Source organism: Flavobacterium chungnamense, assembly GCF_039539165.1.
GTDB classification, from domain to species: Bacteria; Bacteroidota; Bacteroidia; order Flavobacteriales; family Flavobacteriaceae; genus Flavobacterium; species Flavobacterium chungnamense.
Genome location: NZ_BAABCS010000016.1, coordinates 57,672 through 115,342 on the forward strand (window position 1 = coordinate 57,672; position 57,671 = coordinate 115,342).

General features: G+C 29.8%; 59 protein-coding genes and 1 tRNA gene (2 of these 60 cut by a window edge). 18 read left to right on the forward strand and 42 right to left on the reverse strand.

Annotated features, from left to right (window positions below):
• The 10 genes from ABD771_RS08265 to ABD771_RS08310 form a co-directional block, all read right to left on the reverse strand.
• Positions 1–395, reverse strand: the 5' portion of a protein-coding gene (locus tag ABD771_RS08265) for a hypothetical protein (protein ID WP_345093372.1). Its footprint begins 118 nt before the window's first position; the window shows 395 of its 513 coding nt (coding positions 1–395); its start codon is at positions 393–395; the stop codon falls past the left edge of the window.
• Position 396: 1 nt separating this feature from the next.
• Positions 397–930 carry an ATP synthase F1 subunit delta gene (gene atpH, locus ABD771_RS08270; RefSeq protein WP_345093704.1) on the reverse strand — a complete coding sequence of 178 codons (534 nt, stop codon included), beginning with the start codon at positions 928–930 and terminating at the stop codon, positions 397–399.
• The gene (locus ABD771_RS08275; protein WP_345093375.1) at positions 930–1,430 is read right to left on the reverse strand and encodes a F0F1 ATP synthase subunit B; all 501 of its coding nucleotides are present in this window, start codon (positions 1,428–1,430) and stop codon (positions 930–932) included. The genes atpH and ABD771_RS08275 overlap by 1 nt, the downstream gene beginning before the upstream one ends.
• A gap of 94 nt (positions 1,431–1,524) precedes the next feature.
• Entirely contained in the window at positions 1,525–1,725 is a 201-nt protein-coding gene (gene atpE / locus ABD771_RS08280) for an ATP synthase F0 subunit C (RefSeq protein WP_345093378.1), read from the reverse strand.
• A 96-nt stretch (positions 1,726–1,821) separates the two neighbouring features.
• Complete coding sequence (gene atpB, locus ABD771_RS08285) at positions 1,822–3,000, reverse strand: F0F1 ATP synthase subunit A (protein ID WP_345093381.1); 1,179 nt, start codon at positions 2,998–3,000, stop codon at positions 1,822–1,824.
• 514 nt (positions 3,001–3,514) lie between these two features.
• Complete coding sequence (locus tag ABD771_RS08290) at positions 3,515–3,742, reverse strand: AtpZ/AtpI family protein (protein WP_345093384.1); 228 nt, start codon at positions 3,740–3,742, stop codon at positions 3,515–3,517.
• On the reverse strand, positions 3,711–4,115 hold the full coding sequence (locus ABD771_RS08295; RefSeq protein WP_345093387.1) for a bactofilin family protein: 405 nt from the start codon (positions 4,113–4,115) through the stop codon (positions 3,711–3,713). Before ABD771_RS08295 ends, ABD771_RS08290 begins: the two co-directional genes overlap by 32 nt.
• A gap of 4 nt (positions 4,116–4,119) precedes the next feature.
• Entirely contained in the window at positions 4,120–6,978 is a 2,859-nt protein-coding gene (gene porW, locus ABD771_RS08300; protein ID WP_345093390.1) for a type IX secretion system periplasmic lipoprotein PorW/SprE, read from the reverse strand.
• A 166-nt stretch (positions 6,979–7,144) separates the two neighbouring features.
• Positions 7,145–7,843 (reverse strand): ABC transporter ATP-binding protein, encoded by a 699-nt coding sequence (locus ABD771_RS08305; RefSeq protein WP_345093393.1) that lies wholly within the window; start codon positions 7,841–7,843, stop codon positions 7,145–7,147.
• 36 nt (positions 7,844–7,879) lie between these two features.
• A complete protein-coding gene (locus tag ABD771_RS08310) occupies positions 7,880–9,349 on the reverse strand; it encodes a DUF5687 family protein (RefSeq protein WP_345093396.1) in 1,470 nt (489 codons plus the stop codon).
• A gap of 118 nt (positions 9,350–9,467) precedes the next feature.
• On the opposite strand from ABD771_RS08310, the gene ABD771_RS08315 reads away from it, so the two are divergent.
• The gene (locus ABD771_RS08315) at positions 9,468–10,523 is read left to right on the forward strand and encodes a 2Fe-2S iron-sulfur cluster-binding protein (RefSeq protein ID WP_345093398.1); all 1,056 of its coding nucleotides are present in this window, start codon (positions 9,468–9,470) and stop codon (positions 10,521–10,523) included.
• A gap of 41 nt (positions 10,524–10,564) precedes the next feature.
• Here ABD771_RS08315 and ABD771_RS08320 read toward each other — a convergent pair whose 3' ends face one another.
• Positions 10,565–11,560, reverse strand: coding sequence for a glycosyltransferase family 9 protein (locus ABD771_RS08320; protein ID WP_345093706.1), 996 nt, complete (start codon positions 11,558–11,560; stop codon positions 10,565–10,567).
• Between the two features lie 58 nt (positions 11,561–11,618).
• Complete coding sequence (locus ABD771_RS08325; protein WP_345093402.1) at positions 11,619–12,224, reverse strand: DUF4254 domain-containing protein; 606 nt, start codon at positions 12,222–12,224, stop codon at positions 11,619–11,621.
• A gap of 67 nt (positions 12,225–12,291) precedes the next feature.
• Between ABD771_RS08325 and upp the strand changes: the two genes are divergently transcribed.
• Positions 12,292–12,945, forward strand: a complete 654-nt coding sequence (upp, locus tag ABD771_RS08330; RefSeq protein ID WP_344815843.1) for a uracil phosphoribosyltransferase — start codon at positions 12,292–12,294, stop codon at positions 12,943–12,945.
• Here the strand turns inward: upp and ABD771_RS08335 are convergent.
• On the reverse strand, positions 12,940–13,869 hold the full coding sequence (locus ABD771_RS08335; RefSeq protein WP_345093406.1) for a DUF6427 family protein: 930 nt from the start codon (positions 13,867–13,869) through the stop codon (positions 12,940–12,942). The genes upp and ABD771_RS08335 overlap by 6 nt on opposite strands.
• A 48-nt stretch (positions 13,870–13,917) precedes the next feature.
• Here ABD771_RS08335 and ABD771_RS08340 point away from each other — a divergent pair, with 48 nt between their 5' ends.
• A complete protein-coding gene (locus ABD771_RS08340; protein WP_344815841.1) occupies positions 13,918–14,148 on the forward strand; it encodes a DUF6341 family protein in 231 nt (76 codons plus the stop codon).
• Here ABD771_RS08340 and purD read toward each other — a convergent pair.
• Positions 14,140–15,414, reverse strand: coding sequence for a phosphoribosylamine--glycine ligase (purD, locus tag ABD771_RS08345; protein ID WP_345093409.1), 1,275 nt, complete (start codon positions 15,412–15,414; stop codon positions 14,140–14,142). The two genes, ABD771_RS08340 and purD, sit on opposite strands and share 9 nt — an antisense overlap.
• Positions 15,415–15,524: 110 nt before the next feature.
• Between purD and ABD771_RS08350 the strand changes: the two genes are divergently transcribed.
• From ABD771_RS08350 to ABD771_RS08365, 4 genes are read left to right on the forward strand one after another with little or no spacing between them, the layout of a single operon-like run.
• Positions 15,525–16,850, forward strand: coding sequence for a phenylacetate--CoA ligase family protein (locus ABD771_RS08350; RefSeq protein WP_345093411.1), 1,326 nt, complete (start codon positions 15,525–15,527; stop codon positions 16,848–16,850).
• A 4-nt stretch (positions 16,851–16,854) separates the two neighbouring features.
• Positions 16,855–17,382, forward strand: coding sequence for an ORF6N domain-containing protein (locus tag ABD771_RS08355; RefSeq protein ID WP_345093414.1), 528 nt, complete (start codon positions 16,855–16,857; stop codon positions 17,380–17,382).
• A gap of 3 nt (positions 17,383–17,385) precedes the next feature.
• Positions 17,386–18,471, forward strand: coding sequence for a non-hydrolyzing UDP-N-acetylglucosamine 2-epimerase (gene wecB / locus ABD771_RS08360; RefSeq protein WP_345093417.1), 1,086 nt, complete (start codon positions 17,386–17,388; stop codon positions 18,469–18,471).
• Positions 18,471–19,655 carry a glycosyltransferase family 4 protein gene (locus ABD771_RS08365; RefSeq protein WP_345093420.1) on the forward strand — a complete coding sequence of 395 codons (1,185 nt, stop codon included), beginning with the start codon at positions 18,471–18,473 and terminating at the stop codon, positions 19,653–19,655. Before wecB (ABD771_RS08360) ends, ABD771_RS08365 begins: the two co-directional genes overlap by 1 nt.
• On the opposite strand, the gene ABD771_RS08370 is transcribed toward ABD771_RS08365, so the two are convergent.
• From ABD771_RS08370 to ABD771_RS08390, 5 genes are all read right to left on the reverse strand, one after another.
• Positions 19,652–21,019 carry an undecaprenyl-phosphate glucose phosphotransferase gene (locus tag ABD771_RS08370; RefSeq protein ID WP_345093423.1) on the reverse strand — a complete coding sequence of 456 codons (1,368 nt, stop codon included), beginning with the start codon at positions 21,017–21,019 and terminating at the stop codon, positions 19,652–19,654. The two genes, ABD771_RS08365 and ABD771_RS08370, sit on opposite strands and share 4 nt — an antisense overlap.
• Before the next feature lie 3 nt (positions 21,020–21,022).
• Positions 21,023–22,006, reverse strand: a complete 984-nt coding sequence (locus tag ABD771_RS08375) for a UDP-glucuronic acid decarboxylase family protein (protein WP_298305063.1) — start codon at positions 22,004–22,006, stop codon at positions 21,023–21,025.
• Entirely contained in the window at positions 22,003–23,322 is a 1,320-nt protein-coding gene (locus ABD771_RS08380) for an O-antigen ligase family protein (RefSeq protein WP_345093426.1), read from the reverse strand. The genes ABD771_RS08375 and ABD771_RS08380 overlap by 4 nt, the downstream gene beginning before the upstream one ends.
• Positions 23,282–24,391 (reverse strand): DUF1972 domain-containing protein, encoded by a 1,110-nt coding sequence (locus tag ABD771_RS08385; protein ID WP_345093429.1) that lies wholly within the window; start codon positions 24,389–24,391, stop codon positions 23,282–23,284. The genes ABD771_RS08380 and ABD771_RS08385 overlap by 41 nt, the downstream gene beginning before the upstream one ends.
• Before the next feature lie 63 nt (positions 24,392–24,454).
• Positions 24,455–25,561, reverse strand: a complete 1,107-nt coding sequence (locus ABD771_RS08390; protein ID WP_345093432.1) for a glycosyltransferase family 4 protein — start codon at positions 25,559–25,561, stop codon at positions 24,455–24,457.
• Between the two features lie 75 nt (positions 25,562–25,636).
• Here ABD771_RS08390 and wecB (ABD771_RS08395) point away from each other — a divergent pair, with 75 nt between their 5' ends.
• The gene (wecB, locus tag ABD771_RS08395; RefSeq protein ID WP_345093435.1) at positions 25,637–26,761 is read left to right on the forward strand and encodes a non-hydrolyzing UDP-N-acetylglucosamine 2-epimerase; all 1,125 of its coding nucleotides are present in this window, start codon (positions 25,637–25,639) and stop codon (positions 26,759–26,761) included.
• Here the strand turns inward: wecB (ABD771_RS08395) and ABD771_RS08400 are convergent.
• From ABD771_RS08400 to ABD771_RS08475, 16 genes are all read right to left on the reverse strand, one after another.
• On the reverse strand, positions 26,738–27,805 hold the full coding sequence (locus ABD771_RS08400; protein ID WP_345093438.1) for a hypothetical protein: 1,068 nt from the start codon (positions 27,803–27,805) through the stop codon (positions 26,738–26,740). The genes wecB (ABD771_RS08395) and ABD771_RS08400 overlap by 24 nt on opposite strands.
• 206 nt (positions 27,806–28,011) lie before the next feature.
• Positions 28,012–29,316 carry an MATE family efflux transporter gene (locus ABD771_RS08405; RefSeq protein ID WP_345093441.1) on the reverse strand — a complete coding sequence of 435 codons (1,305 nt, stop codon included), beginning with the start codon at positions 29,314–29,316 and terminating at the stop codon, positions 28,012–28,014.
• Positions 29,313–30,449: a glycosyltransferase family 4 protein gene (locus ABD771_RS08410; RefSeq protein ID WP_345093444.1), complete on the reverse strand. Its 1,137-nt coding sequence runs from the start codon at positions 30,447–30,449 to the stop codon at positions 29,313–29,315. The genes ABD771_RS08405 and ABD771_RS08410 overlap by 4 nt, the downstream gene beginning before the upstream one ends.
• Positions 30,450–30,544: 95 nt before the next feature.
• On the reverse strand, positions 30,545–31,285 hold the full coding sequence (locus tag ABD771_RS08415; protein ID WP_345093447.1) for a methyltransferase domain-containing protein: 741 nt from the start codon (positions 31,283–31,285) through the stop codon (positions 30,545–30,547).
• 30 nt (positions 31,286–31,315) lie between these two features.
• A complete protein-coding gene (locus ABD771_RS08420; protein WP_345093449.1) occupies positions 31,316–33,262 on the reverse strand; it encodes an OstA-like protein in 1,947 nt (648 codons plus the stop codon).
• 91 nt (positions 33,263–33,353) lie between these two features.
• Positions 33,354–34,235, reverse strand: coding sequence for a dTDP-4-dehydrorhamnose reductase (gene rfbD, locus ABD771_RS08425; protein ID WP_345093452.1), 882 nt, complete (start codon positions 34,233–34,235; stop codon positions 33,354–33,356).
• Complete coding sequence (rfbC, locus tag ABD771_RS08430) at positions 34,229–34,780, reverse strand: dTDP-4-dehydrorhamnose 3,5-epimerase (RefSeq protein ID WP_345093455.1); 552 nt, start codon at positions 34,778–34,780, stop codon at positions 34,229–34,231. Before rfbC ends, rfbD begins: the two co-directional genes overlap by 7 nt.
• A gap of 76 nt (positions 34,781–34,856) precedes the next feature.
• Positions 34,857–35,720: a glucose-1-phosphate thymidylyltransferase RfbA gene (rfbA, locus tag ABD771_RS08435; protein WP_345093458.1), complete on the reverse strand. Its 864-nt coding sequence runs from the start codon at positions 35,718–35,720 to the stop codon at positions 34,857–34,859.
• A 94-nt stretch (positions 35,721–35,814) separates the two neighbouring features.
• A complete protein-coding gene (locus ABD771_RS08440; RefSeq protein WP_345093462.1) occupies positions 35,815–36,810 on the reverse strand; it encodes a hypothetical protein in 996 nt (331 codons plus the stop codon).
• 9 nt (positions 36,811–36,819) lie between these two features.
• A complete protein-coding gene (locus ABD771_RS08445; protein WP_345093465.1) occupies positions 36,820–38,508 on the reverse strand; it encodes a DUF6909 family protein in 1,689 nt (562 codons plus the stop codon).
• A 42-nt stretch (positions 38,509–38,550) separates the two neighbouring features.
• A complete protein-coding gene (locus ABD771_RS08450) occupies positions 38,551–39,423 on the reverse strand; it encodes a carboxypeptidase-like regulatory domain-containing protein (protein ID WP_345093468.1) in 873 nt (290 codons plus the stop codon).
• Positions 39,423–40,328, reverse strand: a complete 906-nt coding sequence (locus ABD771_RS08455; RefSeq protein ID WP_345093470.1) for a carboxypeptidase-like regulatory domain-containing protein — start codon at positions 40,326–40,328, stop codon at positions 39,423–39,425. The genes ABD771_RS08450 and ABD771_RS08455 overlap by 1 nt, the downstream gene beginning before the upstream one ends.
• Entirely contained in the window at positions 40,328–41,200 is an 873-nt protein-coding gene (locus ABD771_RS08460) for a carboxypeptidase-like regulatory domain-containing protein (RefSeq protein ID WP_345093474.1), read from the reverse strand. The genes ABD771_RS08455 and ABD771_RS08460 overlap by 1 nt, the downstream gene beginning before the upstream one ends.
• A gap of 2 nt (positions 41,201–41,202) precedes the next feature.
• Positions 41,203–42,087: a carboxypeptidase-like regulatory domain-containing protein gene (locus ABD771_RS08465; RefSeq protein ID WP_345093476.1), complete on the reverse strand. Its 885-nt coding sequence runs from the start codon at positions 42,085–42,087 to the stop codon at positions 41,203–41,205.
• Between the two features lie 7 nt (positions 42,088–42,094).
• A complete protein-coding gene (locus tag ABD771_RS08470) occupies positions 42,095–43,591 on the reverse strand; it encodes a GH3 auxin-responsive promoter family protein (protein ID WP_345093479.1) in 1,497 nt (498 codons plus the stop codon).
• 55 nt (positions 43,592–43,646) lie between these two features.
• On the reverse strand, positions 43,647–44,135 hold the full coding sequence (locus ABD771_RS08475) for a peptidase (RefSeq protein WP_344815810.1): 489 nt from the start codon (positions 44,133–44,135) through the stop codon (positions 43,647–43,649).
• A gap of 209 nt (positions 44,136–44,344) precedes the next feature.
• Here ABD771_RS08475 and tatA point away from each other — a divergent pair, with 209 nt between their 5' ends.
• Positions 44,345–44,548, forward strand: a complete 204-nt coding sequence (tatA, locus tag ABD771_RS08480) for a twin-arginine translocase TatA/TatE family subunit (protein WP_345093482.1) — start codon at positions 44,345–44,347, stop codon at positions 44,546–44,548.
• 64 nt (positions 44,549–44,612) lie between these two features.
• Here the strand turns inward: tatA and ABD771_RS08485 are convergent, their stop codons facing one another.
• The 4 genes from ABD771_RS08485 to ABD771_RS08500 all read right to left on the reverse strand — a co-directional run bounded on the left by ABD771_RS08485 (position 44,613) and on the right by ABD771_RS08500 (position 48,424).
• On the reverse strand, positions 44,613–46,739 hold the full coding sequence (locus ABD771_RS08485) for a Tex family protein (RefSeq protein ID WP_345093485.1): 2,127 nt from the start codon (positions 46,737–46,739) through the stop codon (positions 44,613–44,615).
• 12 nt (positions 46,740–46,751) lie between these two features.
• Entirely contained in the window at positions 46,752–47,075 is a 324-nt protein-coding gene (locus tag ABD771_RS08490; protein WP_345093489.1) for a hypothetical protein, read from the reverse strand.
• A 2-nt stretch (positions 47,076–47,077) separates the two neighbouring features.
• On the reverse strand, positions 47,078–47,509 hold the full coding sequence (rpiB, locus tag ABD771_RS08495; protein WP_345093708.1) for a ribose 5-phosphate isomerase B: 432 nt from the start codon (positions 47,507–47,509) through the stop codon (positions 47,078–47,080).
• A gap of 681 nt (positions 47,510–48,190) precedes the next feature.
• Positions 48,191–48,424, reverse strand: coding sequence for a DUF2007 domain-containing protein (locus ABD771_RS08500; RefSeq protein WP_345093492.1), 234 nt, complete (start codon positions 48,422–48,424; stop codon positions 48,191–48,193).
• Positions 48,425–48,533: 109 nt separating this feature from the next.
• Between ABD771_RS08500 and rnr the strand changes: the two genes are divergently transcribed.
• The 5 genes from rnr (at position 48,534) to ABD771_RS08525 (ending at position 53,510) form a co-directional block, all read left to right on the forward strand.
• Positions 48,534–50,714, forward strand: coding sequence for a ribonuclease R (gene rnr, locus ABD771_RS08505; RefSeq protein WP_345093495.1), 2,181 nt, complete (start codon positions 48,534–48,536; stop codon positions 50,712–50,714).
• Positions 50,715–50,763: 49 nt separating this feature from the next.
• Positions 50,764–51,432 carry a head GIN domain-containing protein gene (locus tag ABD771_RS08510; RefSeq protein WP_345093498.1) on the forward strand — a complete coding sequence of 223 codons (669 nt, stop codon included), beginning with the start codon at positions 50,764–50,766 and terminating at the stop codon, positions 51,430–51,432.
• Between the two features lie 84 nt (positions 51,433–51,516).
• Entirely contained in the window at positions 51,517–52,221 is a 705-nt protein-coding gene (locus ABD771_RS08515; RefSeq protein WP_345093501.1) for a LysE family translocator, read from the forward strand.
• Positions 52,205–52,783 (forward strand): hypothetical protein, encoded by a 579-nt coding sequence (locus tag ABD771_RS08520; protein WP_345093504.1) that lies wholly within the window; start codon positions 52,205–52,207, stop codon positions 52,781–52,783. Before ABD771_RS08515 ends, ABD771_RS08520 begins: the two co-directional genes overlap by 17 nt.
• 76 nt (positions 52,784–52,859) lie before the next feature.
• Positions 52,860–53,510, forward strand: coding sequence for a GldM family protein (locus ABD771_RS08525; protein WP_345093508.1), 651 nt, complete (start codon positions 52,860–52,862; stop codon positions 53,508–53,510).
• Between the two features lie 135 nt (positions 53,511–53,645).
• On the opposite strand, the gene ABD771_RS08530 is transcribed toward ABD771_RS08525, so the two are convergent.
• Both ABD771_RS08530 and folB read right to left on the reverse strand, forming a co-directional pair.
• Positions 53,646–53,716: transfer RNA gene (locus tag ABD771_RS08530), tRNA-Cys, on the reverse strand.
• Positions 53,717–53,822: 106 nt separating this feature from the next.
• Positions 53,823–54,182 (reverse strand): dihydroneopterin aldolase, encoded by a 360-nt coding sequence (folB, locus tag ABD771_RS08535; RefSeq protein ID WP_345093510.1) that lies wholly within the window; start codon positions 54,180–54,182, stop codon positions 53,823–53,825.
• 125 nt (positions 54,183–54,307) lie between these two features.
• Between folB and ABD771_RS08540 the strand changes: the two genes are divergently transcribed.
• The 4 genes from ABD771_RS08540 to ABD771_RS08555 all read left to right on the forward strand — a co-directional run bounded on the left by ABD771_RS08540 (position 54,308) and on the right by ABD771_RS08555 (position 57,210).
• Positions 54,308–55,993 carry a glutamine--tRNA ligase/YqeY domain fusion protein gene (locus tag ABD771_RS08540; RefSeq protein WP_345093513.1) on the forward strand — a complete coding sequence of 562 codons (1,686 nt, stop codon included), beginning with the start codon at positions 54,308–54,310 and terminating at the stop codon, positions 55,991–55,993.
• A gap of 279 nt (positions 55,994–56,272) precedes the next feature.
• A complete protein-coding gene (locus ABD771_RS08545) occupies positions 56,273–56,602 on the forward strand; it encodes a YtxH domain-containing protein (protein WP_345093516.1) in 330 nt (109 codons plus the stop codon).
• Positions 56,602–56,952, forward strand: a complete 351-nt coding sequence (locus ABD771_RS08550) for a competence protein (RefSeq protein ID WP_345093518.1) — start codon at positions 56,602–56,604, stop codon at positions 56,950–56,952. The genes ABD771_RS08545 and ABD771_RS08550 overlap by 1 nt, the downstream gene beginning before the upstream one ends.
• 3 nt (positions 56,953–56,955) lie before the next feature.
• Positions 56,956–57,210: a DUF6327 family protein gene (locus ABD771_RS08555; protein ID WP_345093521.1), complete on the forward strand. Its 255-nt coding sequence runs from the start codon at positions 56,956–56,958 to the stop codon at positions 57,208–57,210.
• A gap of 26 nt (positions 57,211–57,236) precedes the next feature.
• On the opposite strand, the gene ABD771_RS08560 is transcribed toward ABD771_RS08555, so the two are convergent.
• Positions 57,237–57,671: the end of an SPFH domain-containing protein gene (locus ABD771_RS08560; protein WP_345093524.1), read on the reverse strand. The gene runs 552 nt beyond the window's last position; only the last 435 of its 987 coding nucleotides appear in the window; its start codon lies off the right edge, out of view — the gene reads right to left on this strand; the stop codon is at positions 57,237–57,239.

Here is a 57,671-nt window from a genome sequence, read left to right on the forward strand (position 1 = left end):
TTCTCGATTAATCTTTGAACCTTATCTTCATCAAAAGTACCATCTTCATTTATACATTTTGAATTATAAAGAATACCTATTGCCTTTTTAAAGGTCATATCTAATTCAATTGTTCTATTCAGACCTAGAAATTTAACTTCAATGTATTTCAATTCACCATTCTTGTTGTAATTTGTAATTGGCTCAACACCAGGAACTATAACAAGATTCATGTAAATAACTTCTTCTTTATTCGAAGCCAACATTAAACTACAATTTTGACTAAAACCACCACAACCATCGTAATTCAACCATGCTTTTTCGTCAACAAGAACTTCTCCTTTTTTTAGTTTAATATCTTGACTAAATCCAAAAAAAGAAAAACTTGATAAAAATAGGATTAATATATACTTCATCTTAATTTGCAAATTCACGTTTTAATTCACCTAACTTACCTGCTACAGAAGCATTATACTGTTGGTCGCCAACTCTTAAAATAAATCCACCAATAATTGAAGAATCTACTATATTTTCAATTGTTATTTTCTTATTTGAAAACTCTGCAATTTTAGCTAATACTTTTGTTTCTAATTCTGCAGTAATTGGAAATGCTGTTGTTACTTTGGCAACCTCAACTCCATTACTTACATCATACAACTTAGTGTATTGAACTGCTATTGATTCCAAAATTTCGTATCTTTTGTTTGCAAACAACAAGTTGAACAAACTTTGAGTTTCTGTTTGAACATTTGAAAATATTTCAGATATAGCAGATTTTTTTACATCCATTTTGATAACTGGACTTGATAAAAAATCTTTTAACTCTGTACTTTCTGCAACAGCTGTAACGATAGATTTCATATCATTATTAACTGCTTCAGCTTTTCCTGAAGTTTGAGCAATATCTAAAATTGCTTTTGCGTATCTAATCGCTGCTCTAGACATAATGATTAGTTTAATTTAGCATCACCCAACATTTTCTCAACTAATTTAGTTTGAGATTCTTTGTTAGATAATTCGTCTCTTAATACTTTTTCAGCAATTTCTAATGACAAAGAAGAAACTTGATTTTTCAATTCTGTCATCGCTGCATTTTTTTCACTTTCAATAGCTGCTTTAGCTTGAGAAATCATTTTTTCTCCAGCTGCTTGAGCTTCAGATTTAGCATCGTTAATCATTTTTTCTTTGATTTCACGAGCTTCTTTCATCAACAAGTCTCTTTCAGCTCTTGCATCAGCTAATAATTTTTCATTATCTGATTTAAGATTTTGCATTTCTTTTTTTGCATTTTCAGCAGAAAGCAATGCGTTTTTGATTCCTTCTTCTCTTTCGTTTACTGAATTAAGAATAGGTTTCCAAGCAAATTTTTTCAGCAATAAAATTAATCCTACAAAAATTATTAATTGCCAAAAAAACAATCCAAATCCAAAATCTTCCCACAATTTTTCCATCTCAATTTATGTATAATGTATATTCTATAATTGTAATTTGTATAAATAAAACAAAAACTGAAACCAACCGTTACAGTTTTTGTTTTTGTTTATATTAGTTTTCTGAAACAGCAAATAAAGCTGCGAAACCAATACCTTCAATAAGTGCAGCTGCAATAAGCATAGCTGTTTGGATTTTTCCAGATGCTTCTGGTTGACGAGCAATAGCGTCCATTGCAGAACCACCGATTCTACCGATACCAATACCAGCTCCAATAACAACTAAACCTGCTCCAACAATTCTTGGGATGTCCATAATATATATATTAAAAATTAAACATTCAAATTTGATATTAGATTTCAAATATTAGATTTTAAATATTTTTAAAAACTAACACTCATAATCTTTATTTTAATGATGAGCTTCTTCGTGATGATGCTCTTCTACTGCTGCTCCAAAATACAAAGCGGCTAACATAGTGAAAATATAAGCTTGCAATGCAGCAACTAATATTTCGATTATTGATATTATAAATGTTAATGTTAACGAAAACGCTCCCATTCCTATGTTTTTTGAAATAAATATTAACGCTAATAAACTCATTACTACTATATGTCCTGCAATCATATTAGCATAAAGACGTATCATTAAAGCAAACGGTTTAATAAATATACCCAATAATTCTATAGGTGCTAAAATAATTTTCATTAGAATTGGTACACCAGGCATCCAAAAAATGTGTCCCCAGTAATTTTTATTTGCTGTGAGAGTAGTTATTATAAAGGTAATTATTCCTAATCCTGCTGTGATTGCAATATTTCCAGTAACGTTTATTCCTAGTGGTGTCAATCCAAAGATATTTAAAAACCAAACAAAAAAGAATATGGTCAATAAAAAACTCATGTAACGTTTGTAATGTTTCACACCAATATTTGGGATTGCAATTTCGTCACGAACATATAAAACAATTGGTTCAAAAAAGCGTCCAGCTCCGGCAGCAATACTTCCGTTTTTTGAATACGATTTTGCTAAACCTGTGAATAAGAAAAACATTAAAATAGCAACTATCATCATTGCTAAAACACCTTTGGTTATTGAAAAATCAAGTACCTGAGGATTTGTTGGGTGATGTGCATCACCAGTCAATGTTCCAGCAGCATCTGTTTTATAAATTTTTTCGTTGTGACCTAATTTGTAAAAATTTCCATTTGACTCTGCAACTGCATGACCATGTTCAAATTTTGATGATGAGAAAATATGAACACCATTGTCCCACAAGATTATTGGTAAAGGAAAACCATAATGAGTTCCTGTTTTTTCGTCTTCGAATAGAGAAAACTCATGTGAGTCTAGAACGTGGTGTGCTTTTTTCTCTTTTATTTTTTCAATTACACTTTCTTCTTCAGATAACGCTTTAGTTTCAGCGTGTTCTCCGTGAGCTTCTTTTTCTTTGTGAGAAGTAGCTTCTGCATGAGTTCCTTCTGCTTTTGCATTAACAAAATCAGTTGCAGTATTTGCAGAACTAAATAAGGGAAGACAAGCGACTAAAACGGCTACTATAAATTGGAGTGGTTTGTTTGAAAACACCATATCTGATAATTATCTTTAATTTATTTTCTGAAATTTGGTGCAAAAGTACAATTTAAATTAATATTAAAAAGTATTACTTTTATTTTTTTTGATGAAATTGTCGATTTTTGAACTATTTATTGTTTATTGTTCAATATTCTTATGGTAACAACAGTTTCTATTATTAAAAACAGAATGAAAACAACAAAGAAATTGATTTTTTCTGATCCTGCATAAATACTTTGTGAATTGAGAATAGGCTGCATAAAAAAGTAGGCAATTGCCATTTTTATACTAGTTAAGAACATAAATGAAAAACCTACATTATTTATATTCCTTTGATTAATCTTAATTAAGACAAATAATATGATTGCGGTGAAAACAAAAAAGAAGGCATATAGAAGTTCAATTGAATAAATGAAACTCAATTCAAATTTTTCTGGGGCTATTAAAAGAAAAAATGATTTGTGAATAGCAAATAGGACAAGAGCAACAAAAAAAGAAATAAAAATAGATTTGTATGGATTGAACTTCATTATTGAGAGGAATTGATGTCTTTTAGTTGTCTATTAAGATTGTAAAAGGCAATAGCGACACCTATTAATGTGAGGATTTTTACAAATAAACCATGTTCATTTATATATTTTTGATCAAGCCAATTACCTAGTAGGGAAAACAAATAAATAATTACTCCCATTTGAACAGGTATATTTATCAAAGCCAACCACTTGTTACGCTGTTTTTTCTTCGACTGGTTGTCCATTCTGTGGAAGGTTTTTTACTTGAGGTTTCATAACACATGTGGCGCTAAATTCTGCTCCAGGTTCAACGGCTAGTTTACCACAGATTACTTCTCCGTGAATTACTGCTTTAGATTTCAAATTCAATATTTCTGATACTTGAATTTTTCCTTCAAATTTACCTTCAATATCACAACTTTTACAAATGATATCGCCTTTAACACTTCCAGCTGGTCCGATGACTAACTTGCCTTTAGTTTCGAAATTACCAATTAAATGGCCATCTAAACGAAAATCAGCTGGACAAGAAATATCGCCTTTGATAATTGTTCCCTCAACTATTCTGTTAGTTTTTCCTAAAAGATCTGTATATGATTTTGGTTTTTTATCAAACATGACTTTATGGTTTTTTTGGTAATTCAGGTGTTGGTGGCATCATCCCTTTTGGTGGCGCGTCATCAGTCTCAATTGAGTTTGTTCCTTTTGGAGCTTGATTAGATTTTCCTTTTTCAGGAGGAGCTTGTTGATTGAGTTTGTTTAAAACATCTTCTTTTGTGAGTTCAGGTTTCTTTTTTGCATCTTCTTTAGGTTGGTCTAATTCAAGATTTCTTTGAATTGGAATTATATCTTTATTTAACCAATCACCTGTTGTATATTCGTCAATGTTCTTTTTAACCTGAACAACTTTATAATTCTCACTCGATATAACAATAGCTGGTTCTGCAATTTTATATTCTTTAAATTCTTTTAAAACCTGTGCAATTCCTTTTGCATTATCTAACGATTTGATTCCGTGAATTACAATGAAATTTTTATCAAGTGTATAAATATCTGTAGATATTGATAGTTTTTCTATTGTTCTTTCTTTGGCAAATTTGTTTAACTTTTCTAACAATGCTTTAGTGTTTTTGTCTTCCAAGTTATCTGCTTTATACAAGATGTTCCATGACAATGGAAACTCCGAATTAAAAGAAAGAGATTCTAAGTAAGGCATTTTTTTAGCCAAAAACACTTCAGTAGATTTTCCTTCCTCACTATTAGGATATGTTAACGCTACATAATTAAGTGCTTTTTTAAATTCACTCAATCCTTTAAGTTTTCCTAAAAGATTGGCTTTTAGTAATTCAAATTTTGATGCCATTTCCTCACCTGTAAACTGCTCTACTGCAAGTTCAGTTTTTGGTAATACTTCTCTGTACAATCCTTTTTCATAATCTTTATAAAGTAAATCATAAGCAACTTCTGGTGTAGAACCTAATTGTCCAGAATTTGTTGAACTGTTTATAATTTGTGCATAACGAGAATCTGGATATTGAGCCGTAATTTTAGCTTTCATCGCTTGCGCTTTACTTGGATCTACGATTTCATAAATCTTATATAAGTTATACATTGAAGGAAGCACCAATCGCTCTTCAGGATTATTTTGAAGTAGTTTTTCAAGTTTTTCAGCAGCTCTTTTATATTCTTTAAATTTCTCTTTGTAGATTACTCCTAATTGATAGAATGCAAAATTTCTTTCCTTAGCAATACTATCCAAATCTTTATCTGAAGAAGGGATTTGTTTCAAATAGAAATCAGTAGTGTAACGTTCGTCAACTTCTTCTTTATCACCTTTGTCTGCAACTTCGTTGTTTTCATCAGGATTTTTATCTTCTTTGATGATATCTTTTGACCATCTCCAATTTTCTACGTGAGGTCTATTTCCCCATTTTTTCTTAAACTCTACTTTACCAAAAGCGACTGTAGAAGGATTATAAAAGTAAAATGTGCTTGAAGTACTTGAAATTGAAGGTGTTGGTGCAATTGCTTTGGGAGCAACTTGTTTAGAGACCATGTTATCAGGTTGGGCTAATTCTTTAGCTCCATTTTTACCTAAAACATCGCCATCAGAGGAATTTAAGGCAGCCAACTCTTTAATTTTCGCTTCCTTCTCTGCTAATTCTTGTTTTCTTTTTTCTTCTTTTTTAAGTTCATCAATAAACTGTTTGTAATAATTCTCCTTTTCAGAAGAAGACATTGATGCCACTTTTAAAATACTATCGTTACGTTGTGCGATTCCTTCAAATTTAATTACATCTTCAAGATTCTCTCTCTTTTTTGTAATCAATTTAAATTCACGTGTTCTTGAATTTAAAACAGTTAACGTGCTATCAAAATATTTTCCAGCTGTTACATATTTAGCTTTGTTGAAATAAATTTCTGCTAAATTTCTATAATTAGAAGCTATCAAATACTCATCTTGAGATCTAGATTTTAATGATTTATTATAATATTTTTTAGCAACTTCTGGCTTTTTTGATTTGTCATAGAATAAGGCCATTTGATGATTAAGAACATCTAAATGAGGACGATTTTCTCTGTCTTTCAATAAATCTTTATATTTTTTTATAAAGGATAAAGTATCTCCTTTTTCAAAATCAAATTGTTGCGCTTGACGAGCATGTGCCTGAATTACATACTGTCTTGCTGCTTTTCTTTTCATGTTAATGACATCTTGATATTTTGCAAACGCACTGTCTTTATGACCCATTTGTTCATATACCTGTCCTAAAATGAAGTGATATCTTGCTTTTTCTTCATTAGACTTTGTAAATTCTGTAGCCAATTTCAATTTTGCAACAGCACTATCTTGTTCTTTTAAGTTCAGAAAAGCCTGAGCTAAGGTTGCATTTGCATCGGCGAAAATTTGATCTTTAAATTTAATTTCTTTTAGAAGTTTTCTAAGATTCGTAACCGCTAATGCATCATTATCCATGCGCATGTTAGTTTTTTCTCTCCAAATTTTCACTTCATAGATCTTGTCGCTATTTGGATATTTATACAAAACATAATTGAATGCCTCTAAAGCAGGAACAAATCTTTGGTCGTAGTAACGAGCTTTCCCCAACATTAAATGTGCTTCATCCATTTGCGGATTCTTTTCACCGCCTTCGATATTCATAGAATGTTTTTGAATCGCTTTCGTTGCTTTGGTTTCAGCTCTTTCGAAGTTGGCATTTTTGGCTTGACCCGGAAGCATTTGGTCTTGGGTAATTTGCATTCGCTCAACAGGAAGTACTTCCCAGAAGTTGTCTTTATATTGTGATTTTAAATCGGAAATCCCTTTATCTAAGGCAATACCACCATTATAAAGGATATTATATTCTGTACTTAAAGCATGTGAATTTCTAGCAAGAAAAGTGTTCTTCTTTGTAGAACAAGCCACAAAAAAAGCAATTATTCCAATTAGAAATAAGTATTTAATAGTATTTGATTTCAATGTAAAAACGTTTTAATAAGTAACTCTAAAAGGTTAATTTTAGTATAACTGACTGGTAAAAATACACTTCTTTTTGATAAGTGGAAAAAAATAATGATTTTTTTAAAAAAGAAATCCGAAGAACATTAGTTTGTACTTCGGATTTATACTTTTTTGAACCTGAAAATTATACAGCAAAAAATGCTTCCAATTCTCTCAATGTTTCTGGCGATGTTTCAATATCTTTTACAATTTCGCCTTTATTTAATGCTACAATTCTGTTGCAAACTTCAACCGTATGTACCAAATCATGCGAAGAAACTAAAACAGTAACTTCCGGATTATCAGATAATTCTTTGATAATTTTTTTCAATCGATTTACCGTTGTTGGGTCTAAATTAGCAAACGGTTCGTCAAGAATCACCACTTCAGGATTTCCGATTAAAGTGGCTATGATTCCCACTTTTTTCATGTTTCCTTTAGATAAATCACGTAAATATTTTTTGCTTTTTAAGATTTCTCCGTTAAAAAATTCTTCGTGTTTTGCTAGAAGCGCATCAACATCGGCTTTATTCTGACCGCGCAAATCACCAATGAAATAGAAATATTCTTCGGCTGTCAAATAACCGATAAGAAAACTTTCATCAATAAAAGCTGCTGTAAAAGGTTTCCAAGCTTCACTAGTATTTACTTGAATAGAGTTGTTTTTAATAAATCCTGTTGAGGGTTGAATTAAATCTAACAGCAAACTGAAAAAAGTAGTTTTTCCTGCTCCGTTATTTCCTACTAATCCAAAGCTCTGTCCTTTAGGAATATCAAGATTAGTGATATTTAATACTTTAACTCCGTTGTTATATGTTTTTGAAAGATTGTTTACTTGTATCATTTTTTTAGTAATTAGTGATTAGTACTTAGTCTGAAACTAGTTTTTTTGTTTGTATGCAGCGATGGTTGCGTATTTTTCTCTTTTGTAGATTTTTTCGATTTGATTGAAAACATAATTTCTAAAAGCAAATCCGAGAATACCTGCCAAAGCAACAAATAATAATCCGATGTTTGGTGAGAAAAGGTAATATCCTAAAGCATAAACCACCATTGGTAAAACCATTTTTGGAATAGCAATTAACATCGTTTTTACATTGAAGGCTTGCTTGTCACCAAAAGCTCCTTTCCCAGTAGTTAAATCAATTGGAGTTTTTACAAAGGCACCGCCAAGCATTACTAAATGTGAATTTACTCCGATGTTGAAAATTGCACCAGCAACAACTAATAAATAAGTGTGAACTCCAAAAAATAGATAAAACGATGCTAAAATTGTTGAAATCAATGTTCCGATAACCATCAACCACCATTTAGAACTGATGTATTCTCTGTATTGAATATTTTGACTCATCATCAACTGATAATAAGCGCTGTCCCAACTTGGTACAAATTGTCCGAACGTGAAAAGAAAACCTCCTGAAACGAAAATTCCGGCAAAGATTTGAAACATCGGACTTTGATAAACTTCTATTGATTTGGTGAAAAATAACAATCCGTAAAAGATGAATAAGAAACTCATTATCAAAGTTGTTTTTGAACGTTTGTTTCTTCTTAACAATCGGATGTCGTTCTTCAAGAACGTTCCTAGGGTTCCGAATTGGTCTAAAAAGGTGTAGTTTTCGGTTTTTGCGATGTCACTTTTTTTAGCCAAACCTTCATCTAAATTCAAATTACTTTTAAAATAATTGAAAGCAAAATAATAGGTCGCAACTACCAAAAGTATCGGAATCAAAAACACAAAAACAGTTTCGTACATTCCCTGAAAAAAGGGCTGTGTGTAAAGTGTGATATCAAAAATTTTATAATAATGAGCTAGTCCTAAACCTGCAACAACAGCCAAAACCGAGTAGAAAACACTGTCTTTATTATTGATTAAAACATTTATAAAATTATTTAAATAAAACAGCGCCATAATTCCTAAATGCCAAAGAATTACATTCAAAACCGAATAACCATTCATCATTAAAACGATAGAAAACGGAATAAAAAATAACGCATGTGACCAATTGAAAAAAGACAAAGCCGTTTTCCCTAAAGTAAAATGAACAATCGTATTTCTTTTTATAGGTAAAGTCAATAACGGACGAATATTCATAACGGGCATTTTTTGAAGAAAATACCTAACCACCAAATCCATTACCAAATAGTAAATCATGAATTTATTTACAGTTGAAAGTGGTTCAAGTCCAGATTCTTTCAAAATAAAGAAGGCTCCAACTCCAGCAGCAATAAAAATCACCATAAAATAAGCTGCAAAAAAACCAATAAAGATTTTCATCGCAATATTAGTTCCTAAGGATGCCGAACGAAGAAATGACTTCCATTCGAGCATAATAAAATGTTTGAACATAGTTGATTGTTTTTGGATGAAGTATTAGATGATGAATTTAAAAATTTGTTACAAACATTTCAAATTTTAAATAAAAGTAAATAATTGCTATTTCTTACCTTTGTAAAAATTACTTACAATGTCACAATTCTATAAATTACAAATCAAAGAAGTAAAACGTGAAACTCCAAGCGCAGTTTCTGTAGTTTTTAATATGCCTTCTGAATTACAATCGGCTTACCAATTTATTGCAGGTCAATATATTAATCTAAAACTTACGCTTGACGGACAAGAAATACGTCGTGCCTATTCTATATGTTCTTCACCAGAAAGTGGTGAACTACGAATTGCGATTAAGTCAGTAAAAAACGGACATTTCTCAAAATTTGCAAACGATAATTTGAAGGTTGGTGATATTATTGAAGTGGGTCAACCTGAAGGTAAATTTACTTTCGAACCACAAGTTGGCAGACAAAGAAACTATGCTGCGTTCGTTGCCGGAAGCGGAATTACACCAGTAATGTCCATCTTAAAATCGGTTTTGCATAACGAAAAAGACAGCACTTTTGTTTTAGTTTACGGAAATAAAAACACTGACGAAACCATATTTCATCAAGAATTACACGATTTGCAACAACAATATGTAGGAAGATTTTTTGTGCATTTTGCTTACACTCAAATTAAGGTTGAAAATGAACTTTTTGGTCGAATTGACAAGGCCAATGTGAACTTTGTTTTGAACAACAAACACAAAGAAAAAGAATTCTCAAAATTTTATTTATGTGGTCCAGAAGAAATGATTAATTTGGTTTCCAATGTTTTAAAAGAGCAAAATGTAGCTGATAAGAACATCAAATTTGAATTGTTTTCAACATCAACTTCAGCAGAAAAAGAAATTGCAACATCAGAAAATGGTCATACAAAAATCACGGTTTTAGTTGACGATGAAGAAACAATTTTTGAAATGAGTCAGAAGCAAACTTTATTGGAAGCAGCTTTAAAACAAGGCATCGACGCTCCTTATTCTTGCCAAGGCGGAATTTGCAGCAGTTGTTTAGCAAGAATTTCAAAAGGAACTGCTGAAATGAAAAAGAACTCCATTTTAACTGATAAAGAAGTTGCCGACGGATTAATATTAACTTGTCAAGCGCATCCAACAAGTAGTGAGATATTTGTGGATTTTGATGATGTTTAGATTTTAAATTCCAATATAAAGAATTCCAAATTCCAATTTTGTTAAGCAAGATTGGAATTTATTTTTTGGATAATATCGTTAACCGGAATACTTCGCATCACATCTTCATAACCAGCAACGTTTTTATTTCCATACACAGAAGTTGGTAATAATGGATATTGATTTCTATCAGCTGTCAAGCAATTTTCTAAAGGTTGATTGAATGGTGAAAATCCTGCATAAGGATGCGTTGCGCCCCAAAGCGTGATGGTTTTTACGCCAAACATGGCTGCCAAATGAGCGTTTCCGCTATCCATAGATACCATTAAATCTAAATTAGAAATCAGATGTAATTCATCATCAAAAGATATTTTCCCAGCAAAGTTGAATGCGTTTTTATTTTCATTCGCAAACTCTTCTAATAGTTTCATTTCCTTTTTCCCTCCACCAAAAAGAAGGATTTTTAAGTTTGGATTTTCAGATAATTTACTAATAACTTCTCTCATCAAATCCATTGGATAGGTTTTACTTTGGTAATGAGCAAAAGGTGCTATTCCTATCCATTTTTGATTTTTATTTCCGATAATTTTTTGTGCTTTTAAAGGAATATCCATTTGCCTCAAAAAAACAGGATTACTTAAATCTATATCATAACCTAACTGTCTAAAAGTATCTACATGTCTTTCAAACATTGATTTTAGTGGCTTGAAAATTTTATTTTCTGCACGTGTTAATTCTTTTTTCTCTTTCCTTCCTTTATCAGTATAGGCTACTTTTTTTCCACTTAAAGCAAATAAAAATCTAATAACTTTTGAACGCAAAACGTTGTGTAAATCGGCAACTTGTTCAATATTTTGGTGTTTAATTTCTTTGTATAATCTATACAATCCAAATATTCCTTTGTGTTGGTGATTGGTATGAACTGATAAAAAAGTTACATTAGGTATATTTTCAAAAATGGGTTTGAAAAATGGGCGAGAAACCATCGTTATTTTAACTTCTGGATACTGATTGACTAATGCTAAAATAACAGGAACTGTCATTGCGACATCTCCCATTGCAGAGAGTCGAATGACAGCTATATGTTTTATTTTATGTGACAAAGGTTGTCGGAAATTATTTTTTATTTTGATACAAAACCGGATTCAAATCATCATCATTGTACATTTTCATTTGTTTGTACACTTTCATGAATTTGTCACCATTTTCAATATCAGTCAATAAATCGTCGATTGCTGTTGATAAATCGGTTCTTTGCTCTAAAAGCACGTTTAGTTTTTCTTGACATTTATCTCTGTGTTCTTGTGAAGCTTCAGCACGAGTTGCTTCTTCGTTCATGTGATAAATTTTTAAAGCTAAAATTGACAATCTATCAATTGTCCAAGCAGGAGATTCTGAATTGATTTTAGCTGTTGGTTTTACTTCAACATGAGCATATTTTTGAAGAAAATAACTGTCAATATATTCTACCATGTCGGTACGTTCTTGATTAGAAGTGTCGATTTTTCTTTTCAAAGTTAATGCTGCAACAGGATCGATATTTGGATCACGAATAATGTCTTCATAATGCCATTGAACCGTGTCAATCCAGTTTTTAAAATAAAGTAAATGTTCTATTTTTTCCTTTGGATATGGATTGTTAATAGGTTGGTTTACATTGTCGTAAACGTGATAATCCTTGATACTTTGTTCAAATATAGAATAGGCAAATTTTGAAAACATAATGATTAATTTTATTTGCAAAGATAGTTTTTATACTTTTACTTAAACATACAAATTTTTTACTTTTATGCAAATTCATTATATCTCTGAAAACAATAGTATTCTAAATCATTTTTTGGCGGAAATTCGGGATGTCAACATTCAAAAAGACAGCATGCGTTTTAGAAAAAACATTGAACGTATTGGAGAAATTATGGCGTATGAATTAAGTAAAACTTTAGAGTATAAATCAATTGATGTTCAAACTCCTCTTGGCGTAAAACATACTACAACAATTGCAGACAATGTCGTTTTGTGTTCTATTCTTCGTGCAGGATTGGCATTGCATACAGGTTTCATGAATATTTTTGATAATGCCGAAAATGGTTTTGTTTCAGCTTATCGTCATCATCCAAATAATGATGATTATTTTGAAATTTTAGTAGAATATCAAGCAGCTCCATCCTTTGAAAATAAAAACTTAATTCTAATTGATCCTATGTTAGCAACAGGTCAATCCATTGTTGCAGTTTTAAATAAATTGCATTTGGAACAAAAACCAAAAGAAATTCACCTTGCAGTTGTAATTGCTGCACCAGAAGGAATTGCTTATCTTGAAGAAAATCTTCCAAATAATTGTCATCTTTGGGTTGCCGCTCTTGATGAAAAACTAAACGAGAAAAATTACATTATTCCAGGACTTGGAGACGCAGGAGATTTAGCTTACGGAAGCAAATTATAACTGTGAAAAGAAACAGAAAACACAACATATTATTGAGACAAACAAAATAATTTCTTGTTGAATTTTATTTTGTAGATACTCTATAGTGTTTGTAGCCATTATAGCCATTGGCAAAAATGTGTAAACTAATACTTCATTACTTTTATTAGCAGAGATAAAGAAAATAGCTATACCAATAAAAAAAGCTAACAATACTTTTTTATAGGACGCCTGTAAGTTTAGTGGTTTGTTTGTTAATGTAAACAAATAGGGTAAAACAAAAAAAACAACAAATACTGCATAAATAGAAAAAGCAATATTTTGATAATTATTAGTAAAATAGTCTACTTGCAAATTTATTACTTCCGATTGAAGGTAAACATCAATAGCTTCTTTATCAAATAATAAAGCATAAAAAACAAAGATTATTGATGAACTGAAAAGGGCTACAAAAGGAATTAACCAATTTCTATAATCTCTAGAAACGTGAAAAATTATGGAGATGTAAACCAATAAAATAAAAAGTATTGCCCAAAAATGGAATAAACTAGCTACAAAAATCCATAACGAAGCATCAAATATTTTCTCTTTTGGGGCTTTCAATGTTTGTAAAGAAACCAATCTTCTCATCGCTAATAAAATGAAAAAATTAGATACAATAAGTTTGTAATTATTTAAAACGTTTGGGAAAAACATTAAAAAAATAAGAACAAAGAAAATAGTATAAGCACTATCCTTAGTTAATGCGTTTTTCTTAACAATAAAATTTGCTGTAAAAAGTGATGCAAATAAAATTAATAATAAAGCCGACTTTTTTGCAATTTCAAATAACGAACTTGTCCATTTTGTATCCTGAAACTGGTAGGTAAAAAAGACAAAAACCATCAAAATTCCTATAAAAGAATAATTAATTGGTGTAGATTTTTTAAAAACGCTTGTTATCATGAGGATATTTTATACTTTTGTGGATGTAAATATAACACTTGTTTAAAAATGAAAGCATTTTTCGAAGCAATACAATCACTTTTTGTAGATTTTTTATTTAAACCACTAGATTGGTTACGTGCATTAGAGTTAGATAATTGGTGGTTGGCTAATATCGTTAGCTGGACATTAATGGCAATTTGTGCTAAATACATCGTATATTGGTGCAAACAATTGGCTGCTCACCAAAAAAACAACGAAGAAAACCAAGATACTACGGCACATTCGTTCTTAAAGTAAGTCGAAACCGATATCTTTTCTAAAATACATCTTATCAAAATGTAGCTTGTCTATGTTTTGGTAAGATTTTTTTATGGCTTCTTGAAAGCTTTCGCCAAATGATGTAACGGCAATAACTCGACCACCATTTGTTACAACTTTTCCGTTTTCTAATTTTGTGCCAGCGTGAAAAGCTATTGAATCTTCTATATTTTCTAATCCTGTAATTTCAAAACCTTTTCCATAATCTTCAGGATATCCGCCAGAAACCACCATGATTGTTGTGGCACTTCTTTCGTCAATTTCTAAAGAAACTTCATTCAATGTTTGATTTCCAACTGCTTTAAAAAGTTCTACTAAATCCGATTTCAACCTCGGAATTACAACTTCCGTTTCTGGATCACCCATTCTCACATTATACTCAATTACGATTGGTTCGCCTTTTACGTTTATCAATCCTATAAAAACGAAGCCTTTGTATTCAATTCCGTCACTTTGCAAACCAGCGATTGTTGGTTTTACAATTCGTGTCTCAATTTTTTCCAACAAAACTGCGTCTGCAAATGGAACCGGAGAAACTGCTCCCATTCCGCCGGTGTTTAAACCGGTGTCGCCTTCGCCAATTCGTTTATAATCTTTCGCCGTTGGAAGAATTTTGTAATTTTTTCCGTCGGTCAAAACGAAACAACTTAATTCAATTCCGTCAAGAAATTCTTCAATCACGACTTTTGCACTTGCTGATCCAAATTTTTCGTGAACCAACATATTTCGCAATTCCGTTTTAGCTTCTTCTAAATCTTGAATAATTAAAACACCTTTACCTGCTGCTAATCCATCCGCTTTAAGAACATATGGCGGTTGTAATGTTTCTAGAAAATGACATCCTTTTTCAACCGTTTCTTTTGTAAAACTATCGTAAGCCGCAGTTGGAATTTTATGCTTGATAAGAAATTCTTTAGCAAATTCTTTACTTCCTTCTAATTGAGCACCAGCTTTTGACGGACCAATTACAGGAATATGATTTAGTTGAGAATCGTTTTTGAAGAAATCATAAATTCCATGAACCAATGGGTCTTCTGGACCAACTACTACCATGTCAACTTTTTCTTGAAGTGAAAATGCTTTTATGGCTTCAAAATCTAAAATATTTAAAGAAACATTGATTGCAATTTGCGATGTTCCAGCGTTTCCAGGTGCTACAAAAAGTTTAGAACATTTGTCTGATTGTAACATTTTCCATGCTAATGCGTGTTCGCGTCCGCCAGAACCAAGTAGTAAAATTGTCATTGTGTGTGTAGTTATGTTGTCTTGCAAAAATAGTTTCTTTTCAAAAGAATTTAAAGCTAATTGATAGAAAAGTTTTTGTTTTTAGTATTTTTGAACAAAATAGATTTCTTGTGTTCCACCTTTTCAATTTAACGCTCAAGCTAAATGGTTTTCCGATGAAGGAAGCAATTGCTGAATTTGAAAAAATTCAATCAATTTCAGATTCCGATTATGAAAGCCATAGTATTTTAAAACGAAAAGAAATTGTTGAATATCATTTAAAAAACAATAAATCGTATCAAGAATTTGTTGGAAAATCTGATTTCAATACCGAAGTTTCGGGATGGAATGAACTTCCAATTATGACTAAAAAGGAGTTTCAAAAACCTTTGTCAGAAAGACTTTCTAACGGATTTACTACGAAAAATGTTTATCTAAATAAAACTTCGGGTTCAAGTGGAGATCCCTTTATTTTTGCGAAAGATAAATTTTGTCACGCCTTAACTTGGGCAAATATTATAAATCAATTTGGATGGTTTGGAATTGATTTTAATTCGTCATTACAAGCACGATTTTACGGAATTCCTTTGGATTTTATCGGAAACACCAAAGAACGCATTAAAGATTTTTTGAAGAACAGTTATCGATTTACAATTTTTGATTTGTCAGATAAAATTCTTGAAAAAGTGCTACTGAAATTTCAGAATAAAAAGTTTGATTACATTAACGGTTATACTTCTTCTATCGTTTTATTTGCAAAATTTCTTCAAAAGAAAAACATTGTATTAACATCAGTTTGTCCTAGTTTAAAATGTTGTGTTGTTACTTCCGAAATGTTATTTGAAGAAGATAAACTATTGATGGAAAAACAATTTGGCGTTCCGGTTGTCAATGAATATGGCGCTTCTGAGTTGGATTTAATTGCGTTTCAAAATCCACAAGGTGAATGGCAAGTAAATTCGGAAACGTTATTTGTAGAAATTTTAGACGATAATAATAATGTTCTTCCCAACGGAAAAGAAGGTCGAATTGTAATTACTTCATTGTACAATAAAGCACATCCATTCATTCGTTATGATATTGGTGATATAGGAATTCTTGATGAAAAAAGTACGTTTAAAAAACCAATTCTGAAAAAATTAATTGGTAGAACTAACGATGTTGCCATTCTTCCAAGCGGAAAAAAATCGCCTGGATTGACCTTTTACTACGTTACCAAAAGCATCATTGAAGACGACGGAAATGTAAAAGAATTTGTTGTAAAACAAACTAAAATTGATACTTTTGATATTGAATATGTAAGCCAAAATAAATTAACTGAAAACCAAATTCTGAATATTGAGAAAGCGATTGCAACTTATTTAGAAAGCGGATTAACCTTCACTTTTACTCGAAAAGAAAAACTTGAAAGAAGTAAAAGCGGCAAGTTGAAGCAGTTTATATCGTTAATAAAATAAATATATGAGCCAAAATTTAATAATTTCTGAAGAAACAATTTCAGATAAAATTTACTTTATCCGAAATCAAAAAGTGATGTTAGACAGAGATTTAGCAACTCTTTATGGTATACAAACAAAAGTTTTAAAACAAGCAGTAAAAAGAAATATTTCTCGATTTCCGGAAGATTTTATGTTTGAATTGACAGAAACTGAGTTTTTGAATTGGAGGTCACAATTTGTGACCTCCAATTCCGACAAAATGGGTTTGCGTTATGCACCAATGGCATTTACAGAGCACGGAGTATTAATGTTATCAAGTGTTTTGAATAGTGACAAAGCCATTCAAACTAATATTCAAATCATTAGAATTTTTACTAAAGTGCGACAAATGCTTTTAGACACAACTGAAATTCGATTGGATATTGCTCAAATTCAGAAGAAATTAGAAAATCACGACAAAAATATTGAACTGGTTTTTAGCTATTTGGATGAATTAACAGAAAAAGAAGAAAATAAAAAACCAAGAACAAAAATTGGTTACAAAAAATAAATTATGAAAATCACCATAATTGCAGGCGCAAGACCTAATTTTATTAAAATCGCACCCATAATCATGGCGATTGAAAAGCAACAATCTGAAGGTTCAAATATCTCTTTTAGATTAGTGCATACAGGTCAACATTACGATAAAAACCTCAGCGATACTTTTTTTGAAGAATTGAATATTCCACATCCAAATGCTAACCTGGAAGTTAAAAGTGGTTCACAAGCCGAGCAAACTGGTGCCATTATGGTTGCTTTTGAAAAGGAATTACTTCAAAATCCGTGCGAACTAGTTTTAGTAGTTGGTGATGTCAATTCGACTATGGCTTGTGCCATTGTGACCAAGAAAATGAATATTAAAGTCGCACATGTTGAAGCTGGAATTCGTTCTGGAGATATGACAATGCCCGAAGAAATTAACCGAATTGTCACCGATAGCATTACCGATTATTTCTTTACTACCTCAACTTCAGCCTCAGAACATTTATTGAAAAATGGGGTTCAATCCTCTAATGTTCATTTTGTTGGAAATGTGATGATTGATACTTTATATCAGAATTTAAATCGAATTTCGGCTCCGAGTTTTTGGAATGAATTTCAATTAGAAACTGGAAATTATATTATTTTAACCTTACATCGTCCATCAAATGTTGATGAAGAGAAATCATTGATTGATTTATTGGAAGGAATTGATAAAATGGTTGGAGATAAAAAAATAATCTTTCCTATTCATCCTAGAACGAAAGCAATTCTTGGTGAAACCAATTTGAATTTAAAAAACATCTTATTTGTAGAACCGCAAGGTTATTTGAATTTTATGTATTTGATTAAAAATAGTTTTGCTGTGATTACTGATTCTGGAGGGATTTCTGAAGAAACTACGGTTTTAGGAATTCCATGTTTTACTATGCGAACCACAACCGAAAGACCAGAAACTATTGAAATTGGTACTAATAATTTAGTTGGAATTTCAATAGAAAATTTGACTTTAGAATTTACGAAATTTCTAGAAAATGGTTTGTCAAAAAGAGGAATTCCTGAGCTTTGGGATGGAAAAGCATCAGAAAGAATTATTGATATTTTGCTTTCAAAATAATGAAAGAAATCCTAATCATATCCAATTATTATCCGCCAGAAAAAGGTGCTGCTGCAAATAGAATTGAGCAGTTGGCCCTGAAATTGTATCAAAATAATTATAAAGTTTCTGTAATTTGTCCGCTTGGGAATTATCCAAAAGGCGAATTGTTTCCTGAATATAAAGGTAAGTTTTCGGCTACAGAAAATCGTGATAATATTACTGTAAAACGTCTTTGGATTTATCCAAGTGTGAGTAAAAATTTGATTGTTAGAGTTATTTCGGTTCTGTCTTTTTCAATGAGTTTATTTTTCTATTTATTATTTAAAAAGACTCCTAAAAAAGTGGTCGTTCAATCGCCTCCATTATTATTATCTTTTATTTCAGTTTTTGTCCTTTCGTTGAAAAATAAAAAAATAATTCTCAATATTTCAGACCTTTGGCCATTAGCTGCAATTGAATTGAAGGCGTTGAAAGAAGGTTCGTTTTCTCATAAATTCTCCTTATTTTTAGAACGATTTATCTATAAAAAAGCAACATTAATTATTGGTCAGTCCAATGAAATTATAACACATGTAAAATCCTTATTCCCCGAAAAAAATTGTTATTTATATCGGAATTTTCCTGACCATAAAATTGAAAATTTTGATTTGACATTTGAAGAAAATCAACCTATTAAAATATTTTACGCTGGACTATTAGGGATTGCTCAAGGTGTTTTAGAATTGTGTCAAAATATTGATTTAAAGGAATTAAATATCGAATTACACATATTCGGCGATGGCGCAGAAAAAAATCAAATAGAACAGCTTATTTCTTCTAAAAAGGAACAAAAGATATTCTTTCACGGCATGATGGAACGCAAAGATTTACACGAAACTTTAAAAAAATTTGATATAGCAATTGTTCCATTAAAAACAAGAATTTATGGCTCAGTTCCTTCAAAGATATTTGAATATGGTTCACTTGGATTTCCGATTTTATATTTTGGTGGTGGTGAAGGCGAAACTATTGTGGAAGAAGACAATATGGGTTGGGTTGCGTCTGTAGAAAATTATGAGCAATTAAATCATGAAATACAAAAGATTTCGAAGATGAGTAAATCAGAATTATTCGAAATGAAAAAGAAAATATTTGTTAAATCAGAAATCAATTTCAATTTAGATAATCAAATGAATTATTTAATTGAAAAAGATGTTTTTTAGTAAGCTTTATCCTCGCCTTTAAAGATGTTTACAACCGTTTGAATAATGATTTTGATATCCATTACAATTGACCAATTTTCAATGTAGAAAACATCAAATTTTATACGGTTTATCATATCTTCATCGGTTTCTATTTCACCTCGATATCCTTTTACTTGAGCAAGTCCTGTAATTCCTGGTTTTACATAATGACGAACCATATATTTCTTTACTTTACTTGCATACGATTTATTCTGAGACCACAAATGAGGTCTTGGTCCAACAACCGACATATCACCAAGCAAAACATTAAAAAATTGAGGAAATTCATCAATACTTGTTTTGCGCATAAACTTACCCATTTTGGTTACTCTTGGATCATTTTTAGAAGCCTCTTTTTCTGTGGTTTCATTTACCTGCATTGAGCGAAATTTGAAGCAAAAAAATTCGTTTTCATCTAATCCTGGGCGACCTTGTTTGAAGAAAATTGGGCCTTTAGATTCTAATTTAATTAAAACTGCTATTAATGGCATTAACCAAGAAAGAATAAAAATAATTACAAAAAGTGAGAAGACAATATCAAATCCTCTTTTAATACCTTTTATTGTTGGGTTATGAAGTTGAGTTTTTTGAAGAGATAAAACTGGGAAAAGCTCATAATAATCAATTCTCATGTTTTTTGAAAATATCTCTTTTGTATCAGGAATAAATTTTATTGTTTTATTATTTTCATCAGAAAACTCAACTAATTCTTTCAATTTTTCATTTGAAATCTCATTCAATGAACAATAAATTTCATCAATTTTTTGATCTATAACAAAATTCTTAATGTCCTCTACTTTACCTTTTACCTCGGGATTCTGTTTTTTATCTGAAAAATATCCTTGAAAACGATATCCATAATCTAATCGATTATCAAAAACTTCTTTAAGTCGAATTGCTTCTGGAGTGTATCCTATTATAATTGCATTTCTGAAATTATTTTTTGTAGTAATTCTGTATTTTTTTAGGTAAAAAAACAAGAAGTATTTAATTCCGGCAATTATAGCAAAACTAATTGTCATCATAATTGCAATAGCTTTTCCGCTGAAAATCACTGTTTTTGCAAAGGGAAAAAAGGCAATTACAACTAATAGAAATAAACTAAATTGTTTAAATATTTTAGATATAATTTCTACTGGAGTTGTAAACCTATATACTTCATAAAATTTGATAAGAAAGGCAATAAATATCCAAGCAAGTGTTTGATATGCAATAAAATATACCATATTAAGATTTAAATCTCTAAAGAAATATAAACTTAATATGGTAATGACCAAAATATCTATAGTGATACTTATTGGTCTAATATATTTTGAATACCTACCTGTTTGCTGTGCAACCATATTTTAATGGATGTAACCTTTGAAATCTTTGTGTTCTTCTTTTAGTAATTCTTCCGATGATAAAGATTTGAAATAATCATAAGTCAATTTCATTCCTTCTTCTCTATTTACTTTAGCTTCCCAACCTAGAATTTCTCTAGCTTTAGTAGTGTCTGGTTGACGTTGTAGAGGATCGTTTATTGGTAATGGATGATAAACAACTTTTTGTTCAGTTCCTGTTAGTTTTATAATCTCATCCGCAAAATCTTTAATTGTGATTTCATCTGGATTACCAATATTAACAGGATAAATATAATCGGAATGCAATAGTCTGAATATTCCTTCAACTTGATCAGTAACATAGCAAAAAGAACGTGTTTGACTACCATCTCCAAAAATAGTTAAATCTTCACCACGTAAAGCTTGTCCGATGAAAGCGGGAATTACGCGTCCATCATTTAGTCGCATTCTTGGTCCGTAGGTATTAAAAATTCTGACTATTCTTGTTTCCACACCGTGAAAAGTATGGTAAGCCATAGTTATTGATTCCTGAAAACGTTTTGCCTCATCATAAACACCTCTTGGACCAATGGTGTTTACATTTCCATAATATTCTTCTGTTTGTGGATGAACTAAAGGGTCTCCATATATCTCTGAAGTTGATGCAATAAGAATTCTAGCTTTTTTTACTCTAGCCAATCCTAAAAGATTATGTGTCCCTAAAGAGCCAACTTTTAAGGTTTGAATAGGAATTTTTAAATAATCAATTGGAGATGCCGGAGATGCAAAATGAAGAATATAGTCTAATTTTCCCGGAACGTGAACGAATTTAGTTACATCGTGATGGTAAAATTCAAAATTTTCAAGTTTGAATAAATGTTCAATGTTTTTTAAATCTCCAGTAATCAGGTTATCCATTCCGATAACAAAGTATCCTTCTTTGATAAAACGATCACAAAGATGAGATCCTAAAAAACCTGCCGCTCCTGTTATTAATATTCTTTTCATAATTTTGTTTCTATATTAATTGATTCTTTGGGGCTTATTGAATTGAAAATACAAAATAATAATGTAAAAAAGACAACGCCTCTTTGCCTACAAAGAAAAGATTCTGTCAAAAATAAACTTATCATTAGAACTGCAAAAGAAAAATGCATAAAATCTTTGTTATTTATTGCTTTTTTTAATGTTTGAAACAGCATAATGACTAAAAGTAAAAATCCAACTACACCAATTTCGGCAAAATTCTGGATGTATTGATTGTGAAAGTTAAATCTTCCATACCCATGATATAGATTATATTTCTTTTCTTTTTCTAATAATTTAATTTCAGAAGCATTTAAACCAAATCCTTGTATAAATAAATTTTCTTCTTTTAAAAGTTCCAAAAACATTCTTGCTTGATAAACTCTTAAAGCAGTTCCTGGAAAGTAATCATTTGGAGAAAACTTTTCATTGTTCCATGCTTCATAGATACTAACGTTGTGCACACCATTCTCAAAAGTTGCTGAAACATCTGGGCTTATACTATTTGGCGCATTGTTTCTAAACTCCTCTTGAAAACGTTGTTTAATCTTGCCAAAAGACAGTCCAATTGCAATAATCCCTATAAAAATTATAAGATTTCTAAGTCTCATTTTGTGAGATGCTTTTGAATAGTAGAAAAAGTAAACTAAAATTAAAACAACAACAACTAGAATTATATTTTTGGAAGAAAGTAAAATAATAAATCCTGCGAGAAGTAATGAGAGTGCTATATCAATTTTAGATTTAATTTCTTTTGTGAAAAAATAAAAAAAAGCTAATGCAACAAAAACTGAAACATGAATTGCATTTAATAGATTAGGTACTAATCCATAATCATCATCGCTTTCTCCATGGTAGAAAAAGCTCCTTGTGTCTTGACTTATTAAATATCTAATTACTGCTCTTAAAAGGAAAAAAACTACAATTAATACCATTGAAAAGCTATAATATTTCAAAAGCTTTTCTTTTTCTGTTTTGGAAATTTGTACTTTCATGAACACCAATGGCAGTAGTAGTAAAGCAATTCCTTTTGGAATAGCTTTTAACGTTTCATGTTTATCAATACTCCAAAAATAGGATACAGACATCCATAAAAACAATACTATTGGAAAGAAAAAAAGTAGATTTATATTGAAATTGTTCTTATTGAAATTTATAAGAACCGATAAAATTAATAGTATTAATGCAATATTGTTTACGGCTAATGAAAATGGAATAGTAACAAGTAATACTAAGGTAAAAATAAAAGAACTATTCTTATTGCTTTCTTGTTTTATGTCTTGAATAACACTCTTCAAAAAGTTGTAAATATTGACCATTTATTTTCTCCCAATTAAAATCTTTAATTATAGCTTGATAGTTATTTTGAACTTTCTGCAAGTTATCAATTTTTTTGACAGATTCTAAAATATTTTTTACTTCAGGAGGATTAGAAAAATAGATTCCATTTTCTTTCAAAATCCCTTTATTAAAATCATTATGGTGTGCAATAACTAATGCTTGCGAAGCCATAGCTTCTAAAAGTGATGGGTTCGTTCCGCCTACAGAATGACCATGAAAATATAATTTTGAAAAATAACGAAGGTTGTTTAAATGCTCAAGATTATAAATTCCTCCTAGAAATCTAATATTATCATGACTTTTAAATTTATTTTTTAAATATTCACCATATTTAGTTTCATGTTTTCCTATGACTAAAATTGGTGTTTTATCATTAGATTGAGCAACACCTTCAAGAACCATATCAAGATTGTTTTCGGGTTCAAAGCGCGCCATAATCATGTTGAAATTTTCTTTTTCAACATTGTATTCTTTTAGAAATTCTTCGTTAGGCGAATCAAAAGGATATGCGCCGTAAGCAATGTAGGTTGAGTTTTTATTATATTTTTCTTTTAAAAACTTTTCAATTCCAATTGAATCTGAAACTAAATAATCACTTGAAATTGCGGCAAGTCTTTCAGCGAATTTTAAGAATTGTTGAACCGGCTTAGAATATTTTGTCCTTTTCCATTCTAAACCGTCCATATTTGTTATAATAATTGGTTTTTTAGGTAAAAGAAAGCACCAAATAGAATTACTTGTGTATCCTAATTGAATAATAATATCAAAATCTCGTTTTCGAGAATCCATGATGCAATTGTAGTCATAAATAAATTGACCGAAAGTTCCATATTTATACTCGGGATCATGTTGATGAATGATATTTACGCCATGAAAAGTTTTTTCTTGAAATTTGTGATTGTGCGAATTATAGCAATATACTTCATGTCCTTTATCTACAAGATAAACCGAAAAAAATTCAGCAAATTGTTCAAAACCTCCGTAATGATTTGGAATTCCACGAGTTCCGAGAATGGCAATTTTCATGAAGTGATTTCTTTTTCTGAGGGCAAAAATAGGGAATTTTGTTGTTTTAAAAAATTATAAAAACTAATGTTTTAATATTAATTCATATCCTTTGAAGGTTTCTTGTGCGGTTTTTTCCCAAATATAATCCGTAAGTATTTTTTCCTTTAATTTTGGATTGAATGTTGAATTGTAAGCTCTATCAATTGCTCTTTTAATTGAATCTATATCGTCTGGCTCACAATAAAATGCATAATCTTCAAAATAGTCATAAGTGTCTCCTTTTTTAGTAACAACTATATTACATCCCATTGCAGCAGCTTCAAGAGAGGATAATCCAGGTGTCTCCATCCAGCTTGCTAATACATGTACTTTAGCAACTTTGTATAAATCTCGTAAATCATCGTGAGAAATTGCACCTAAAAAAGTTACGTTGTCTCCAGCTTCTTCATGAACTTGTTCAACATATTTTTTTTGATTTTGTGATTCTTTACCTACTAGAACTAACTTATAATTAGTTTCTTTCACTGCTTTTACTAAATTCAATGTTGATTTCCTTCCTTCTATTCTTGCCGCACAAAGTATACAATCTTTGAATTCTGAATATTTATTTGGCTTTTCAGTATCGCTATCTGTAAAAACCGATTTATCAATTGCGTTCGGAATGGAAACAAAAGTGTAGTTTTTAAGATTAAATTCAGTTGCAACTCTGTTCATTTCGGAAACTGAATTAGGTAAAAAAACAGATGTGTTATCAACAATCTCTTTCATTAAGCCATAATATCCTTTATAAATCATTTTGAAAACTCCTTTGTGAAAACGTTTTTCAAAATAGTGTTTTATTAATGTTTTTAAATAATTTATTTGATATGGAGAGAGAAAATTGGCTACTTTTTGAAAAATTCCACCACGTGCTTTCCTTTCAAATTCGGTATAAAGACCATAAATTGTTGATAAAGCAATTTTTTTATTTTGCTTTTTAGCATTTATCATTTGACGATAAATGTCCTGAGGTTCCATTAAATTAAACAAATGAACTAAATCATAATCTTTTAAGTCTGGTTCAAATTCTAATGAAACGTCAACGGTTACACCAAGTTTTTCAAGAAATTCCTTCGTTTTTAACATTTGAACCATGTCGCCACCTGGAGCATCAAATAAATTGGTTCGAGATTGAAAAAGCACTTTCATTTTAGCAAATTAAGAGTTGCAAATATAGTTTTTATTAGTAGTTTTACACTTCTTAAAGTTAGGATTATTCTAATAATGAAAAAAATACTATTTCTATTTGGAACTCGACCGGAAGCTATAAAAATGGCTCCGCTAATTCAATGTTTTTCTAATGATGAATTATTTGATGTAAAAGTTGCTGTTACGGCTCAACATAGAGAAATGTTAGATCAAGTTTTGCATTTTTTTAATATTAATGTTGATTATGATTTGAACATAATGAAGCCAAATCAAACGCTTCATCAATTAACTGCTGATTTGATTTCGAGAATTACGGAGGAAATTTTAAGTAAAGAATCGTTTGATTTTGTGTTTGTACAAGGTGATACAACTACTGTTTTAGCAGGTGCATTGGCAGCTTTTTACAAAAAAATTAAAGTTGTACATATTGAAGCAGGACTCAGAAGTGGAGATATGTTGTCGCCATTTCCGGAGGAAATGAATAGAGTTTTGACCTCAAAATTAGCAACGTTTCATTTTTGTCCAACAGAAACTTCTCGAAATAATTTAGTTGCAGAAAATATTACTGAAAATGTTTTTGTAGTAGGAAATACGGTTATCGACGCACTTTTTAAAGGATTGAATAAAATTAAAGAAACTTCGGAAATTGAATTATTAAAGCAGTTTCAACAAATTGATTTTACAAAAAAAGTGATTTTAGTAACTTGTCATCGCCGTGAAAATTTTGGTGAACCATTTCAAAATATTTGCGAAGCATTACTTGATATTGCTGATTTGCATAAAAATGATGTCGAAATAGTTTATCCTGTGCATTTGAATCCAAACATCAAAGAAATTGCACATAAAAAGCTAATTTCCAGCAATATAAAATTGATTACTCCGTTGGATTATCCCGAATTAATTTGGATGATGAACAAAAGTACCATTATTTTAACAGATTCTGGTGGCATTCAAGAAGAGGCACCAAGTTTAGGAAAGCCAGTTTTAGTATTGCGAGAAGTTACAGAAAGAATGGAAGGTGTTGATGCAGGAAATGCAATTTTAGTTGGTTCTGATAAACAAAAAATAGTTTTAGAAACAACAAAATTATTGAGTAATTTAGATTATTACAATTCTATTTCAAAAGCTTCAAATCCTTATGGAGATGGGGAAACCAGTGAAAATGTAAAATTGATTTTAAGCAAATCCGTTTTTGAGTAATTCTTTTTTGTCAGTTATTTCTTTATATGCTATTAAAAAACCAACCAGAATTGATTTGGAATCTTCGGTAAAATAATACCCCATAAGAACCCAGTTTGAAATTAACAAAAATATAGCCGTTCCAACTAATAAAAAATTAATGTTTTTGTTTATTGGTATTTTAGATTTTGGCTGGTTGTATATCAAATATATGGAATATAATAACAATAATATGCCCAAAATACCTGATTTGAGATAGGTTGTCATAAATGCATTATGTAACACATAAATATATCTCATTTCTAAATCACCGAGCCAAACTTTTTGTTTTAAATCCACCTTTGAACCCAAACCCTCGCCTAATAACATAGTTAGACTTCCTTTATATTGCATTTGGCGGATCGTATTTATAATTTCAACCGATCTGTAATTATCGTTAAAATCGATATTATCATGAGTTTTTATTTTACTTTTAAAAGCTTCTGTAGGTGCTATTTTAACTTTATATAAAAAAGCTTCAAAACCAACTCCATTTCTTTTTGGATTTATTGCTAAAATAATCAAGTATGAAATAACTATAAATAAAGTTAGTGAAGTAATTGCCAAAATCGCTCTCTTATTCAAAATAAAATAACCTTTTAAGCCACAGAATAATATAATAAACTGAATAAAATTATTTCTAGATAAATACATTAAACTCGAAAAAGTGATAATTGCTACCATTAAATAAAATTTCTTTTTGTGAATTTCAATATCAAATTTTTTGTGAAATAATAAAATAATTAATCCATAAACTTCAAAATCACTGAAGTAACCACAATAAAAACGAATATCAACTACGGTATGTGCGTTGCGAAATAAAACAGAAAAAACAATAAAAAAAACATGAATTAAAGATACAAAATAACTGATTTTTATTACAGACAAGAATGCCGTTTTATAATTATACTTACATATTTGATAGCCAAGAATTATACCCAGAATTGGTTTTAAAAGATAAGTAAAATCCCGAATTATAGAATATATATTTTCGATTTTAAATTTTGTTCTAAAAACAGAAATCAATAAAATTAGAATAAAACAAGAAAGGTATTTTATAAATGTTTGTGAATATTTTTTTTGAATTGTAATTAAAACACTAAAAGACCATATTAAAAAAGTTAGTTCGTAACTCCCATAATAAGGAATCATTAAACAAAGTGCGAAAAGTGCGAAATAAAATTTATTTTTTTTTAAAACGAATGCCATAATTTAATTCAATTTATTTGCTTTTAAATCAGTGTGTAATATCCAAATTTCTTTTTAATGAAATAGACACAAGTAAAATTCAAAACTATTGTGGCAATTAAACTGGCAATAGCCGAACCATTAATTCCATAAGTAGGAATTAGAAAATAGTTTAAGATTAGATTTATTAGAAAAACGAAAATATTTATATAAAAAACCAATTTTTTGTTATTTGTTAAATTTAAAATTAAATCTACATTTCCACAAACTGCACTAATAAATGTTGAAATTGCTATTATTATTAAAACCGTTTTTCCTGCAATAAAAGCATTGCCAAAATAACTTAAAAGATATTCGCTGAAAATTATTATCAATAGCACAATTGGCAAGGTTACAAATGTAATAAGTTGCGTTGCTTTTTGAATAATTTTTTTTAATTCTGAAAAATTTTTAGATTCATAAGCCTCGGTTACTTTTGGCCCGATAACAATACTCATTGAAATTATTATGATATAAACAATCATTCCCACTTTAAATGCGGCGTTATAAATTCCTACATTTTCTTCGGTCGAAAACGATCCTAACATCAAAACATCTGTCCAATTAATTAAAAAACTCATCACGCCAGAAAACATCATCGGTAACGAGGCGATTAATGTTTTTTTATAAGAAAATTGGGGTTTAGAAAAATTAATTTGTTTAAAAAAGATAAAACAGAATTCAATTATTAGTGTTATAAAAAATGAAATTCCATAGAAACTTACAATATTGTATGCGTTTATTGAATCATTTCTGAACAAAAAAATAAATGTAAAAAAAAGCACATTTGGAACAATAAACATAAACCATCCAAAAAGTATTAATTTTTTTGTCGCAATAAAATAATAAACAGCAATTTCATGAAGTAAAAAAAAGGGCAGGGAAATAGCAATTAACTGAAAAACAGAAGTTAATTGTGTTTTGTGAAAAATAAATATAGCTATTTGTGGAGCAAAAAAGTAAATTAAAAAAACAGGAATAATTGATACAAATAAAACTAATTTGATAACATGGAATAGAAAATTTTGAGCAGAAAAATCTTTTTGTTCAATATTTCTATTTACCTCTACGATTATGGTGTTTTGAACCCCTAAAGTAAGTATTACACACAACAATTGAATTATAGTTTGTGCTAATGAGAAGGTTCCGTAAACTTTTGCAAAATAAAAATTTGAAATTAGTTTAATGGTATAAAAACTAAAACACACCCCTAAAACTCGGAAACCAAGCGATATTAATCCTTTAGAAAAAAGATATTTAATATTGGTGTCTTTTAAAAAACCCGCTAAAGTATTTTTTAAAAAACTCACTTTTTATAATTTATTATCAAATTAGAAATTTCTTTACTCCAAACTTTCCAATTTAATTTGTTTAAATATAAATCTCTAGACGATTGACTTAATTTTTCATAATTTAATGGATTTTCTATTAAATTATGAAAAACTTCGACATAAGCCTGAAAAGTTTCCTTTGGTTCTAATAATATTCCGTTAATGTTGTTTTGAACTGCACCACTTATTCCTCCTGTATTTCTTGAAATACTGGGAACACCGTATGCACTAGCTTCACAAAAAACAATACCATAACATTCCGCTTTACTCGGAACAAATAAAAAATGACTTTCTTCCATTAATGAATTAAATTTTTTAAAATCATTTTTATCGTTTTTATTTAAAAACGGTATAACAGTCATTGATTGATGTTTAACTGGCGGTATGCAACCACAAACAGTCAATTTGACATTATAGTTTTTTAATAATTCTAAAAATGTTTCAAATATAATTTTTCCGCCTTTTCGTTCCCACTCAACCCCAATAAAAAGTAATTTTATCTCTTTATTTTTGTCTATAGTTTTAGGTTTATAATTTATATTTTCTTCATTAATATTTGCTCCATAAGCATTCACAAAAACTTTTCCTTGGGGTTTGTAAAATTCGTTAACATAATTTGCAGCCCAATGGGAAGAATAACTTAAAATAGCAGCTTTTTGAATTGTTTTTTTTTGATTTATGTTAGATTCTTTAATAGAGAAATCAAACAATTTAGTAAAACCTTCGTAATAATTATTAAGTTGCCCAAATGAAGAGTCTGAGGTATATAAAATAGGAATATCAGTTTTTAATAAGGCAATTTCAGCTGGGACTGATGGTGCAAATATAAAGTCATAATTTTGTTTTTTTAAGCGATGTTTAATAATTTTTGCACTTAAAAAGGATTTAAAAAAACTGTGTCGATGATTGTATCGCTTTGAAAAAATAAAAAGAGTTATTCGATTTATAATACCTAATGCTTTTATAAAAACATTATTAATTGGACCAATGGCATCAACAATTTCAAAATGATTTTTTAAACCTTCAAGCATTTTATAATGAATACCAGACCAAGATTTTCTGTCATTTGGGTCCGTAGAGGTTAAAAAGGCAATTTTAAGTTTTGATTTCACAGTTTTTTAATTTTTTTGTAATATTACATTAAATATTATATTTATTTTATTTTTATAGTTTCAACTAGTTTTGATTAATACTGGTTTTTATTTTATTAAACTGGTTTTTGAGCAATGCAAACAGTTAAATAACCCTCAAAGTGCATAAATTTATCTAAAAATAAAAAGAATTTTCGTGTAATTTTATATTTAGTTACCCATTGTTTAAAAAGCGTATCTCGGTCCATAGTGGTTCTACTAATATAATTTAAACCGGCTGCTTTCATTTCATCTTTTAAATCATAAAACTTGTATTCTTTAGGCCAAGGCCAAACTTTTTTACCTAACATTCGTCCAATTAAATACGAAAGTCTGTAAGGAAAAGTATGATGATTTGGATAAGCAACAATTACATAACCTCCTTTTTTAGTAATTCGAGTATATGATTTTATAGCTTTTTCTCTAATATCTTTGGTATAATGTTCTATAACTCCTGAATTATATGCTAAATCATACGATTCGTTTGGGATAGAATTCATAGTGAACATATCTTCGCAAATACATTTAGTGCCTTTAAACTTTAAGTCGCTACATACTATTTCAACTTTTTCTAAAATAGTATGGTCATAATCTAAAAAAGCAGACTGGCTTAACGATTTATTAAGTAACATTAAACTAATTCCAGCTTCGCAACCGATCTCTATCGCTGACTGCAAATTATTTTCGGCTACTAATTTGTTTAGCACAACATTAAATTCTGCTTGAAAACTAGTTGGATTGTTGTATGCTTTTTTAATATGTTCAATGGTAATCCCTTTTGAGTAGTCTAACCAAGCTTGTTTTTGATCTTTTGACATTTTTTAATGATTATGTAAGTTTATTTTATTTTATTGTTTATTAAGAGTTTTATCTGTTAAGATTAGTCCTTCTTTATTTGTTTCTTCATTTTTGAGATACACTGCCAATTGATAGGTGCCTTTTTTTAATTTAGAACTATCAATGGTTGCGTTAAAACCACAATCATCATTATTATAGTCTAGTTTAAAAGCGGCGGTTACATCTGGTCTAGTTGCTTTTTGAACATTAAGTTTTGTTGTCTTTCCGTCATTTAATAATACTATTATAATCCTAGTTTTACTCGGTGACTGATTACTAAAAAAAGCCCATCCTGAAACTTTAATAAGGTTATTGCTGTTTTTAAATTCATCAATGTTACCAATAAAACTTTGCCCAACTAACGTTTCATTAGGTTTGATTTTCGAAATTATTTGATTGATATCGGCTGCTTCTTGTTTATTTTTTTGTTCTTCAAAATTTGCCTTACTTTCCTCCACTATTTTTTTATCCAATTCCACTTCATCTTCTGGAAAAATATCTTCTTTAGTTTTTATTCGTTCGTCGCCTCGCCATACAAAACCTCGAAGTTTTCTAGCGTTTTCGGGTAAGTCTTTTTCTGGATAAATATCACCATCTACATTGTTGAAAAAAGTAATTGTTTCTACTTTACTTTTATCATCCATTATCATATTAATCTTGCTACTAAGGTTTTTATTGATACCTATGAGTTCGTTTTTGTCATTTCGCATGTAATAAACAACCTCTGTATTCTTAATAACATCGACTTCATGAAGCTTATTTTCTAGAAATTTTCCATAAAGATTTAAACCTTTTATCTGATTAAAACCTTCACCAATTGTATCTTTTGAAATAATAAAAGTATTGTTTAACACTTTAAGTGAATCTAGTTTTTCTGTTTTATTGTCACCTATCAAATGCATTACATCACCTGTAAGTTGGTTTTCAAAATTCCAAAGAATTGGTTTTCCAATAAGTTGTGTTAAAGCTCTCTTTTGGTCGGAATGAATTGAGTCACATTTACCGCTTAAATCTGTTTTGAAAAAACGTACATTTTTTTGTCCTATCACAATTCGTTCGCCTGTTTTCCCTGTTAAATACAACTTTTTAGCGTGAACAAACATCGAATCGTTCTCTACTTTATAGCGAATTGAAGCATGCTTAGTCATGTAAACAGAATCCTTTTGTTTAAAAACTTCGCCATAATGTCCTTTGATGATAGCTTTATTAATGGAATCTGTAATTTTTACATTATTAGTTCCAGAGGCATATTCGATTTTTCTATCGTAATATAAACTGTCTCCTTCTATCAATCTGTCTTTGTATTTTATATAGGATTTTTGGAGAAAATGTCCTGTATTGTTCTTGCTGTTATAGTGTCCGTTTTCTGTATAAATAAAGGTTTCTTTACTTACAATAGTTGATGGTCCTTTTAAATCGGAATTTCCTTGAGTTGTTTTATAATCTAAATGATTTGTCTTTATAGTATATTCAGTGTTTTTTAACTCAACAGCAGATAAGAATTGGTATTTTTTTTCCTTTAAATAATAACGTCCTGCTTTACTTTTTAGAGTGTTGTTTTTATTTACAATGGTTCCGTTTGAATTAAAATAAGCTTCTTGAGTATTTCGGTCAAAATGAATAGTATCGGTTGTCATTGTTGACTCTGGTGAAGTCATAACCACATTTCCTGCCGCAAATGCTTTTTTGATATTTCCATTATACTCGGCATATTTACTATTTAAATAAAGGGTGTCGCCTTGTACCATTTGAACATCTCCAAATGCTTTTATGTAGTTTTCTTTTTGATAGTAATAGGCTTTGTTGCAAGTCATTATTGCGCCATCATGACTAAGTCTCACATTACCTGTTAAAAGCAATGCGTCTGGAACTTCAAATTGATTAATGTCTGAGAAATCAGAATTTTCAATAACAATTGTTTTTGCTTTTTGGGCAAAAACAAATGCAATGTTCATCATTAGAAAGCTCAGTATAAATATCGTCTTTTTCAAAAGTACTGTTTTGTTGGTAAAATTATATTTTATGAATTGATAAAATCATAAATAAAATTTAAATTTTACATGTTCTTAAACTTTCTTTCCAATCCTTAATTTCAACTTGAAAAACCTTCTTTATTTTAGTTTTATCTAAAACACTAAAAGCTGGGCGCTTTGCTGGTGTTGGAAAACTTGTTGTTGGTATAGCGCTTAAATTTATTTTAATACTGTTTATTTCAAATATTTTCTTAGCAAAATCATACCATGAACATTGTCCTTCGTTTGAGAAGTTGTAGATTCCGAAAAGGTCATAAGTTGTTGGTTGTTGGTTGTTGGCACTTCGACTGCGCTCAGTGTGACAAATCATTGAAATCAAAGCTTCGGCTAAATCTACTGCGTTTGTTGGTGTTCCAATTTGGTCATTTACTACTGATAAACTATCTCTTTCTGAAGCTAATCTAATCATGGTTTTCATGAAGTTATTTGCGAATTGCGAGTAAACCCATGATGTTCTTATAATGAAATAATTATCAAATGTTTCTTGAATCGCTTTTTCTCCTTGTAATTTTGTCAAACCATAAACTCCAGTTGGATTTGGTAAGTCTTCCTCTTTATAAGCTATTTTGTTAGTTCCATCGAAAACAAAATCAGTAGAGACATGAAGTAAAATAGTGTCATATTCCTTACAAGCCTCAGCTAAGTTTCTTGCGCCAATTATGTTTATTAATTGTGCTTTTTCTTGTTCACTTTCTGCTTTATCAACTGCTGTGTAGGCTGCTCCGTTTATACAATAGTTTGGTTTGTACTTTACAAAAACTGCTTCACAACTTTCCTTTTTAGTAATATCTAAATCTGAAGAAGAGCAAAAAACAAAATCTATTTCTGGATAATTTCCTGAAATAGATTGTAATGCTTGTCCTAGTTGTCCGTTTGCTCCTGTTACTAAAACTACCATACTTTTTTAGCTATTTTTAAATTGGGAAGCTGTTGGTCTTTTTCAGATATAATTAGTTCATCAACATCAAATTGCCAATCAATATTGATATCTGAATCGTTATATTTTATTCCGCCTTCGCTTTCTTTGTTGTAAAAATTATCGCATTTATAAAAGAAGTTGGCTTTTTCGCTCAAAACCAAAAATCCATGAGCAAATCCTCTTGGAATAAAAAACTGTTTTTGGTTATCACCTGAAAGTAAAATAGCAATATGCTGTCCAAAAGTTTCAGAATTTGGTCTTATGTCTACTGCAACATCAAGTACTTCTCCATTTAAAACTCTTACAAGTTTTGCTTGAGCATGTTCTCCTGTTTGATAATGCAATCCTCTAAGTACTCCTCTCGAAGAGTAGGATTGATTGTCTTGAACGAAATGTACTCTTTCACCTGTTCCTTTTTCAAAAGTTTGCTCATTAAAGCTTTCCATAAAATAACCTCGCTCATCATTAATTATTTTTGGTTCTATAATAAAACAACCTTTGAGTTTTGTTTCTGTAAAAATCATGTTCAATAGCAATTTCAATAGCAAAAATCAAAGTCAATTTCTAAAAAATCAAACTTCATTTAAACTTAAATTAATTTTATTCTTCTAATAAACTCATTAAATGTAATCCGTAACCGCTTTTCAATAATGGTGTTGCAAGTTCTTTTAATTGTTTAGCATCAATAAATCCCATTTTGTATGCCGCTTCCTCGATTGCGCCTATCTTCAATCCTTGGCGTTCTTCAATTACTTGTACAAACTGTCCGGCTTGCATTAACGATTGAAAAGTTCCTGTATCAAGCCAAGCTGTGCCTCTATCAAGAATACTAACTTTTAGATTTCCTCTCATTAGATATTCTTTATTGACATCTGTTATTTCAAGTTCACCTCGATGACTTGGTTTTATATTTGCCGCCACTTCAATAATGGAATTATCATAAAAATAAATTCCAGGAACTGCGTAATTTGATTTAGGCTTTTCAGGTTTTTCTTCTATTGAAAGAACGTTTCCGTCTTTATCAAAATCAACCACTCCATATCTTTCTGGATCATGAACATGATAAGCATAAATAATTCCTCCATCGGGATTACTATTGGCTTGTAATAATTCGGCTAAACCTGTTCCGTAAAAAATATTATCTCCAAGAATAAGCGCGGCTTTATCATTTCCAATAAATTCTTTTCCAATAATAAATGCTTCCGCAAGACCATTAGGATTTTCTTGAACAGCATATTCAAAACGACAACCAAATTTTTTTCCATCGCCTAATAATTGTCTAAATAAGGGCAAATCGTGTGGTGTTGAAATAATTAATATTTCATTAATTCCTGCCCACATTAATGTTGAAAGTGGATAGTAAATCATTGGCTTATCATAAATTGGCATTAACTGTTTGCTTACAGCAAGAGTTAATGGGTGTAATCTAGTTCCTGAACCTCCAGCTAAGATAATTCCTTTCATAAATGTAAAATTTTATTTATTATTGGTCATATATGGTATCGCCGCTTTATATGGTTTTATACAAACTTGTCGTTAATAGCGAGATCATAAATTTCTATTTTGTTTTAGTTGACTGATTCTTATAAAAAGCTAGAAATAGAGAAATAAGCACAAATAAAGAAATAAATAGTATTGGTAAAATCAATTTCATTTTACCATTTGTTCCTTTATTATTTATAATATTTGGAGTTATACTAATATCTTTTATAAAAGATTCTATTTTTACTAATTGTATTTTTTGAGAAGCAATTTCACTAATTAGTTTGTTTTTTAACTCGAACATAGCGTTTATCTCGCTGTTTTCGTTGTTATATATTAGATTATTACTCTTGTTGTTTTTAGAAATATTTTTAGAAATTACACTGATAATCGAATCGATTTGAACGATTTCTTCCTCGTTCTTCTTCATTTTTATTAATATATTCTCCTTATTAATTTTCGAAATCTGACTCATGTAATCATCAGTATTCAAATATTTTAATAAAGGTTTAATAATGTCATCTGATTCTATTCTACCGCTTGATGATATAAGTAAAGAATGATACGGATAATTTTTACTTGTAAGTTCATCTTCAATTACTTTATTGATATCATTACTTTCTGCTAGTAATTTTATTACTTCAAAATTTTGAGTATTTTGAGCATTTGAAGCGATTGCAGTATTATTATTCACAAAATTATATAGATCTACTATTGGCTCTATTTTTATATTTTGTATTTTATCTGAATTGTTAATCCCAATACTTTTAAAAAATGTCTGGTCTTTTTCAGATAATCTTGATTTAATCAAGTCTATTTTTGAATATAAATAATCAACTCCTCCACTTGGCGCAACAATTATTTGACTATCATAATTTTTATTTGAATCTAAAAAATAACCTAATCCCGCTCCAATTATAAATAATAATACTAGGATTAAGGCTTTTCTTTTAAAAAACAAAAGCATATTAAAAATTGACATTAAAACAGCGTCATATAATCCACCAATTTTTTTTGAAATATCAGATAAATCAATTTCTTGATTGTCATTGTTTTGAGAATTTGTACTCATAGAAATATTTTATTTTACGTTGAAAATTTGTTCTAATATTTTGATTGTAATCAAATATGTTGGTTTTACACCTGTTGTTCCTAATCCACCAGATGCTAAAGTACTTCCTGTTTCTAAAGGATTATCTGAAGCATAATAAGCATAACGAACTTTTACATTTGGATTGATGCTTTTTCTAATTTTAGATGCCGATTGAATGGCTTTTTGATAATAAGCTCCTTCCATTTCTAAACCTATTACACTCCAAGTTGATTCGTGAAAGAATTTCAATAAATCTTTATTTTGAAGTGATGTTCCAAGAACTGTAATCATTGGTCCGGCAAAAACTGGAATTCCATTTCCTTCAAGCATTTCGGCAGTTAATTCATTCTCGAAGAAATAATTGTCTGCTGTTCCTTCATTGATGTGGGCATTTGGAATCATGATATCTCCTTTTCCGCCTTCAAGAATTCCTGCTTTACCCATAATAGAAACCGATTCTACATTAAGTAAAATTTTGTCTTTTCCGTTTTTGTAGGGTTTCAATAATTCGTCGATGGTTTCATAAGCCTGTTCTCCAAAAGCATAATCCATTACGATAATTACTGGATTATCTTTTCCAATTTTTGCATTAGGAAAAGCTGATTTTATCCAATCAATCTTTGACGTATTAAATATTTGAACATCAATATTGGTTCCTGATTGGTCTGGAAGCGAAATCATTCCGTGTTTTACTGCAAATTCTTCTACTTTATCACGAACATCGTGCGCGCCTTGGCGGCTCAATTCTTCAAAAATATCAAAATCTGATTTTCCCTTAAATTTCGAACCCAAAACATGAGTTGCAAAAATCGAATTCATAACACTATGCATATTTGCGCTAATGATATGAATTGGTCTTCCCATTAAATTGTTTTCTTTTAAAACTTCTTTGATGTTGGTAGCCCAAATTTCACCATGAATGTGATGTCCAAGGCGTTCTCTCAAAATTGGACTGAAAGTAATCGTTCTTTTGTTATTGTCAACCACTTCTTCAATGGCCAATTTTCCTAACCAATAAATTACATGAAGAAATCTGTCTGGTTTTTCTTTAGTTCCAAAAGAATCATAAATATCTAAAACCTCAACAAACGTTCTTCCCAAAACATTTGCCGCATGAGAAATTGCTTTCTCTTTCTCAATTTGTGATAGCTTTTTATTTTGTAAAGCAGCTTGTTCTAATTTTTGCCAATCGCGTGAAATTCTTCCTTCTTCATCAATTAAAACTCTGTCTTTAATTTTGTGTGATTCGATAAAAATAAAGGTAAGATGTGTCAAAATATCATAAATATCGGAACGTCCACGAGTAATTTCTACATTCATTTGTTCTTCATCAATACGGTAGCAATTTCTTCTACGTTTTGGTGGAACAATGGCTTGAAAATGTGATTTTGAATACCCTTCATCTGAAGTTAAATTGATGTAACGGCATTCTTCAATTCCTACTGGAAGTCTTTCTATTACGTAAAGTAAACCGTTAAGTTCTACTTTTTCTTCTGCAATACTTCCATAAATTTCTGGTCGAAGCTCTAATAATGCTTCCCTTAAAGTTTCTCCTGAAACACCCATTGGTTTATAAAAACCTCTGTTAAATAAATGTCTCATAGTAATGTACAATCGTTCGATAGCTGCCGACGATTCTTGCGCTCGAGAACGCGAAATGTTTTTAATTTCTTTCATTAAATTTTATTTTCTAACCTGCAAATATACTGATTTTCTGCTTTAGTTGGTTAGGATAAGGTTAATTGCCGGCTCATTTATCATCATTTTACTCACTGAACCATCGAGATTGAATTTTTGTTGTTTACTCCATTTTCCGCCAGAATATTCAAATTGAAAATCCCTTTCAACAAAATTATAAAGTAAAAATGGATAATATTTTCTTTGACTTTTTGTTGTATTCGAATTAAAATCTGTAATTGTTGTTTCAAGTTTATTTTTCTCGATAAGTAATTTTTCAAATCCCACAAAAAGTCCTGATTTTGGGATAGTAAGATTCAAATCAGAAATATCAAAAGCATGATTGTTTACACCTTTTTTTACAGTTAGTATCAAATCTTTTTTTAATAACTCTTTTGAGGGAAAACCTAAGGAATCAACAGCATAAAAATGTAATTTTATAGTAGCGTTTTCTATTTTACTATCGGTTAAAACAGTAACTTTTTTTATGTATTTTGTTGATTTATAAGACAGTTTATAAGGAAAGAATTTAGCAACAATTTTAGGCCCATTATCAAAAGCTTGTGAAATCGAATTTTTGGTTTTCCCTATTTCAATTTGTTTGGTTTCTTTACTATTGGAAAGCACAATTTCATCCAATAAATATTCTACCGACTTTAATTTTACTTCTTTACATTCTGATATTTTCACAATTTTTTTCTCAAAACCAATAGCTGTAAATATCAAGTTTTTACTCTTTTCTGAATTATAAATTTCAAAAGTTCCGTTTTCTTCTGAGCTAGCTCCAATATTCTCGTTTTCAACCCAAATATTTACATAAGAAATTGGATTTCCTGTTAAACTATCTTTGACAACTCCTTTGATTTGAGCTGAAACAGAAATGGAAAATAAAAAAAGAAATAGTCTTGATTTCATTAGTTGGTAAGAGTAATTAACATGGATGGTATTAAATATTTATTATGATATTTTCTCATAAGTAGATTTTCATAACTCTTTGGTTTGTCCAAAATTTGTTTAGAAGTTTTTTTCCAGCTGCCAGTTATTGAAGATTGCCAAACAATATCTTTTTCTTCGGGAACAAAACAAAGTTCTGGTTCAATTGACATTGACTTATGATTTACTTTTTTTCCGTTTTTATCTTTATAATTATATTCGAAAAAATATTTATTTTCCTCTATAAGTAACTTTTCAAATGAAATAAAAAAACCTTCGGAAGGAATTTTTATTTTATAATTGCTAATGTTTGCAATGTTCTTGTGTTTTCCTTTTTTTACCATTATAATAATTTCATCGTCGAGTAAGCTCTCACCCGGTGAATAATCAGTATTAACACTTAAAATTTTAATTCTAATTTTAGCGTTTTCAATATCTGACTTTGTTAGAAACTTTATTTCCTTTACAAATGGGTGCGCTAACATTATAGAATCTGGTTTAAAAAAAACCGCTGAATTAATATTACCTATACCAATTCTAAAACCACTAGTTTCATAATTACCAACTTCTATTTCTTCCTTAAACTTGGGGTTTTCTATTATTACTTCATTCAATTCAAAAATTTTTGGTTTTAAAAAAACAATTTCCTTTATAGAAAAAAGTCTTTTTGTCTCATATCCCAAAGCTGAAAAAAACAAGACTGAATCATTTTTTAAATCTATCGAAAAACTTCCGTTTTCTTCAGATGTAGTTCCAATATTCTTATTCTCAACCCAAATATTTACATAAGGAATAGGATTTCCTGTCAAACTATCTTTTACTACTCCTTTGATTTGAGCTGAAAGAGAAACAGAAATTAGTATAAGTAAAAGGTAAATTTTATTCATTAATTGGTTAAAATGAGGTTTATTGCAGGTACCATAACTTTATTATCCCACGGTTTTGTTTCTTTAATTTTGATTTTATTAATTTTTGATTTTATCCATCTTCCTCCTGAATATCGAAAGGAATTTTCTACTTCTGAATAATTAATAACCAAAGAAGGTGCGTAATTTATAGTACTCTGTTTTGTTTTGTTATAAGTATATTCGTAAAGATATTTATTTTCTTCTATGATAAGCCATTCTAATCCAATGACAATTCCATTGTTTGGTATTTTAATTTTATATTTTGAAATGTCTACAACGTTTTTTCTCATTCCTTTTTTAACAGTAACAAAGACGTCTTCGAATAACATATCTTCATCAGGTAAAGAGTCTTTTAGTTGAAATATTCTGATTTTTAATTTTGCGTCTTTTTTTTCACTATCTGATAAAAATACTATGTTTTTTAAATAGGGTGTTTCAGAATATTTTGGCTCGTAAGTAAATAACTTGCCATAAATCCATGGCTTATCTCCTGATAAATGTTTGTGGTGAATTTTTTTGGAATCACCAATTTCTAATTCTTTAGTGTTTTTAAGTTTGGTTATTTCTACGTTATCTAACTGATATACAATCGGATTTAGAATAATTTCGGATGTTTCAGATAATTTACAAATCTTAGTTTCAAAACCAAGCACCGAAAAAACAAGTTTTTTTTCTTTTGAAGTTTTTAATTCAAATGTTCCGTCTTCTTCTGATGTAGTTCCAATATTCTCATTTTCAACCCAAATATTTACATACGGAATTGGACTTCCGGTTAAACTGTCTTTTACAACTCCTTTGATTTGAGCTGAAAGAGAAATTGAAAATAAAAAAAGTATTACTATTGATTTCATTGTTAATTTGTTAAAACAGCTTTAATAACTGGAGCAATAACTTTTTTATCTTCTTGCCACTGCTGATTCATATTCATTTGTTGTTTCACCCATTTACCTGTTCTAAAAGTATAACTAGATTCGGAATCGATATATTGATAGAAAATGTGAGGATCGTAATTATCATTCTTTACAATGTTATTTGATTTTGGTATGCTGATTTTTTCAATATATTTATTTTCTTCAACAAACAAACTTTCAAAACCAACAATGATACCTTGTTTTGGAACCTCTATTTTGTATGTTAACAAATCTACTTCTATTTTATGTTTTCCTTTTTTAACTTGAACAATAATTTCTTTTGACAACAAATCCTCTTCTGGCATATCATTTTTAGAAACACTAAAAAGTCTTACTCTAAACTTTGCAGAATCAAGTTCACTTTTGGTATAATAAATTAGCGTTTTAAGGAATCTCGCATCTGAATTAGTTACATCAAAATTTATTTTTCTAGCAAAAATCCAAGGTGTATTCTGAGGTTCTGGTAAATAAAATCTTTTTTTTGAATCGCCAATTTCAATTTGTTTAGAGTTTTTAAATTTAGTAAGTACAACATCATCTAATTGATAAACTATTGGTTTTAAAACAACATTATTTGCATTAAAAACTGAATATTTTTTGGTTTCAAATCCAATAGTTGAAAAAATCAAATTCTTACTTTTCTCTGATGTGTTGATTGAAAAAGTTCCGTCCTCGATTGATGTTGCTCCAAAGTTTTCACCTTCGACCCAAATATTTACATAAGGAACTGGATTTCCTGTTAAACTATCTTTAACAACTCCTTTAATTTGAGAAAAAGTAAATTGTGAAATTAGAAGTAAAATCCAAACCAGTATTTTTTCTCTCATTTTTATCCTATTTCTGAAAAAAATCAGCAATTTTTCTATCGTTAGAAAGTCTAGGTAATTTATTTTGACCGCCCAATTTTCCTACAGATTTCATATATTCTTGGAAACCGTTTCTAGAAACCGTTGTTATTACTAGTGTTCGCAATACTTTTCCAACTATTAAATCATCGTAATACACGTTTTGCTTGCGCATTGCGTTGTCAATTTTTAACGCAAATTCTTCGAGATTATTGGGTTCTTCCGAAATTTCGGAATCAAATTCGATAAACCATTCGTGATAAGGTAATCCATCCTTTGGCGCAATTTGTGGTGCAACTGTAAACTCATTCACCCGGATATCTGTATTTTCCATAGCTTCTTGTAAAGCGTGTTCAACTTCTTTACCAATTACATGTTCACCAAATGCAGAGATATAATGTTTAATTCGACCCGAAACGATAACTCGATAAGGTTTTAAACTTGTAAATTGAATGGTATCGCCGATATTATAAGCCCAAAGTCCAGCATTGGTGGAAAGAATTAAAACGTAATTCACATTCAATTCCACTTCACCGATTGTATATCGTTTGGGATTTTCTGTGAAAAATTCGTCGGCTTTAACAAATTCGTAGAAAATTCCTGAATTCAAGAGCAATAACATTCCTTTTTCTTTTTGAGAATCTTGGTAGGCAAAAAATCCTTCAGAAGCCGGAAACAATTCAATAGAATCTACTTTTCTTCCAATTAAATTTTCAAATTTGGCACGATAAGGTTCATAATTTAATCCACCATAAATAAATAAATTGAAGTTTTTGAAAAGTTCTCCAACTGGCTTTTGAGCTTTTTGATGTAATTTTTCGAAATACATTTGCACCCAAGAAGGAATTCCTGAAATCACCGCCATATCTTCGTTGAAGGTTTCTTCAACAATAGCGTCAACTTTGGTTTCCCAATCTTCAATGCAATTGGTTTCCCAACTTGGCATTCGGTTTTTTTGTAAATATTTTGGAACAAAATGCGCTACAATTCCGGATAGACGACCTAATTTAATTCCGTTTTTTTCTTCTAATATTGGACTTCCTTGTAAAAAAATCATTTTGCCATTAACAAAATCGGCATTTCCTGTTTCGTGAATGTAACTTAGAATAGCATTTCGCGCAGCTTGAATATGAAAAGGCATCGATTCTTTAGTCAACGGAATGTATTTTGCGCCCGATGTTGTGCCCGATGTTTTGGCAAAATAAAGAGGTTTTCCTTTCCAAAGAATATTTTCTTCACCTTTTACAACTCGGTCTACATAAGGTTTTAATTCTTCATAATCTCTTATTGGAACTTGCTTGGCAAAATCTTCAAAAGTTTTAATTTCATTGAATTTGTGATCTTTTCCAAACTGCGTTTCTTTCGCTTGACGAATTAAATCATTGAATACTTTTTGTTGTGTTTCAACAGGATTTGAAGCCCATTTTTGAGTTTTATTATGAATTGATTTAGCAAATATTTTAGCTGCTATAGATTTTATTGACATATTTAAGGCGCTGTTTTTCCACAAAGACATTAGGTCTCAAAGTTTTTTCTTTTCTCTATTTTCTTTTCTCTATTTTCTTTTTCTCCTCCTCGGCAACTTGTTTTCTCAGATTCATTTCGGCTTCAGTAGCTGTTAATTGTAAATCTGGTAATGTATCAACAGATATTGCTAAAATGGAATCTTTGTTGACTTTAGCATATTCTAAATTACCATTCAAAACTTTTTTTATGGATTCAAGATAAGCTTCGTTTTTCTTAATAGCAAACTCCAATGAATCTGATTTTAGAGCTAATTCTGTAGCGTCTTTTTTGAGTTTTGTTGAAGTATAACCAGGAATATATTCTCTTAAAGGTGTAAAAGCAATAATAAAAGTAGTTACAAAAATGATTAAAATAGCTCCAATTGATGCAAAAACAAAGACATTCATCAAGGTTAATCTCAATGAAAAAACTTCTTCAAAAGTCTCATCATTTAAAATTACTAAACGATTTTTCGTGAAAAGATGTTTCTTTAACTTTTGCTTTTTGAGGCGCTTTTCAGACATGTTTTTTTATTATTATACAAATATAGAAAAATTGTTGAATTGCTATATTTATTAAGGTTTTTGGTTTTTAAAAAAATAAAAAGAATAACTAAAAACTATATTAAACTTAAATTAATTGTAAAAATTTTTAGTAATCACAATTCACGACCATTTTATTTTTACATTTGCATATTGTAAATAACTGAATTTAATTTTTAATAAATAAAAAAATGAATTTTTTAACTATATTTTTAGGGTTTATGCCAGGAGGATCTGAGTGGATACTTATCATTGTAGTGGTATTGTTGCTTTTTGGAGGTAAAAAAATTCCTGAACTAATGAAAGGTTTAGGCTCTGGAATAAACGAATTTAAAAAGGCCTCAAAAGGTGAAGATCAACCTGCTGATTCTAAAAAAGAAGAAACTAAAGAGTAATCTTTCAAGTTTAAAATAAAAAAATCCCAAATTCTAAATTGTTTTAGAATTTGGGATTTTTTATTTAAAGTATCATTGTAAGTTGTATTCTTTTCCTGTTTTCATCAACCTCAACGACCTTTACTTGAACGTGTTGGTGGAGTTTTACCACTTCATTTACATCACTAACAAATCCTGCTTTTAATTGAGAAATGTGAACCAAACCACTTTCTTTTACACCAATATCCACAAAACAGCCAAAAGCGGTAATGTTGTTTACAATTCCAGGTAAAATCATTCCGATGCGAACGTCTTTTATGGTTTTTACATTTGGGTCAAATTCGAAAACTTTTGCCGCTTTTCTTGGGTCTAATCCTGGTTTTACTAATTCTTTCAGAATGTCTTTTATACCAAGAATTCCGATGGTTTCGTTGGTGTAACTTTCTGGTTTTATTAGAGCGATTTTTTCTTTGTTGGCGATTAATTCGTTTACCGAAATCTTTAGATCTTTAGCCATTTTCTCCACAATTGGATAAGCTTCTGGATGCACTGCTGAATTGTCTAAAGGATTTTTTCCGTTGTGAATTCTGACGAAAGCTGCAGCTTGTTGGTACGCTTTTTCACCTAATCTTGGTACTTTTTTAATTTGTTTTCTATCTTCAAATGGACCATTTTCTTGACGATAAGCAATAATGTTTTCGGCCATCTTCTCTCCTATTCCACTGACATAACTCAACAATGATTTACTTGCTGTGTTGATGTTAATTCCAACCGAATTCACACATCTAATTACCGTGTTATCCAATTCTTCTTTCAATTTTGTTTGATCTACATCGTGTTGATATTGTCCAACACCTATCGATTTTGCATCAATTTTCACCAATTCTGCTAATGGATCTGAAAGTCGTCTTCCAATAGAAACTGAACCTCGAACCGTTACATCATAATTTGGAAATTCATCACGTGCAATTTTACTTGCTGAATAAATGGATGCTCCAGCTTCAGAAACCACAAAAACTTGAACTGGTTTATCGAAAGCAATTTTCTTAATGAAAAATTCGGTTTCACGACTTGCGGTTCCGTTTCCTATAGAAATGGCTTCGATGTTGTAAGCATTTACCATCGATTTTATCTTTTTCATCGCCATTGCCGTTTCATTTTGCGGTTGATGTGGATAAATGGTTTCGTTGTACAATAAATCGCCTTTTTCATCCAAACAAACAATTTTACAACCACTTCTGTAACCTGGATCTATTGCTAAAATTCGTTTTTCTCCCAATGGTGGCGCAAGTAACAACTGACTCAAATTTCCTGCAAAAACATCAATGGCTTTGATATCAGCTTTGGCTTTGGCTTCTTGTAACGTTTCATTCGAAATGGCAGGATGAAGTAATCTTTTGAAACTGTCTTCGATTGCCAATTGAACATGATTAATAGATGGACTATTACCATTTTTGATTATAATTTCATCAATCAAATCGTAAGTTTCATCAATATCGGTTTCAATTTTTAGTTTTATAAAACCTTCATTTTCTGCTCGAAGCATTGCTAATAATCTATGTGAAGGTGCTTTTGACAAAGGTTCTGCCCAATCAAAATATTGTTTGAATTTTTGAGCGTCTTCTTCTTCGGCTTTCTTTTTTACAACTTTAGTTTCGATAACTGCTTTTCGGTTATACAATCGTCGTAAACTTTGACGAACAGCTATATTTTCGTTAATCCATTCGGCAACGATATCTCTTGCGCCTTGCAACGCTTCTTCTTCGTTTTCAACATTTTTATTGATATATTGTGTTGAAAGAAAATCTACATCATCATTTTTTTGAGCCAATATCAAAGTTGCTAGTGGTTCTAATCCATTTTCACGAGCAACATCAGCACGCGTTTTTTTCTTCTTTTTATAAGGTAAATACAAATCTTCAACTTCTTGTAAATCAAAAGATTTTTCAATTTTAGATTTTAATTCTGGCGAAAGTTGTCCTTGTTCTTCAATCGTTTTTAAGATGCTTTCTTTTCGCTTTACAATTTCGTCGTATTGCTTAGAAAGTTTGGCAATATTTTCCACTTGAACCTCATCAAGATTTCCGGTTTGGTCTTTTCGATAACGAGAAATAAACGGAATGGTACAATCTTCAGAAAGCAATTTTAAAGTTGCTTCAATGTTTTTAGGAGTTGTGTTTACTTGGCTTTGAATGAATTGAATATTAGTCATCAATAAAATTTATTAATTTGGATTGGAATGTGAATATATTTTTAAACCAATTTCTACATATAGATATCCTATAGGAATGTTTAATAACATAATTCCAAGAGTTAGAAGAATTTGATTTGTTATTTGCTTTTGTTTTAATTGAAAAAACAATGTAACAAACAGATAAGTATTAACAAAAAATGCAGCAACAATAAAGAGTAAACTAAAATAAATCATTCCGTTAAACTCTGTAAAATAGAATATTAGCAACAAAATAGAGGCAACCAAAAAAGTTAAAAAAGCAACTTTTTTAGAGTTAGAAATAGTTTGATTTATATGAATTAGATTGTCTTTCAAATTTATATGCAACTAATTTTATCAACTCTTGTTGCGTGTCTTCCTCCTTCAAAATCAGTATTCAAAAAAGTATCAACAATTTCAATTGCTTGTTGAATAGAGGTAAATCGCGCCGGAATACTTACCACATTTGCATCATTGTGTTGGCGCGCAAGCGCCGAAATTTCTTTGGTCCAACAAAGTGCCGCTCTAATTCCTTGATGTTTATTGGCAGTCATTGCGATTCCGTTGCCACTTCCACAAATTACGATTCCTAAATCGGCTTTTCCTGATTCAACATCGGTAGCTACAGGATGACCAAAATCAGGATAATCAACACTATCAATAGTATCGGTTCCGTGGTTTAAAATTTCGTGTCCTTTTGATGTTAAATAATGAAGAATTGCTTTTTTATAATCTGGTCCTGCGTGATCGTTTCCAATAGAGATTTTCATAATAAATTGTGTTTTAGTTGTGGAAACAAATTTAGTTAATCTTATTTGTATTTCCATTTGATTTTTGTAAAATTATAACTGCTTGATTTGCTTACGTTAAGGAAATATTGTTAATAAGATATATTTATAAGTAGCTGTAAATCATTACATTTTATTTAATTCAAATGTTAAAATTTTACATTGTTAATAGTGGTTTGTAATTCGTTGATAATCAGTTAACGTTAAGTTAACATCAATTGTTAACAACTTTGAATAGAAAATTAGAAGTTTTTCCTGGTTGTATGAAAATTAATTGTAATCAAAAATTGGTATTAAAAATCCAAATTTAGTTTGGTGAATTTTTAGAAAAGTTATTAATACAAAAAACTACTTTTTCAACAGAAATTAACAATCAAAGTTATCTACAAAATGTTTGCTTTTTTACTTGTTAACAACTGTTAATGAAATCTAAAAAATACTTCAAAATGAATGATTTACTTTCTTAAAACTATGTTGATAAATCGGTATAAAAAAGTATAACTTGAAAATCAACTTTTAAAAATTAAAGTTATTGTACAAATTAACACGCTATAATAACCATCATAAATTAATTTAAATTTAAATTTTATTTTTGTTGTTTTTAATAGATGTTGAAAACTTTCAAATTTTAGAAAATAGAATAAAGAGAAAAGGAAATAGATTTTATACTATTTCTAAATTAGTATTTAAGTTATTCAAAATTTCTTTTACTCTTTCAACATCGTTTGGATGTACTTTTAAATCAATTCCGCCGTAGGCATAACTTGCTAATGGGTCAACAGCTATTAAATTTTCATTTTGAAATAAATATAGAATTCCTTCATGGTCTAAAATAGATTTTAAAACCATGATTTCGTGAGCAAAATTAAATGTAGCAACAGTTATTAATTCAGACATTTCTATTTTTTTATAAAGATACAAAAGTTATATTTTCGATAAATCTATTCTCTATTTTCTATTTTCTATTTTCTTCTTCGTAATTTTAAACTTTATTAAGAAAAAGATTATGAGTAAATTCCCAAAAAAGTTTGGAAAAAAAGAGAAAACTTTCTCTGAAAAGATTTTAAAAATACTATCACAAAATGCCAATAAACCATTCAATTACAAACAAATATGTGCTGTTCTTGAATTGAATGATACCAAAAGTAGAAACGAAATTATTAAAGATTTAAAAATTCTTGCTGCACAAAAAGTAATTATCGAAAGTGAACCTGGAAAATATTTAGTAAAAGCTGTTTCACAAGATTATTACGAAGGAACAATTGATATGACTTCTCGAAGAACTGCATATTTTATTTGTGATGAGTTTGAAGATGATGTTTTTATTCCAACCAATAATTTGAATCACGCATTAGATAAAGACAAAGTTAAGGTTTATGTTTATAACCGTCGTCGTGGTAAAAAACCTGAAGGCGAAGTAATTGAAGTTTTAGAAAGAGCTAAAACAGAATTCGTTGGAGTTATTGACATTCAAAAGAATTTTGCATTTGTAACAACCGCCAATGCTAAAATGTACACCGATATTTTTATTCCAAAGGATAAATATAATGGAGCTGAACAAGGCGATGTTGTTGTTGTAAAAATTGAAGATTGGCCAAAGAAAGCCGATTCACCTTTTGGTTCAGTTATTAATGTTTTAGGGAAACCAGGAGAACATGATACTGAGATTCATGCTATCCTTGCTGAGTATGGTTTACCTTATGATTTTCCGGTTGATGTTGAAGTTTTTGCACAAAAATTAGACACTGCGATTCATCCAGAAGAAATTGCAAAGCGTCGTGATATGCGCGACACGTTGACTTATACAATTGATCCAAAAGATGCTAAAGATTTTGATGATGCTTTATCGTTCAAAAAGTTAGAAAACGGAAATTACGAAATTGGAATTCATATTGCCGATGTTTCGCATTATTTGCAAGAAGGAACTATTCTAGATGATGAAGCTTATAATAGAGCAACTTCGGTTTATTTGGTTGATAGAGTTGTGCCAATGTTGCCAGAAGTATTATCTAATTTTGCTTGTTCACTTCGTCCGAATGAAGAAAAATATACGTTTTCAGCCATTTTTGAAATTGATAATAAAGCAACTGTTTTAAATCAATGGTTTGGTAGAACGGTAATTAATTCTGACCAACGATTTTCTTATGAAGAAGCGCAAGTGATTATTGAAACTAAATCTTCTACAATTCCATCTGAAATTTCATTAACTGGAAAAGAATATAAAGCTTCTGATGAAGTAACAGAAGCGACTTTAAAATTGGATGAATTAGCTAAAATTCTTAGAAGAAAAAGAATGAGCGAAGGCGCAATATCATTTGACAAAGTTGAAGTAAAATTCAATTTAGATGAAAATGGTGAACCAGAAGGTGTTTATTTCAAAGTTTCAAAAGATGCTAATCATTTGATAGAAGAATTCATGCTTTTAGCGAATAGAAAAGTAGCAGAATTTATTGGAAAACAAAAGAAAACTTTCGTTTATAGAATTCACGATGAACCTAATGAAGACAAGCTTTTTGCAATGCAAGCTTTGATTATGAAATTTGGTTATAAATTAGATTTACGCGATAACAAAAACATTTCTAAATCATTAAATCAATTAATGTCAGATGTTAATGGTAAAAAAGAACAAAATCTAATTGACACTTTAGCAATTAGAACAATGAGTAAAGCTAAATACTCAACAGAAAATATTGGTCACTACGGATTAGCATTTGATTATTACAGTCATTTTACATCGCCAATTAGACGTTATCCTGACGTTATGGTACATCGATTACTTCAATATTATTTAGATGGCGGAAAATCGGTTTCTGCAGAAGAATTTGAAGAAAAATGCGAACATTCTAGTAATATGGAAAGTTTGGCTACAAATGCGGAACGCGATTCGATTAAATACATGCAGATTAAATACATGCAAGATCACAAAGATGAAGAGTTTTTGGGTGTAATTTCTGGTGTAACCGAATGGGGAATTTATGTAGAAATCATTTCTAATAAATGCGAAGGAATGTGTAGAATTCGTGAAATTAAAGATGATTATTACACGTTTGATGAAAAACAATATGCTTTAGTTGGCGAAATTTCTAAAAGTTTACTACAATTAGGCGACGAAGTTTACGTTAAAGTTAAGAATGCTGATTTGGTTAAAAAACAATTAGACTTTACTTTTTTAAGAAAGAATGAGTAACTAACTGTAACATTTCAGTTTTCTTATTGTCTTTAAAAGAAAAAACATCATGAAAAAAATAATTTGTAGTTTCTTATTGGTAAGTTCAATTACTTTTTCACAAACAGAAAAGAATGTTGGTGATTTTAATAAAGTAACTTCATTTGATCAAATTGAAGTTTTGCTAATTCCATCCGACGAAAATAAAGTAGTTCTAGACGGTTCAGGTTCAGAAGATGTTGAAATTGTAAATAAAAATGGAGAGTTAAAAATTAGAATGCGTTTAACAAAAATGCTTTCTGGTGATAATATTTCAGCAACGGTTTATTACAAAAATATTGATGCTTTAGAAGCTAATGAAGGATCAAGAATTTCTTCTGAAGCTACTTTTAAATCTACTACTTTTGATATCATTGCGAAAGAAGGATCACAAGTTAAAATCAAAATTAGTGTGGATAGATTAATGGTTAGAGTTGCTAATGGTTCTACTATTTCAATCTCAGGAACCGCTAAAAATCAAGATGTTTTAATCAATTCTGGAGGAATTTATGAAGCAGAAAAATTGGAAACAAATCAAACTATAATTACTGCAAATGCTGGTGGAGATGCTGATGTTTATGCAACTGATTTGGTTGACGCTAAAGTTCGTGCAGGCGGTGATATTAGAATTTTTGGTAAACCAAAACAAATCAATCAAAAAATTGTAGCTGGCGGAACGATTAAAGAAGGAAATGATTAGTACTTTTTGTTTTTCAGAATAAAAGTTAGATATTTGATGAAGCAAAGTTTATTCTTTTAAACTTCAAATCCATAAACTTTTTAAATGATAAACGATATATTATCTGCCATACCTTGGGGAATTTTACTTGCATTTACTATTGGGCCAGTTTTTTTTGTATTACTTGAAACTAGTATTACAAAAGGATTTAGAGCAGCAATGGTTTTTGATTTTGGAGTAGTTTTTGCTGATTTTGTATTCATTCTTATTGCTTATTTTTCTACCAATCAAATACTTGAAAAACTAAAAGACGATCCAGGATTATTTATTTTTGGTGGCGCTGTTATGTTAGCTTACGGAATCATTTCTTATGTTAAAGAAAAAAAGAGTTACAAAAAGCAACTTGAAGAAGAATTAGAAGAAGATAATATCCAAAAAAACAACTATTTGGGTTTATTTTTCAAAGGATTTTTATTGAATTTCATCAACATTGGAGTCTTAGCTTTTTGGATGGGAATCATCATTGTTTTTGGTCCAAAACTAAATATGGAAACCAATAGAATTATCCTTTTTATAGCTTGTATTATCCTTACTTATTTCGCGGTTGATATCATAAAAATTATGGTTGCCAAACAACTAAAATCAAGAATGACACCTCATAATATCTACAAAATTAAAAGAGTTATCAGTATTATTCTAATGATTTTTGGTGGTTTTTTAATGGCTCAAGGTTTCTTTCCAAAAGAAAAAGAAATGATTAAAGAGAAGTTCGGAATCAAAGAACCAGTTGTAAATGAAAAGTATAATTAATGTAATTTTTCTCCTTTTCACACTTTCATTTTATGGACAAAATGATACGATTTCTGATGTAAAAACTACAAATATTAGTGAAGTTTTTATTGAATCTAATTATACAATTTATAGAGGAATAAAAAACAGAATATTTATTAATGTTCCAAATCCTGAAACATTAACTGCATCTTCACAAGGATTATTTATTGAGGATAACAAATATTTTATTTCTCCTGGAGTAGGAAATGAACAAGATTTGTTCCTGAGTTTTAAATCAGATGAAGGAAAAATTATAAATGAAAATCATATTTTAAAAATCAAAAACATACCAATCGCTCTAGGTTTGATAAACGGTTATAATTGTAGCAAGTGTTTGGTGGAAATGAAAAAAAGTGAACTTAAAGATGCTATTGTTTCATTAAAATTTGACGATGTTTCTAAAGATTTTAATTTTAAAGTAAATGGCTTTTCTATTTTATTTTCTAATCAAAAGATAAAATGGCTTGATATAAAAGGAGATAGAATAAATGAAGAAGCATTTGAAAAAATAAATAAACTTGAAGTAGGTTCGAAGTTTTAAATTATGAGCATAAAATATAGTTATAGTTGGGAAGGATTAATATGTAAAACGACTCCAATTAAAATAATGATTATTGATGAAGAATAAATTTTTAATGTTTTTTCTTTTTTCAACACTTTCATTTTATGGACAAAATGATACAATTTCAGTTGTTAGGCATACAGATAATGACTTTGTTATTCCAAAAACAGCTAAAATAGTTTACAGAGGATTTTTAAATGAAATTTTTATTGATGTTCCTAATTCAAAATCTTTTGAAGTAGTTGGAATTGGAGTTTCCAAAAAAGAAAAGAATATTTATAATATTAATCCGTCTTCTGGAACAGAAGTTATTATTAACATTTCAGGAGTTTTAAAAAACGGAAAAAAGTTTTCTGAAAATCAAGTATTCCAAATTAAAAATATTCCAAATCTTCAAATGAATATTAATAATTTCATTGGATTTAAAGTTAGAATGCAAAAACATAATCTCTTAAATGCTGTTATAAAAGGAAGTTTTCCTGATAAAAACATTGGTTTGCAATGTACCATTAAAGGTTTTGAGTTAAGAATACCTGGTTATAGTTCAATTCATATAGATGGAAATAAAATTAAAGAAGAGTATTATAAAAAAATTGTTAGTAAAGTAAAGATTGGTGATGAAATAGTTATAAGTGATATTAGATTTACTGTAAATATTACAGCTAACATTTGTAAAACAAACCCAATAATTATAGAGATTTATTGATTTTTTTTTAAAAAAAAGAGACACATTTCTGTATCTCTTCTTGAGGCATCGTCAGGATTTGAACACAACTTTAATTAATTTTTTCTAAAAATTTTAAAACAAAAAAATCCTCTCGATTGAGAGGATTTTAAGCAGAGGCATCGTCCGGATTCGAACCGGAGTAGGAGCTTTTGCAGAGCCCAGCCTAGCCGCTCGGCCACGACGCCAATTATTTATTGGATTGCAAATATATAAAAAAGTTTAAAGTTTGAAAGTTTAAACTTTAAAAAGTTTCATTTTCTTACTTCGTACTTCTAATGTTGTACTTCGTACTTAATTCCTGTATTCTTCCATTTCAATAGTAACTGCTTCAACATCACCTCCAATAGGCGGATTTAGTTTAGAAACAGCCAACACAATTCTAGAAACAGATGGAATTTCCTTAAAGATTCTTGTGATGATTCTGTGAGCTACATGTTCTAAAAGTTTAGCTCTAATATCCATTTCTTCTACCACAATTTGATTTAAAAGTACATAATCAACTGTATCTTTCAACTCATCAGTAAGTGCAGATTTACGTAAATCAGTTTTGATTTCTAAGTCAACTCTATAATCTGAACCAATTTTCCCTTCTTCTTCAAGACATCCGTGAAATGAAAAAGTTCTAATATTTTGTAATTTAATAGTTCCCATTTTTTTAGTATTCAGTGTTCAGTAAACAGTTTTCAGATAAAAAAGTAAATAAAAGCACATCTATTTTCTATTCGTCTATTATCTATCATCTAAATTTTTATCTTTGCTAAAATTACGAAATAATTATGTCAACAGAAGAAAAGTCTCTGAATTTTATTGAACAAATCATAGAAGAAGATTTAAAAAACGGATTATCACAAGATAAACTTCGTTTTCGTTTTCCGCCTGAGCCTAATGGTTATTTACACGTTGGTCATGCGAGTGCTATTTGTTTAAATTTTGGTTTAGGAATTGATTATCAAGCGCCAGTTAATTTGCGTTTTGATGATACCAATCCTGCCAAAGAAGAACAGGAATTTGTTGATGCAATTAAAAGAGATGTTGAATGGCTTGGTTTTAAATGGGATAAAGAATGTTATGCCTCTGATTATTTTCAAGAGTTATACGATTGGGCAGTTCAGTTTATAAAAGATGGAAAAGCCTATGTTGACAGCCAATCTTCAGAAGAAATGGCTATTCAAAAAGGAACTCCAACAACTCCAGGAACTGATTCTCCATATAGAAATCGTTCAGTTGAAGAAAATTTAGAGTTATTCGAACGAATGAAAAATGGCGAATTTCCAAACGGAACACACATTCTTCGTGCTAAGATAAGCATGGGCGCTAATAATATGTTGATGCGTGATCCAATTATGTATCGAATTCTTCATGCTCATCATCATAGAACTGCTGATAAATGGTGTATTTATCCAATGTATGACTGGGCTCATGGAGAAAGTGATTATTTAGAACAAATTTCACATTCGTTTTGTACACTTGAATTTTTACCTCACAGAGAGTTATATGATTGGTTTTTAAATCAAATTTATGATAGCAGTAAAGTAAGACCAAAACAAAGAGAATTTGCTCGTAGAAATCTTTCACATACTGTAGTTTCTAAAAGAAAATTACTACAATTAGTTCAAGAAAAGCATGTTACCGCTTGGGATGATCCAAGAATGAGTACTATTTCTGGAATGAGAAGACGTGGTTACACACCAGCATCAATAAGAAATTTTGCTAATACCATTGGAATTGCAAAACGTACAAATTTAATTGATGTTTCGCTTTTAGAATTCTGTGTTAGAGAAGATTTAAATAAAACTGCTCCAAGAGTTATGGCAGTTTTGAATCCTGTGAAATTGGTAATTACAAATTATCCAGAAGGAAAAGAAGAAAGTTTAGAAGCAGAAAATAGTCAAGAAGATGCGAGTTTAGGTTTTCGTCAAGTGCCTTTTTCTAGAGAATTATATATTGAAAGAGAAGATTTTCAAGAGGAAGCTAATAAGAAATTTTTCCGTTTGACTTTAGGTACTGAAGTACGTTTAAAAAATGCTTATATCATTAAAGGTGAATCAGTTGTAAAAGATTCGGAAGGAAATATTACTGAAATTCATTGTACTTATGATGAAGATTCTCGAAGTGGAAGTGGGACAGAGGCTAGTCAAAGAAAAGTAAAAGGAACTATTCATTGGGTTTCAATAAATCATGCAATTGAAGCAGAAGTTCGATTATATGATAGGCTTTTTACACATGAAAATCCAGATGGCGATAAAGAAGTAGATTTTAAAGAATACATTAATCCAAATTCGTTAGAAGTAATTACTGGATATCTTGAACCAAGTTTGGCTTCCGCAAAAGATGGTGAAAGATTTCAATTTCAACGATTAGGATATTATTGTGTTGATAAAGATTCGTCTGCTGAAAAATTAGTTTTTAACAAAACAGTTGGCTTAAGAGATACTTGGGCAAAAGTGGAAAGTAAAGAATAATTTATAAATAGATTTTATATATAAAACCCAACAGAAATGTTGGGTTTTTCTATTATTGAAAAAACTTATCATAAAACAAAAAGCATATTTTTTTACTATTAAAATCGGCCTTTATATTTTAATTTTAATCAATTTTTAAAAATTCACCAACATAATTCACCAAACCATCAATAAACGTTGGTTATTTCGCTTTAAAATGGTTTTTACTTCTTTAACGACGATTTAACACTACGATATGATAAAATTTTGTAACTTTAGTATAAATAAAACTTAAAAGTTATGTCAAGTAAAAATGGAAATAGCATTTTAGCAATTTTAGCAGGTGCTGCAATCGGAGTTGGATTAGGAATTTTATTTGCACCAGACAAAGGTTCAAAAACTAGAGAAAAACTAAAAGAAGGTTTTGATGACTTAAAAGGAGAAGCTAAAACAAAATGGGATGCACTAGAAGAAGACACCAAAGATGAATTTTCTAAAACCAAAGATGAATTAATAGAAACGGTTGAAGATTTACTTTCTAGTTCAAGTTACAAAGCAGAAGAAGCAATTACTTTTCTTGAAGAAAAATTGGCTGAGTTAAAAACGCAAAACGCTAAACTTCAGAAATAATGGCTTTTGAAGAATTAAAAGAAAATACTGAAGCAATTCAAGAAAATGCCAAAGCTTATGTTGAAAGTAGTTTAGCTTACTATAAACTTTGGGGTTTCAAGGTTGCTATGAAATTAACCACCTTGTCAGTCAAGTTTTTCTTGATTGCAACGTGTTTGATGATTTTTTTATTTTTTGTTTCTATAGCTGGGGCAATGGAGTTGGGGCAATTATTTAATAGTTATCCTTTAGGATTTCTTGCTGTTGCAGGAATTTATCTATTTTTAGCATTGTTGTTATTTTTAATAAAAGATAAAATTGTAGAAGGACCTATTTTAGAGAAATTTTCAGAAATATTTTTTAACGACTAAATTATGGAAAATAAAAAATATTCGTCCTATGCAGCAATAGAGCAGGATTTAGAAATTCTGAAATTAGAAAAAGAACTCTATTACCAAAAAATGCTTTTAAGTATTGATAAAACCAAAGAAAGTATTCTGCCTTCTAAATCAGTTTCTTTTATTGGAAATCTGTATCAAAAAGTATTTTCAGGAACTTATGGAACGCTTTTAAAAATAGCAATTCCTTACATCATCAATTGGTATATAAACAGAAAAAGAGGCGATTAAGCCTCTTTTTATTTGAAAACATTTCATTAAACTTCATCACTTGGATTAGAAGTATCACTTGGATTAAAATCTGTTGAAGTGTGATCATTTTTTGTTTTCACACGTTTTGGTTGATTTTTCATTGTTTCACCAATTTGGTTACTTGCAGAAAAACTTGCCACCATATTGTTCAACATATCGCTTCCTGCCTGAGGTGAGTTTGGTAATAAAATCAAATTAGAGTTAGTATCTGCACCAATAGCTTGTAAAGTATCGTAATGCTGAGTAACTACGATTAATGCCGAAGCTTCTTGGGAGTTAATTCCAACAGAATTTAATACTTCAACACTTTCTACCAATCCGCGAGCAATTTCTCTTCTTTGGTCTGCAATACCTTGACCTTGTAATTTTTTACTTTCTGCCTCAGCTTTTGCTTTTGCCACAATTCTAATTCTTTGTGCTTCACTTTCGAATTCTGCAGC

Bases quoted from the DNA above. Each gene is read 5' to 3' on its own strand.
- ABD771_RS08355 (WP_345093414.1), top strand. From the start codon at position 16,855: ATGAGCCAAAATTTAATAATTTCTGAAGAAACAATTTCAGATAAAATT.
- ABD771_RS08555 (WP_345093521.1), top strand. From the start codon at position 56,956: ATGGAAAATAAAAAATATTCGTCCTATGCAGCAATAGAGCAGGATTTA.
- ABD771_RS08520 (WP_345093504.1), top strand. From the start codon at position 52,205: ATGAAAAGTATAATTAATGTAATTTTTCTCCTTTTCACACTTTCATTT.
- rfbA (WP_345093458.1), bottom strand. From the start codon at position 35,720: ATGAAAGGAATTATCTTAGCTGGAGGTTCAGGAACTAGATTACACCCA.
- ABD771_RS08340 (WP_344815841.1), top strand. From the start codon at position 13,918: ATGAAAGCATTTTTCGAAGCAATACAATCACTTTTTGTAGATTTTTTA.
- ABD771_RS08420 (WP_345093449.1), bottom strand. From the start codon at position 33,262: ATGATGAACATTGCATTTGTTTTTGCCCAAAAAGCAAAAACAATTGTT.
- ABD771_RS08455 (WP_345093470.1), bottom strand. From the start codon at position 40,328: ATGAATAAAATTTACCTTTTACTTATACTAATTTCTGTTTCTCTTTCA.
- rnr (WP_345093495.1), top strand. From the start codon at position 48,534: ATGAGTAAATTCCCAAAAAAGTTTGGAAAAAAAGAGAAAACTTTCTCT.
- tatA (WP_345093482.1), top strand. From the start codon at position 44,345: ATGAATTTTTTAACTATATTTTTAGGGTTTATGCCAGGAGGATCTGAG.
- ABD771_RS08390 (WP_345093432.1), bottom strand. From the start codon at position 25,561: ATGAAAGTGCTTTTTCAATCTCGAACCAATTTATTTGATGCTCCAGGT.
- ABD771_RS08320 (WP_345093706.1), bottom strand. From the start codon at position 11,560: ATGGGAGATGTCGCAATGACAGTTCCTGTTATTTTAGCATTAGTCAAT.
- upp (WP_344815843.1), top strand. From the start codon at position 12,292: ATGCAAATTCATTATATCTCTGAAAACAATAGTATTCTAAATCATTTT.
- ABD771_RS08475 (WP_344815810.1), bottom strand. From the start codon at position 44,135: ATGTCTGAAAAGCGCCTCAAAAAGCAAAAGTTAAAGAAACATCTTTTC.
- ABD771_RS08440 (WP_345093462.1), bottom strand. From the start codon at position 36,810: ATGAGTACAAATTCTCAAAACAATGACAATCAAGAAATTGATTTATCT.
- ABD771_RS08550 (WP_345093518.1), top strand. From the start codon at position 56,602: ATGGCTTTTGAAGAATTAAAAGAAAATACTGAAGCAATTCAAGAAAAT.
- ABD771_RS08445 (WP_345093465.1), bottom strand. From the start codon at position 38,508: ATGAAAGAAATTAAAAACATTTCGCGTTCTCGAGCGCAAGAATCGTCG.
- ABD771_RS08540 (WP_345093513.1), top strand. From the start codon at position 54,308: ATGTCAACAGAAGAAAAGTCTCTGAATTTTATTGAACAAATCATAGAA.
- ABD771_RS08295 (WP_345093387.1), bottom strand. From the start codon at position 4,115: ATGTTTGATAAAAAACCAAAATCATATACAGATCTTTTAGGAAAAACT.
- ABD771_RS08500 (WP_345093492.1), bottom strand. From the start codon at position 48,424: ATGTCTGAATTAATAACTGTTGCTACATTTAATTTTGCTCACGAAATC.
- ABD771_RS08525 (WP_345093508.1), top strand. From the start codon at position 52,860: ATGAAGAATAAATTTTTAATGTTTTTTCTTTTTTCAACACTTTCATTT.
- ABD771_RS08315 (WP_345093398.1), top strand. From the start codon at position 9,468: ATGTCACAATTCTATAAATTACAAATCAAAGAAGTAAAACGTGAAACT.
- folB (WP_345093510.1), bottom strand. From the start codon at position 54,182: ATGGGAACTATTAAATTACAAAATATTAGAACTTTTTCATTTCACGGA.
- ABD771_RS08450 (WP_345093468.1), bottom strand. From the start codon at position 39,423: ATGAAATCAAGACTATTTCTTTTTTTATTTTCCATTTCTGTTTCAGCT.
- ABD771_RS08465 (WP_345093476.1), bottom strand. From the start codon at position 42,087: ATGAGAGAAAAAATACTGGTTTGGATTTTACTTCTAATTTCACAATTT.
- ABD771_RS08470 (WP_345093479.1), bottom strand. From the start codon at position 43,591: ATGTCAATAAAATCTATAGCAGCTAAAATATTTGCTAAATCAATTCAT.
- atpB (WP_345093381.1), bottom strand. From the start codon at position 3,000: ATGGTGTTTTCAAACAAACCACTCCAATTTATAGTAGCCGTTTTAGTC.
- atpE (WP_345093378.1), bottom strand. From the start codon at position 1,725: ATGGACATCCCAAGAATTGTTGGAGCAGGTTTAGTTGTTATTGGAGCT.
- ABD771_RS08375 (WP_298305063.1), bottom strand. From the start codon at position 22,006: ATGAAAAGAATATTAATAACAGGAGCGGCAGGTTTTTTAGGATCTCAT.
- ABD771_RS08415 (WP_345093447.1), bottom strand. From the start codon at position 31,285: ATGTCAAAAGATCAAAAACAAGCTTGGTTAGACTACTCAAAAGGGATT.
- ABD771_RS08290 (WP_345093384.1), bottom strand. From the start codon at position 3,742: ATGGACAACCAGTCGAAGAAAAAACAGCGTAACAAGTGGTTGGCTTTG.
- rfbD (WP_345093452.1), bottom strand. From the start codon at position 34,235: ATGGTAGTTTTAGTAACAGGAGCAAACGGACAACTAGGACAAGCATTA.
- ABD771_RS08370 (WP_345093423.1), bottom strand. From the start codon at position 21,019: ATGGTTGCACAGCAAACAGGTAGGTATTCAAAATATATTAGACCAATA.
- ABD771_RS08305 (WP_345093393.1), bottom strand. From the start codon at position 7,843: ATGATACAAGTAAACAATCTTTCAAAAACATATAACAACGGAGTTAAA.
- ABD771_RS08385 (WP_345093429.1), bottom strand. From the start codon at position 24,391: ATGAAAATTGCCATTCTCGGAACTCGTGGAATTCCAAATCATTACGGA.
- ABD771_RS08460 (WP_345093474.1), bottom strand. From the start codon at position 41,200: ATGAAATCAATAGTAATACTTTTTTTATTTTCAATTTCTCTTTCAGCT.
- rpiB (WP_345093708.1), bottom strand. From the start codon at position 47,509: ATGAAAATCTCTATTGGAAACGATCACGCAGGACCAGATTATAAAAAA.
- ABD771_RS08485 (WP_345093485.1), bottom strand. From the start codon at position 46,739: ATGACTAATATTCAATTCATTCAAAGCCAAGTAAACACAACTCCTAAA.
- ABD771_RS08545 (WP_345093516.1), top strand. From the start codon at position 56,273: ATGTCAAGTAAAAATGGAAATAGCATTTTAGCAATTTTAGCAGGTGCT.
- rfbC (WP_345093455.1), bottom strand. From the start codon at position 34,780: ATGATTTTTACAGAAACAAAACTCAAAGGTTGTTTTATTATAGAACCA.
- wecB (WP_345093417.1), top strand. From the start codon at position 17,386: ATGAAAATCACCATAATTGCAGGCGCAAGACCTAATTTTATTAAAATC.
- wecB (WP_345093435.1), top strand. From the start codon at position 25,637: ATGAAAAAAATACTATTTCTATTTGGAACTCGACCGGAAGCTATAAAA.
- ABD771_RS08325 (WP_345093402.1), bottom strand. From the start codon at position 12,224: ATGTTTTCAAAATTTGCCTATTCTATATTTGAACAAAGTATCAAGGAT.
- ABD771_RS08335 (WP_345093406.1), bottom strand. From the start codon at position 13,869: ATGATAACAAGCGTTTTTAAAAAATCTACACCAATTAATTATTCTTTT.
- ABD771_RS08275 (WP_345093375.1), bottom strand. From the start codon at position 1,430: ATGGAAAAATTGTGGGAAGATTTTGGATTTGGATTGTTTTTTTGGCAA.
- ABD771_RS08515 (WP_345093501.1), top strand. From the start codon at position 51,517: ATGATAAACGATATATTATCTGCCATACCTTGGGGAATTTTACTTGCA.
- ABD771_RS08510 (WP_345093498.1), top strand. From the start codon at position 50,764: ATGAAAAAAATAATTTGTAGTTTCTTATTGGTAAGTTCAATTACTTTT.
- ABD771_RS08310 (WP_345093396.1), bottom strand. From the start codon at position 9,349: ATGTTCAAACATTTTATTATGCTCGAATGGAAGTCATTTCTTCGTTCG.
- ABD771_RS08365 (WP_345093420.1), top strand. From the start codon at position 18,471: ATGAAAGAAATCCTAATCATATCCAATTATTATCCGCCAGAAAAAGGT.
- purD (WP_345093409.1), bottom strand. From the start codon at position 15,414: ATGACAATTTTACTACTTGGTTCTGGCGGACGCGAACACGCATTAGCA.